This is a genomic window from Paraburkholderia ultramafica (assembly GCF_902859915.1).
Lineage (GTDB): Bacteria > Pseudomonadota > Gammaproteobacteria > Burkholderiales > Burkholderiaceae > Paraburkholderia > Paraburkholderia ultramafica.
The window spans coordinates 1-48,593 of record NZ_CADIKK010000044.1; the positions used below are offsets into that span (position 1 = coordinate 1).

Consider the following 48,593-nt stretch of genomic DNA (forward strand, 5'->3'; position numbering starts at 1 on the left):
GGCGCGGTCGAAGCCGGGACACGCAGGACGACGAGTCCGCCAATCGCAACGGCTGCCGCAACGCCGATCGATACGTAAAGCCGCCGCCGGGTCAGCATGATGGCGCCCCTTTCGCGATCCAGCGCGACTGAGTGGCCCGGCTAATCCCAGCCACGCTACTCGCCTCGCCAACCGCGGATGGACGAGCCAAAAGGTGCATCACAAAGGTATGGATAATCTCCATTTTCTGTCGCCTGATCGAGTATTGACACCGAAAGTCAGAGAGCCGGTTTGGCAGCTCCCAGAGTGGTGCGATTCTCGGCCTGCGTCCCTGAAGAGGGCGTGGCGACAAAATGACGATTCAGTCATGAGCAAGGCCGATGGCTGATCGGATATCTATCAATACACTCACAGCCGATCGGCCAGCACCGTGTAGATGACAATGCTGTAACGTGCCTGACTGCCTGGTGCAACCATACGGGCACTATGCTTCAGGTCCGGCCTCGAGTGGCTGTGCGCGCCGGTGCATCCGGCGCAATTTCTGCAAGCCGCGAGGAGCCCGACATTCCGGCCGAAGGAGTACCCGTTCCATGTTTTTTTGTCCTGCCACGCCACTGCATCACATCGCGAGCGAACCGTCTGGCGTTCATCGGGAGGCGCGGTGAACCAGTTGGCGTCGATACGTCACTTCGCCAAAGTCGCGGAGTGCCTGAGTTTTGCCGAAGCGGCCAAGCAATTGGGAATTTCCAGTTCGGCCATCACGCGCAGTATCGCGGGGCTCGAGGAGCATCTGGGCGCGCGGCTCTTCAATCGAACCACGCGACGCGTATCGCTAACGGATACCGGTCAATCGTATTGGGAGCGGTGCACCGACTTACTCAAACAGCTGGACTTGATGGACGAATGCATTACGTCCGCTGCCGGAAAATCGACGTGGTCGCTGCGGCTCGCGGCGTGTTCGCTCTACGTCAGCACGGACTTGCCGGACGTGCTGTCCGCCTACCTGGTGCGGAAGCCGCGCGTGAGCTTCGATGTGACGGTGTTCGACAATATGGGCGACATCGCGGCGAACGACTTCGATGTCTGCTTCAACGCAGAGGGGCATCTGCGCGACTCGTCGCTCGTCTGCCGGCCACTCGCGCAAACGCGCGATGTGATTGTCGCGAGCCCAACCTATCTGAAACGATGCGGTACACCGCGCACGCCGGCCGAACTTTCTTCGCATGACGTTCTCCTCGCATCGGATGCGCCAAGCCGTCATTGGGAATTCCGCACCAACCACGGTACGCAACGCGTCGTCGTGCGGCCGATTCTCAACGTACAAAGTCCGCTGGTCGTCAAGCGGGCTGTACAGGCAGGGCTCGGCATTGCGCGACTCTCGCATTCGGTCGTGCATAACGAACTCGCCGACGGTAGTCTGCATGCGCTGCTCAATGATGCAGACTTATGCGGCGCCGAGCGCACCGTGTGGCTGTTGCATTCCGGACAATCCCATATGCCGCTTGCGCTGCGCAGTTTTGTCGACTTCGTCGTCGCTCGCTATCATCAGAAGCCGCAGGAACGCAATGAGGTGCACGCCGCGCACGTCGGAACAACACATCCGGGCGACATGTTGATTGCCGACAGCTGGCCGCATTAGAACTTTTTCATCTTGGGGCGAAAAGGCCGACAGGACCTCATGCCACTCTCGACCGACATGCACAGACACTGGACTGCGGATGATATTGCGCCGCAGAGCGGCAAGCGGGTGCTCATTACGGGAGCGAACAGCGGTATCGGCTATCACGCCGCACTGACGTTGGCGCGCAAAGGCGCGCACGTCGTGCTGGTGTGCCGCGATAAGCAACGCGGAGAAGAGGCACTGGCCCGTCTGCAAACCGGAGCACCCGGAGCATGCGCCGAACTCGCGATTCTCGATCTTGCCTCCCTCGCGTCTGTGCGCCTGTTCGCGCAGAGGGAGCTCGCGGAGCAACGTCGTATTCACATTCTCATCAACAATGCCGGCGTCATGGCGCCGCCGAAACGTCTTGAGACTGCCGATGGTTTCGAGTTGCAGTTCGGCACCAATGTGCTCGGTCACTACGCGCTCACGGCACTCCTCATGCCCGCTCTCGAACTTGCTGCGGCGGGATCGCCAGACCGACCACGCATTGTCACGATCGCTTCCATCGCGCACAAGGGGGGGCGAATCGAGTTTGACGACCTGCAGTCCGAGAAGAAGTATTCGTCGATGCAGTCGTATCGTCAGTCGAAACTCGCGGATCTGATGTTTGCCATCGAGCTCGACCGTCGTCTGCGCGCTGCCGATTCCCGTGTCATATCGGTTGCCGCTCACCCCGGGATCGCGAATACCAATCTGTTTCGGTCCGGCGATCGTTCTGCGCTGTCCAGTGCTGTTCGCGACCTCGTTAGCCACATGATCGGCATCGTGCTAAACAGCGAATACGCTGGCGCCCTGCCGACCCTTTACGCGGCAACCTCGATCCGCGTCAATGGCGGCGGCTATTATGGTCCGCAAGGTTTCCTGGAGACACGCGGGAGCAGGATTGGCGAGGCGTGCGTCGCCAGGCAGGCAATGGATGAGTTGGACGCCCAGCGTTTGTGGCAGGTGTGTGAAGCACTCACCCAGATGCGCTTCCGACTGTAGTGCCCGTAGTGCCCGTCGTCCGCGTGGGCCGGCACGGCGATTCGTCGGTGAGACCTCCAGGTGAAAGTCACGGAGTGACTCGAAGTTCGTATCTACGTGCCCCCGTATAAAGCCTGTCGGTTGAACCGGCTGTTCACGGTTGGCGGGAAAGCAGGGTGAGGTGGGCGAGACCGGCAAGAAGTTCCGCGGCGAGACGTTTGCCGTCATTTAATCGGACGTATGGCTGAGTGGATTCAGCCATACGTCATTGCTGCTCGTGTAGTCGGAGGCCGGTTAGAAAGTGTGACGCATGCCCACAGTGACCGCGACTTGCGTGTTGGTCGAAGACGGCGACAGCGTGTTGATCATCGCATGCGAGAGCACGGAATCCGCAGGCGCGCCATGCACGTTCTGATAGACGCCTTCAAGATAGAAGTCCGTGCGCTTGCTGAGCGCATAATCGGTCTGGAGCATCGCCGTATTCCATCCCGGCGACGAGCCGTTATACGCGCCATGCGTGTACGTGTACGCGCCCGATACGCTCAACGCCGGTGTGAACGCATACTTTGCGTTCACTTCGTAGTTGTCGAGGCGCAGCGAACCGGCGAGGGTGCCGGCAGACGGATCGTTCGCACCGAGGTAGCTGCCCGTGCCGAAGGAGTACACGCCCGCCGCATTGTCGATCTGCGTGTGGCTCCAGACCAGTCCGACGGTGGCCGGCCCGAAGGTGTAGTTGCCGCCGAGCGACCAGATACGCTGGCGTTCCGCGATGAAGTTCGCGCTCGTATCGCTCGTGGTGACCGCGCCGGTGCCGTTGCCGGCGTTGTTCATTTGCAGGTAGCCGGCGGCGAGATTCAGGGGGCCCTGCGTATACGAGAGACCGAAGCCGTATGCGCGGTTATTCGCGAAGTCGCCGGCCTTATTGCTGAACGAGTACATCGTTTCGAACGTGACGCCGTGATAGACCGGGCTCGTGTACTTGACCGAGTTGTTGATGACGACCGAATTCGCGGCAAGGTTGTCGTTGTCGAACGGATGCGCGGCGATGCTGCCGCCCCACGTGTTGAACTCTGCGGAGAGCGGACCGACAAGGTCGTTCATCACGTCGAACTGACGACCGAACGTCAATGTGCCGTACGGATCGCTTTGCAGCCCCACCCATGCCTGCGAACCGAACGCGTCACCCGAGAAAGCCTGGGCGCCGTTGTTCAGCAGGAAACCTTGCTCCAGCTTGAAGATCGCGTGCAGGCCCGCGCCCAGATCTTCCGAACCCTTCAGGCCGAACACCGTGTTCTGCGTCGAACTGCTGTTCAGCTGCCAGTTGCTGTGGCCGAACTGATTGTTCGTGTACACCAGCCCCGTATCGATAAGACCGTAAAGGGTCACGCTGCTTTGCGCATGCGCGGACATCGCAAAGGCGCCGCACAGCGCGGCCGCGAGTAAAGACTTTTTCATACTTGTTGGCTCCGTGAATAAGCGGTGATTGAGGGATTGAGTTGCTTTATCCACCAGTGCCATGAACGTGCACGCAATACGTTCGTCAGCCATTGTTGCGAGAAGTGCGAAAGCATAGGTTATTGATTGATGATCATCGCCAGCAACGCCAATCCAATGGATTCGTTCAAATCGGCCCGGTGGACGTGTCCCGGTCAGTGAGACGGAAAACGAAGACGCCAATCATAGGGCGTCGAAAATAAAATCAGTATCAAAAAATGAAGCTGCATGGCGTCAAAAGAGCGCAGTGTACGAGCGATGTTTAATGCGCGTAGGCGTGCACGAGATCTTTCGATACTGTTAGACGACGCCGTCCGCAAGTCACCTGCGGCTTAGCACTGACGCAATGGCCTCAGGTTTTCCGTAAAGCCAGCCTTGCGCCAGTTCGATACCGCAGTTCTGCAATGCCTCGTGTTGGGCTGCCGTTTCCACGCCTTCGGCAAGCACCTTGCTGCCAAGCTCGCCGAGCTTTTCGGCTGACGCGCGAATCGCAGCCGTGAAGGACATGCCCTTATCGGCGTTGCGAATCACCGTGATGCAGAGTTTGACGATTTCAGGCTTCAACAAGCGGACGGTATCGAGGTCTGCGAACCCGCAGCCCGTGTCATCCAGAGCCAACCGAATGCCGATGGCACGCAGGCGGCCAACTGCATCCTGCAAACCCTCGGCCTCGTTGAGTGGCAAGTGCTCGGTGAGTTCGAACATGACTTCCTGTCGGCCTGCCAACGCCAGTTTGTCCGCCGCGAGGGCCAAGGCATCCGGACCCAGATTGATGGTCAGGAACTTCCCATGCGGCATTTTGCCCAGAGTGCGTTCGAGAGCCAATTCGGCACACAATAGTTCCATCTCGACGGCGCATCCGGCCGCATGGGCCGCGTCGAATAATAAGTCCGGGCGTTCAAAGGGTGTTCGTTGCGGCCCCCTGGAAAGGGCTTCAAAACCCATTACTGCGCCGTCTCTAATGCGCACGATCGGCTGCAGCACGGTCTGTATGGAGCGGTCAGCCAGAATTGCTCTCACCTTGGTAGATGAGTTGGGGTGTTCCTCGACCTGACGTTTTGATTGGAACTTCAACGGATCTCTTGTCCATTGAAGCCAACATGCTTTGGCATCTCGTGCGCCTGCTTCCGGCGGTAAAAGGAATACCGACAAGTCGGCGGTAATCCTGGCGCCTGTCCCGCCACCAAAAACAGCAAGTAGCCGCTCGCGAATCAGCTTGCGCCCAGCTTGTTCGATGGTCTGCGCCACTTCCTCCGCGTCACGCGGCAAGCCATCCGAAAGGACACGGAAATACGCTGACCAACGTCCGTTCGCATCAGCACGATATCGATCAATCACCTCATGCTGAGCCAACAGTCTGCTTAGCAAACCAGTTGCTTCCTCGCCGAAATGAGTCAGCGCAAGGCGAGCTGACTCCTCACCGAAGACGTCGGACAGACGTCTGCTGTCGGCAATGCTGATGCAGACTGCTGCAAAGAACCCCGTCATTTACGCGACCCCATCTCTACACGGTATCCCTTTGCCTTGTTATGCGAATCCGACAACAACCTTGGCGACTCCGGTATATGGCGACCCCAAATTCATGTGCCAAACGGAGCAGGGAGTTGGGCGGATGCCCCAGTGCGGTGCATCAACATACTGGCTCCAGCATGTCGAAAATCGGACGGCCAGATTACTTTTTTGTCATTTAGACTGCGTTGCGATCAACGGCAATTGCCGACGCGGGAGATTCATTCGTTGCTCTGCGCGAAATCGGGCGATGTGCTAACGTCTGCGTCTTTGACAAGGGAGCAGAGCATGGACGCTACACAAGTCGCCGCTAGCGTGGCAATGCAGGTGATGCAACAACAATCCTCGGGGAGCGCCGCGGCGAACTCGCCGCAGCGCGGCGCCTTGGCTCTCGTCGAAGCGGTAGTTGCCAGCGCGCCTGCACTTGCTAGTGCAAACGGAATGATCGGAAGCGTCATCAATACCTTCGCGTGATTACGAGCAGTTCTTGAAGATTCTGCATTGAAAGGAGCTGGCAATGTTCAGATTGTCCAGATTCCAGCAGAGTTGTTTTGTGCCAGGTTCGTTTGCCTGCTGTATCAGTTCGCGGTCCTCATCGGTACCTGGTCTGCCAATGTGAAAATCGACGCTTGCCGCAGGACTCCTGTCACCCGCGGCTGCGGCATCAATGACAATGCCAGGAATGTTCTGGCCCCGCCGTCGATGAAAGGGAAGCGGGTCTTTTTTGCAATTGAGGTGGCCGCACGATGCCGCCGCGCACGACTCTAGTGGTGATAAACGCTCAATTAGTGGTTCGCGTATGATTTGCTGCGAATTGCACCATTTGACGGAAGGGCTGCAGCGATATGCGAATTTTGATTATCGAAGATGAGCCGAAAATGGCTTCCTATCTCCGCAAAGGACTCATCGAAGCGAGCTTCCAGGCAGATACGGCGCTTGATGGCAAGGAGGGGCTCTTCCTTGCGCTTCATGAAGACTACGATCTGATTCTGCTTGACGTGATGCTGCCCGAACTTGACGGGCTCGATGTCCTCAAGCGCATACGCGCGCAAAAGCATACGCCGGTCCTGTTGCTGACGGCTCGCGACACGGTCCAGGATAAAGTCGTCGGGCTCGAATCCGGTGCGGACGACTATCTGTCCAAGCCGTTTGCCTACGCCGAGTTGCTGGCCCGGATCCGCGCGCTGCTGCGAAGGCCGGCGCAGTCGTTGCCGACTGTTCTGTCCGTCTCCGACATGGAGGTCGATCTGGTAAGACGGCGCGTGCGGCGCGGCAATGTGCGCATCGAATTGACCGCTCAGGAGTTCGCCCTGTTGAAGTTGCTCACCGAGCGCCAGGGGGAGGTGCTGACCCGTCCCTTCGTGACCTCGCATGTATGGGACATGAACTTCGATAGCGACACGAATATCGTGGATGTCGCGATCAGGCGCCTGCGCGCGAAAATCGACGGCCCGTTCGAAAAGAAGCTTCTGCATACGGTCCGTGGCATGGGCTACGTGCTGGAGGACAGGGCATGATGGAGGGCGGCGTGCCGTATTCGCTCCTGAAGCGACTGACGCTCGCATTTTCGCTTCTTGCCATACTGGTCCTTTCACTTGCCGGTGGGCTTCTCTACCATGCGCTCTCGACAGAACTGCGAAGTCGTGACGACACCGAAATTGCCCTGCAGCTCCGTCAGTTCATGCAGCAGGCTCGAACTTTCGGCACCGTTGCATCGGTCGCGCAGAACGGCGCGTCGTTTCGCGAAGCAATGCTTCCACATCCCGCGGAGTCTTTCGCGATATCCGCTGGGAGTGGCCAGCTATTGGCGTACACGGCGGAGCGCGGGCAGCGCTTGACGTCTGTCGGGCCGGGCAACGCCCCCGAAGCCGAGCCGTTCACCTGCGAACCTCCGGGAGTCGGGCCTGCCCGATGCGTTGTCGGACGCGAAAAGCTGTCGTCCGGGGAAACGGTCCAGGTCATACTCGCGCACGCGGCTGACGCCCGGCGCTCGGTGCTAGGTGATTATCAGGAAGACGTATTGCTCGTGCTCGTCGGCGGCTCGCTGCTGATGGGCGCACTCGGTTATGTGATAGCGAAACGGGGCTTGGAACCTGTGAAAACGATCGGCATGCGCATTTCGAGCATCGAGGCACATAATCTGGATAATCGTCTGAACATCGGCGGCGGCCCCGTCGAGCTTCATGAAATCGCGGTGCCGGTCAACCGCATGCTCGATCGGCTTGAGCGTGCTTTCACGCGCCTCTCGCAGTTCTCTTCGGATTTGGCTCATGACATGCGCACGCCGCTCGCGAACATCATCAGCTCCTCGCAAATCACACTGTCCCGCCCGCGCACGACTGATGAGTACGAGCTGCTCATCGATTCGAACATCGAGGAGTGCGAGCGGCTGCAGCGCATGATCGAAACCATGCTGTTTCTCGCCAGAGCCGATCATGCGAGACCGGAGCTCAAGCTCGGGTCGCTAGACTGTCAAAACGAATTCGCCAAGCTCGCCGAATTCTTCGATGCCCTGGCGGAGAACAAGCGAGTTCGGTTTGCCATCGATGGGCCGCAGCAAGTCCGTGCGGATCCGACGCTGTTCAGGCGCGCTGTCAGCAATCTGCTGTCAAATGCACTGGAGCATGCCGAGACCGCGTCCGAAGTGTCGATGCGAGCGTCCCGCTCGGGTGAGTATGTAGCCCTACAGGTTACGAATCGCGGCGAGGATATCCCGCCCGAGCATATCGAGAAAATTTTCGACCGTTTTTATCGCGTCAACGCTGCCAGAGAGGGATCGGCGAAGAATACCGGGCTCGGTCTTGCGATCGTGAAATCGATCATGGAGTCGCACCGAGGCAAGGTCGAGGTGGTAAGCCGCGCAGGCAGCACGACGTTTACGCTGTATTTTCCCGTTCGCGCCTGAGGCGCAGCAGGTGCTCGCCGTTGGTCAACGCCCAGTGAACGGTCGGCCGGCTCATGCGATCCCCGTGGCGTCCCGATTCTCCGTGACATAGGCAGACACGGACCGAATAACCGGATCCAGGGTGCTTTGCGAAAGCAAATGGGACTGGCTGTGCAACGGGCCGAGATAGTGCTCAGTCATGCGGCAATGACGAGACTGTTGTCTGCGCCCGAAACGTATACTTTATCAAGGTAGATGTCGTCAGGTGGCGATGTAATCTGGAGTCAAAGCGTATAGAAAGGTTACGAAGAAACCTGTGCTAACGCTTGCCGTGTAGCTCGGTTCCAGAGCATAAGTCGTCAATTGAAGATATAATTTTCGGAAATTGAGCTGCTTCGGCGGACAGACAGTCCGCCGGCCGTTCTCTTGCCGCAACTCTGGCATGGTTCAATTGTTCCTGCGTTGCCTCGCAATCAACGAGAAACGAGGTTGCCGGAGTGGCGCTTCATCACGAATCAAAGGATCAGTAATGACTCACCTGGCATTTGCCCGTGGATCTGTCGCGGTTGTCACTGGCGGTGCTGCCGGTATCGGTCTCGCCGCTGCCAAACGGTTTGCCCAACTCGGCCTTCGTGTCTGCATCGCCGATCTGGGTGCGGAACGACTGGTTTGCGCCGCGCAAGAGATCGCCCGCGTGGCAGGCAACGGAATGGCCGACGTGATGGCGTTCGAGGCGGACGTCAGTCGCGCCGAAGACCTGCAACGGCTGGAAGCAGCGGTGAACGATCGCTTCGGTGGTACGGATGTCCTTATGAACAACGCGGGAATCCAGCCGGGGAGCGCGATGTTTGGGGCTGCCGCCAATTGGGAGCGTGTTTTCGACGTCAATCTTTGGGGCTCGATTCGCGGTACGCAGACCTTTGTGCCGGGAATGATCGCGCGTGGCCGCCCGGGGCTTGTCATCAATACCGGCTCGAAGCAAGGCATCACGACTCCGCCCGGCGATCCGGCATATAACGTCTCCAAGGCTGCGCTTAAGGCCTTCACCGAAGCACTGCAGCATGAGCTTCGCAATACACCCGACTGCCGTATCAGCGCGCATCTGCTGATTCCGGGGTTTGTGTTCACCGAGCTCGCGGCCCGAGGTCGTACGGAGAAGCCAGCCGGTGCGTGGACGCCGGAGCAAACGGTCGATTTCATGATGGAGAGGCTGGACAGCCGCGATTTCTATATCCTGTGCCCCGACAATGACGTGCCTCGCTCGCTCGACGAGCGGCGCATCCAGTGGGCTGCGGAAGACGTTATCAAGAATCGGCCGCCTCTTTCGCGATGGCATCCGGACTATAAGGATGCATTCGACGCCTATGTCCGCCAGGCCGATTGACCAGGTGATCACGCCGACTACACGTCGAGGAAAGGTAAAGCCGAGGATCGCATGTGGCAACAAAGCGAAACGTATCCTGATCCCGCTGTGGAAGTGCTGGATCAACGCTTTCTGAAATATCGCATTACGAATGCCGCGGTGGAGCGGCTTGCGACAGGCATGCGCTTCGGTGAAGGGCCCGTCTGGTTCGGCGATGGCCGCTTTCTTCTGTGGAGCGATATCCCCAACAACCGGATCATGCGATGGGACGAGGAGACCGGCGCGGTGTCCGAGTTTCGCAAGCCGTCCGGCTTTGCCAACGGCAACACGCGCGATCGTCAGGGGCGGCTGATCACTTGCGAACACGGCAACCGCCGGGTTACACGCACCGAATACGACGGCAGCCTGACGGTCCTGATCGACCGCTTCGACGGCAAGCGCCTTAACTCGCCGAATGACGTGGCGGTTAAAAGCGACGACAGCATCTGGTTTACCGATCCGCCTTTCGGAATTCTTGGCAATTACGAAGGCGTGAAAGGCGTGGCTGAGCTGCCGACCAATGTTTACCGGCTGGACGCGAAGTCCGGCGAGGTGGAGGTCGTTGCGGGCGACATCAACAATCCGAATGGTCTGTGTTTCTCGCCCGATGAGACCCGTCTGTATATCGTGGAGTCCGGCTCGAAGCCCCGCTGTATCAGGGTGTATGAAGTCGAGGAGGGCCGGCGTCTGGTGCACGGTCGTATCTTTGTCGACAGCGGGGATCAGGGCGCGCCGGACGGGTTCCGCTGCGACGCTGACGGGAACCTGTGGGCCGGGTGGGGTACGGGCCCCAAGCTGAATGGCGTCATGGTGTTCGCGCCGGACGGCGTGGCCATCGGCCGCATCGCGCTGCCTGAACGCTGCGCGAACCTGTGCTTTGGAGGCGCTGCGCATAACCGCCTGTTTATGGCGGCCGGTCAGTCGCTTTACGCGCTCTACGTGGATGCGAGTGCCGCCGTCCGCACATAAGGCTCCGTCAGGCTTGCGCCGTGCACGTCGCGGCTGATCTTTTCAGCAAGAGGCGCGCTGGCAGTGACGAGTGTTTCGGCAACGGCAACGCGCCGGCTGATGATGGATTCATCGGTAAGTCGGTTGGCTCATAAACGGTCGCAATCGTCTCCATGAGGCAAACCAATTTCACCAACCGCGTGTGCCTCGACACAATGCTATATCTCGTCACGAGAAACGTTGGGGTGCGCGCTTCGCTGGCGCATCGCGTACGGCGCTACGCGGCGACCAGAGGGCCGCGATGGTCTGCTGCTGGCCGCCTGCGTCGTTGGAACAAATAGAGAACCTCGCACAAAAAGGTGAACCACATGAGGACTACCGCTGATTTGCGCGTCCAGACACAGTTAATTGCCGGATTCGGCGTCGTCCTGTTCGCCCTCGTTGCACTGGCCGTCATCGCGATCACACGCGTTGAGTCCGTGCGGCAACGACTCGATCAGATCATCGATGTGAACGGCGTCAAGGAACGCTATGCCATCAACTTCCGCGGCAGCGTTCATGACCGGGCGATCGCGGTGCGCGATGTCACCCTCGTATCGCATGATGAGTTACCGGCTGTCGTCGCGCACATCCGGAAACTCGCGGCGGATTACGACGACGCGGCGAAGCCGCTGGCAGCCATCTATGCGCAGCGTGCCGACATCGCGCCCGCCGAACGCGCCATCTATTCGCGCGTCAACGATGCGAGCAACAAAGCCGCGCCGCTGATCGACGAGGTCATCGCACGGCAAGCCGCCGGTGACACCGAAGGGGCACGTGCGTTGTTGCTTCAACAGGCGCGGCCTGCTCTGGTCGAGTGGCTCGCGTCAATCAACGAGTTGATTGACTTTCAGGAGGCGCTGGACCGGCAGGGCGGCGCACAGGCGCGCCAGATCAGTACCGATTTCCGGTTAATGATGATCGCGCTCACTGCGCTTGCCTGCGTGGTCGGATCTGGCGTCGCGATGCTTGTCGTTCGCAACATCGGCCGGTCGCTCGGTGCCGACCCGCGCGAACTGATCACGTTCGCCGATACGATCCGGCGGGGCGATCTTTCGCAGCGCGCCGAGCTGCGTGCCGGCGATACGGATAGCGTCATGGCGACTGTCGTGCGCATGAGGGAAGCGCTCGCGGACATTGTGGGTCAGGTACGCGACGGGGCCAACGCAGTGGCGGGCATGAGTCACGAAATTGCCGCTGGCAATGCCGATCTTGGCGCGCGCACCGAGCTTCAGGCGAGCGCGCTTCAGCAGGCCACGGGAGCACTCCAGGAGTTCGATGCGAGTGTGGCTGCGAATGCTACGAATGCGGGGCACGCGGATGAGCTTGCCAAGCGGGCGTCGGCAACCGCCGGCGAGGGCGGGATGGTGGTCGGCCGGGTCGTGGAGACCATGCGTGGGATAAGCGCATCGTCGGCACGCATCGCTGAAATCATATCGGTGATCGACGCAATTGCCTTCCAGACCAACATCCTCGCACTGAATGCGGCTGTCGAGGCTGCCCGTGCGGGTAGCCAGGGGCGCGGTTTCGCGGTGGTGGCCGGCGAGGTCAGGGTACTCGCGCAACGTAGCGCCGAAGCGGCGAAGGAGGTCAGGCAACTGATCGTGGCGAGCGACGCCCGTGTAAAAGACGGCTCCGCCCAGGTCGATGCCGCGGGCTCGACGATCTCCGCAGTGGTGGATTCGTCGGCACGGGTCACCGGCATCATGAGCGAAATCCACGACGCGTGTCAGCAGCAAACGCTTCAGATCGGCGAAGTCCGCGAGATGATCGCGGGACTGGAGCATGGCACTCAACAGAACGTCGCGCTTGTGCTGCAATCGGGCGCCGCCGTGGACGCCTTGAACCGGCAGGCACAAAACCTGTTGCGTTCGGTCAATCTTTTTTCTGTCGGTGCCGAACGCGATGCGCAGCAGCCATCGCTGAGCGCACCGGCATCCGACGCAATTGCGCGTAAGCCGGCGACTTCGTTGACCAGCAGCTACGCCTGAGCGCATTGCGGGGTTGCGCGAATCTGAATTTCAATCCACGTCGACCGCGCCACGGGCGTGACGCGGCCAGCACAGTCAACGAGAAGCAGGTGCAATCGCAGGCGACCAACATGGTGTTTGCGCAGTTTCCGCAGGAACATTGCGCGCCGCTCGAGGCGTGGCTCAGCGAGCGGGGCAAGCATCACCCAGATGCTGTACGCGTCGCGTTTTGTGACGCATATGGACGTATCGCGCGCGGACATCGACACATTTCTGCTGGCTGTGAAGGCGTACTTCGCGCGTAGCTGACGCTGGCCAGATACCGGGTTTTTTCGTTCCCTGTTGACATGGCGTGTTCGGGTCGGACAATAATCTCAGCCCCAGAACTCTCCAAGCTCAGGTTCCACGCGTGAACGATATAACCGGCATTTCACCCTCGCGGGCTGATCACGTCTATTTCAGCGTACGCGACGATATCTTCGAGATGCGACTGCTGCCCGGCGACCGCGTGACGGAAGGCAGTATCGCCGAGCGCTTCGGCGTGTCCCGCACACCCGCGCGCGAAGCCTTGCAGCGCCTGCAAAGCGATGGTCTGATGCGCGGTTATGTGCGCGGCGGCTGGGAAGTGGTGCCGGTCGATTTCAAGCGCTTCGAAGACCTGTACGAGATGCGCAAGCTGATTGAAACCTTTGCGGTCTCGAAGCTCGCGAGTGCTGCAGAAGACGTCTCCGGGAGCGTCGTGCGAATGCTCGATCAGCTCGAACAAATCTGGAAGATCCCGCGTGCCTGTCGCCGGCGCGACGGCCGCGAAATGGTCGCGCTCGACGAAGCATTTCATCACGCCCTCGTGCGGGCCGTCGATAACGCCGAACTGACCGACGCGATGCAGCGCGTGACCGATCGCATCCGGGTCGTGCGGCGCCTCGATCTCGTGTACGGCAACTGCATCGACGAGACGTACGACGAACATGTGGCGATTCTCGATGCGATCCGCCATCGCGAAACGGATCGTAGCGTTGCATTGATCGCGCGCCATATCGAGGGCAGCCGCGCGGAAGTGCGTACCTTGACGGAGGAGCGCCTGCAACGCGCACGCACCGCAATGGGGCCGAACAGCGTCCCGTATGCACCACCCCGGTTGCGTGGCACCAAGTAGTGACACCGCCGCATGGGCCGCCTCGCACAAAATCCAGATACAGCGCGCATGAGCCGGTGACTCGCGTCCTGGCACACTTCTCGCGTAACAGATGGGTATGTATACAAGCAAAAAACTCCCATCAAATATGTCATCTGGTTTTCTGAATCCGCTGCGCGCCACGCGCGGTATGGCCGTCGCGCCCCACGCACTTGCAGCGCAAAGCGCGTTGGCGATCATGCGCGACGGCGGCAATGCTGTCGAAGCCATGATTGCCGCTGCCGCGACCATCGCCGTCGTCTATCCGCACATGAACAGCATTGGCGGCGACGGCTTCTGGCTGATCTCGCGTCCTGGTGCCGAGCCGGTCGGAATCGAGGCATGCGGCGCGGCCGCACTTGCCGCCACGATCGACGCGTACCGCTCGCGCGGACATGCGGCGATTCCGACGCGCGGCCCGCTTGCTGCGAACACCGTCGCGGGCACCGTGTCCGGTTGGCAACTCGCGCACCGCTGGTCGCATGACGTGCTTGGCGGCAGGCTGCCCGTCAAGCGGCTGCTCGAAGACGCCATTCACTACGCGAAGTCCGGCGTGCCCGTCACGCGCAGCCAGGCGCGATGTGTCGACAGCCGACGTGCCGAACTGAGTCCGATCGACGGTTTCGCGGATACCTTTCTGCATGACGGCCGCGCGCCTGCAACGGGCGAGCGCTTCGTCGCACCGCGTCTCGCCGCGGCGCTGGAGCACCTCGCCGAAGCGGGTCTCGACGACTTTTATCGCGGCGATCTCGCGCGCAGCATCGCGAGCGATCTTCAATCCGCCGGTTCGCTGCTTGCGCTCGGCGATCTCGAACGGCACGAGGCACGCTTGCGCAAGCCGCTCACGCTGCAACACTCGCTCGGCACGCTTTACAACATGCCGCCGCCGACACAGGGCCTCGTGTCGCTGCTGATTCTCGGCATTCTCGACCGCGTGCTGACGAAGGACATGGATCCGCTCGGACCCGAGTTCGTTCATGCATGCGTCGAGGCAACCAAGCTGGCTTTCGCCATTCGCGACGCGTACGTGACCGATCCCGATCACATGACGGTCGACCCCGCCACGCTGCTCGAACCGGCTGCGCTCGACGCGATGGCCGCGCGCGTATCGCCGACGCGAGCCGCGCCCTGGGGCGCCGGTCGTGGACCCGGCGACACCGTCTGGCTGGGCGTCACGGATAGCGACGGCGTGGCGGTGAGTTTCATCCAGAGCATTTATCACGAGTTCGGCAGCGGCATCGTCCTGCCGGGCTCGGGCATCAACTGGCAGAACCGTGGCTGCAGTTTCTCACTCGACGAGCACGCGCTCAATCCGCTGATGCCGCGGCGCAGGCCGTTTCACACGCTCAATCCGGCGCTGGCGCGCTTTGCCGATGGCCGCACGATGGTGTACGGCAACATGGGCGGAGACGGTCAACCGCAATCGCAAAGCGCGGTGTTTTCACGCATCGCGAACTTCGGCTGGAATCCACAGGCGGCAATCGACGCGCCTCGCTGGCTGCTCGGCCGCACATGGGGACAGTCGACCGACACGCTCAAGCTCGAACCACGCTTCGCCGCGGACACGGCAGCGGCACTCACCGCACTCGGCCACGAGGTCGAGATGATGGCGCCTTACGATGAAGCGATGGGGCATGCGGGTGCAATCGTTCGGCATCCCGATGGATCGATTGAAGCGGGCTACGACCCGCGTAGTGACGGGGCCGCTGCGGGCTGGTAGACACCGCGCGCTTTTTCCCAAACGAATCGCAGTTCCGGCCTTTGAGGCCCGGAGGGCGCTGCACGTCTTGCGCATGCCGGCTGGCATGCGCGCTGGAAACGGAGAAACACCATGAACACACGCTCGCAACCAATGACGCCGGCTATCGGGAATGTCTCGACGTCCACCACGCATAACCGCTGGATTCAACTTGGGCTGGGTCTCGTCTGCATGATGGCGATCTCGAGTCCGCAGTACGTCTGGACGTTGATGACCAAACCGCTCGCCGCGAAACTGGGCATCGCGATGCCTGAACTGCAGGTGACGTTCTCGCTGCTGATCATTCTGCAGACATTTTTTTCGCCGTTTCAAGGCAAGCTGATCGACCGCTTCGGTCCGCGTATGCTGATTTCGATCGGCACGGTGATGTCCGGCCTGAGCTGGGTGTTCGCATCGCAAGTACAGAGTGTGCCGATGCTCTATCTGACCTATGGCGTGATCGGCGGCCTCGGCACGGGCATCGTGTATGTCGGCGTCGTCGGGCTGATGGTGCGCTGGTTTCCCGCGCAGCGCGGCTTCGCGGCGGGCGCTGTCGCCGCGGGCTATGGCATGGGCGCGATCGTCACGACGTTTCCGATCGCGTCGTCGCTGCAAGCGCGCGGTGTCGAAGCAACGCTGTGGATGTTCGGCATCGCGTTCGCGGTTGTCGGGCTGCTGGCATCGCAGGGCTTGCGTGTGCCGCCCGCGCACGATGACGCCGGCGCGAATGTGAATGACGCGGGTTCGGCAGTGGCGAATCTGCGCCCGTCGCAGACGCTCAGGACGCCGATCTTCTGGCTGATGTTCGCGATGATGGCGATGATGTCGACCTCCGGCCTGATGGTCACGTCGCAAATGGCTACCTTCGCCGCCGATTTCGGCGTGACCAAAGTGCTCGTGTTCGGCATGGCGGCGCTTCCGCTTGCGCTGACGATCGACCGTTTCACGAACGGGCTCACGCGGCCGCTTTTCGGCCTGGTGTCCGACCGGTTCGGCCGGGAAAACACGATGTTCTTCGCGTTCGCGCTGGAAGGCGTTGCGATGACACTGTGGCTGTTCACACGCGATAACGCGGTGCTGTTCGTGTTGCTCTCCGGCGTGGTGTTCTTCGGTTGGGGCGAAATCTTCTCGCTGTTCCCGTCGACGCTGACGGACACGTTCGGCACGCGGCACGCTACGGAAAACTATGGCTGGCTCTACATTTCGCAGGGGATCGGTTCGATCCTGGGCGGCCCGCTCGCGGCGCTGATGCACCAGCACGCGGGTAGCTGGTTGCCGGTGTTCGGCGCTGCGATCACGCTCGACATCGTGACCGCATTGCTCGCGATCGCAGTGCTCAAGCCGATGCGCCGCCGTTTTCTCGCCGCACCGCGCCGCGTTTGACGAGGAGCGGCCCCTTGTCTCTTGCGTGATCTTATTGTCATTGAGCGCACGCCCTTCATGGGCGTGCCGCAAATTACGTCGGGCAGGCGAGCAGCTGGATTATGTCGTTTTCGCACGTCATACCCGGAACGTAACTTCACTTCACCGGGCATCGCGACCAGAAGACCGGTTCGGTCGTCGACAGTCCTCGGTCTGCCTGTGTTCGCGTGCAGACAAAGCGCATGCGACACGTATCGGCTTTGAACGGACTAGCCGTTCGTAAATGGACGCGCTCGGGCTCTTGTATCGTCGCGTCGCGAGGTCTCCCTCCTTCATCGTGGGCTTATTTTTCGCAATTCCTCAATCAGGATTGGCAAGGGCCGGGCAGTGGGCGTCGAATTCCTCAGTATGCGGTCATGCTTTATGATTCGAATTTCCGGCAATTTAAGAAATAATTAAATATCCTCCGGATCTCAATCGGGCAGTGGAGTTCTATAAAAACACTCGCGAAATGCGATAAATGAAGTTTGCATTCCTCGATGTGTCGAGGCGAGTGACGCGTCCGGGCTGCCGGAGTTCCGTGCACGGCACCGGTACGACACTGCTCCAGGCATGGAGCCTGGCTATTATTGAGGAAAGAGGCATGCAGGAAGACCTTGGATGAGCAATTTCATTGAAATTGCGAACAGCCTTTTGATTTGATTATTTTTTAATATATTTGCAATTATTTTATGATTGTTGATTTTTTCAAAATAATGCAATTATTTAAAATGTTGATGCAAATAGAATTGCTATTGATGTGATAGAAAAAAGAGATTGGATGGGTGGGTATCTGAGTCATACGATTGCACCGGTTTCCCCCTGACCAGGAATAAAACGTGAAGAAAGTAAAGACACAGATTGCAGCCAGTATTTTTTCGATCGTCTCGGTAATTGCGACCGCTCAGTCGGCGTATGCCGTGGATATGACCCAGGATAGCGGATCGCCGGTCGGCGACAACCAGAACTCGCAGACGGCGGGCCCGGAAGGTCCAGTCCTGTTGCAGGACTCTCATCTTATCGAGAAGCTGCAGCGCTTCGACCGTGAGCGGATCCCGGAGCGCGTCGTGCATGCGCGTGGCACTGGTATTTTTGGCGAGTTCGTGCCGAGCACGGACCTCAGTTCGCTGACCACGGCACAGGTGTTCACACCGGGAACGAAGACCCCGGTCTTCGTTCGATTCTCTACGGTGATGGGCTATCGCGGTTCGCCCGAGCAGGCGCGCGACCCACGCGGTTTCGCTATCAAGTTCTACACGCAGCAGGGCAATTGGGACATGGTCGGCATCAACTGGCCGATCTTCTTCATTCGGGACGCCATCAAATTTCCTGACTTCGTGCACGCGAACAAGCCATCGGCGGTGACCGGCGTGCAGGACCCGAATCTGGCGTTCGATTTTTTTGCCCACTCGCCTGAGGCGACGAACATGCTCACGCACCTTTACACGGACGCGGGCATGCCGGATTCGTATCGTCATATGGATGGCTACGGCGTGCATGCCTTCAAGTTCGTCAATGCGAAAGGCGAAGTTCACTACGTGAAGTTTCACTGGAAGAGCCGCCAGGGTGTCGAAGGCATTCGTCCCCAGGATATCCCGCATTCGATCGGCGCCGACTGGAACTTGATGACCAACGATCTGTACAACTCGGTTAAGGCGCGTTCATATCCGCAGTGGGACCTTTACATCCAGGTGCTCTCGCCGAAAGACCTGGATAAGTTCGATTTCGATGCGCTCGACGACACCAAGGTGTGGCCGTCTTCCATTCCGGAGCAAAAGGTCGGCACGATGACGCTCAACCGCGTTCCGGACAACTATTTCGACTCCACGGAAGAATCGGCATTTGCGCCGTCGCGGCTGGTGCCGGGAATCGAGCCTTCCGAGGACCGGATGTTGCAGGGCCGTTTGTTCTCCTATGCGGACACGCAGATGTATCGCCTCGGTCCGAACTATAACCAGTTGCCGATCAACCGCCCGGTCATCCCGGTCTACAACAACAACCAGGATGGCTTGATGAACGGGGGAGACCGGAAGGGCGAAGTGAACTACGAGCCATCCGGAATCGCCGAAATCGCGCAGCAGGACAAGTACAAGTCCGTGCAGACGCCGCTCAAGGGGACAACCCAGCAAAGAGCGATTCACAAGACGCTCGACTTCCGTCAGGCTGGCGAGTACTACCGGACGCTGTCCGAGACGGACAAGGCGGACCTGATCACGGCGTTGTCGGGCGACCTTGGCCATGTCACTAACGACGCCAACAAGTACGCGATGCTCTCCTACTTCTATAAGGCTGATGCCGATTACGGTACCCGCCTCGCGCGTGCGACCAATGCGGATGTCGCGCGCGTGAAGGATGCGGCGGCACACCTGAGCGACAACTGAAGCACGGCGGGGGGCCTGCGCAAGCAGGCTTCCCCGCTGATTGGAGATGCTTTTTCCACGGAGGACGTAATGCGATGGTCTTTTACTGCCCGGCACCTTGTTCGTACCGGGACGGTCGCCATCCTGAGCGCACTGTTGACCGCGAGTTGCGCGCAGCATGTGTATCAGACAGGAACCTACTCGGCCGCGACGCCAACGCAGCATTACACCGATGACTGGTTTGCCGCGGCGCGTACGGGGCGCACGGATATCGTGCAGGCGTTGATCGATGCTCATTTCCCGCTCGAGGCAACGACTTCCGAAGGGTATACCGCGCTGATTCTTAGCGCGTATGACAATCACCCGGAGACATTGAAGGCACTTCTCTCTGCCGGTGCCAACGCTTGCGCAGCCGACCGTCACGGCAACACGGCGCTGATGGGCGCGCTCTACAAAGGCGAGACGGACATTGCAAAGGTGTTGCTCGACACCCGTTGCGACATCGATCAGACGAACAACGCGGGCGAAACAGCGCTGTCGTTTGCCGCGCTATTCGGCCGCCTCGACATGATTCCGGTGCTTGTCGCGCATGGCGCGAACGCCAATCATGTCGATGCGCGCGGCGGAACTGCGTTGCAAATGGCGATTGCACAACACAATCCGTCTGCGGAAGAAGCGCTGCGCCAGGTCGGCGCGACACAATGAGACGTGATCCAGGAGCCGTCTTTCACGCCGCGTCGACCCTCTGCAAAGCAAGTGATTGCAATGCCTCGACAACCAGGCCTTCAGCACGGCGTCGATGCGGGCGACCCGGTAGTCAGTGAAGTTCGACTGCTCTGCTGCCCCCTGACCGAACGTCAGATCGCATCCTGGTCGAATGCGATCTGAAAGACGGCGACGTGCCCATCGGACGGGCAGGCGAGCCGATTATTTCAGTGGCATCCGGCGATCACAAGAAGGCACCGGGCGGTTTCATACTTTCCCCACGAAAACTAATTGCTACGACGGCGCTTGCGAGTACGAAAACCCACAAAAGAAAACCGACGACCTCGCGCGGAACATCATCGAGCAGATCGCGGACAAGTGGACGATCCTCGTGATCGATATGCTCGGCACGCATGGCGAGATGCGTTTTTCGCGGTTGCGCGAGGTGCCCATCGCCTGGCGCATCCCTAAAGACGAGATCTACGTCGATCGCTCATCGTTGAGCCGCCAGCAGAGCCGTGAGATATTGCCCATAATTGCGCGCAGTCTTCGAGCAACCATTGGGACGTTTGATGCAAGCAGCTTCTGTGGTGCCGCGGTCCCCGATCGCATTTCTCGCCGTAGCGTTGGCGTTCGCCATTAACATGATGGGCACGACACTGCCGACGGCAATCTATCGGTACTATCAACTGAAGTTCGGTTTTACACCGACCGTCATTACGGTGATCTACGCCTCATATGCAGTCGGGGTGCTGGGTGCGCTGCTGCTGATCGGCAACTGGTCCGATCAGCTAGGCCGTCGGCGCATGCTACTCGCAGGGCTGTGTGCGTCCGCGGCGTCAGCGCTGGCTTTCCTGCTGAGCAGCGGATTGGCGCTGCTGATCCTGGGCCGTCTGTTGTCTGGCGTGTCGGCTGGCATCTTCACAGGAACCGCCACTGTAGCCGTGATCGAACTCGCGCCGCCTGCGTGGCGCGGCAAGGCGATGCTCGCGGCGACCGCCTCCAATATGCTGGGGCTGGGTTGCGGTCCGTTGCTAAGTGGCTTTCTCGTCGAACGCTTTCCCTGGCCCATGCAGTTGCCCTACGCGGTACATCTGGCGCTGGTTGGCGCCGCCGCACTCGCCGTGTCCGGCGTGCCGGAGACCGTCGCTATTCCAGCGCGGGTGAAGTTCGGCATCCAGAAGATTGCGCTTCCCGCCGAGGTGCGGCCCGTATTCATTCCCGCCGCGCTAGCCGGGTTTGCGGGGTTCGTCGTGGTCGGCTTCTTTGCGGCGGTGGCCCCTCAACTGATTCGGGTGGTGCTCGGCTTTCACAACGGTATCGTGACCGGCTCGATTGTGTTTCTGCTGTTCGCGTGCTCCGCTCTTGGGCAGATCGTTCAGACGTTCATAGCTGCCCGATGGCGGCAAGCAGCCGGGTGCATTGGGCTCGTGGTGGGACTGGTGTGTGTCGGCCTGTGCGTGCCGGCGCATTCACTCGGCGCGCTTTTACTCGGCACTGCCCTGGCGGGAATCGGGCAGGGCATCAGCTTGCGCGCCGGGTTGGGCGAGATCGCGTCCGTCGCGCCTGCGCACCGGCGCGCGGAAGTCACGTCGAGCTTTTTCGTCGTGCTCTATGTGGCGATCTCGCTACCCGTGATTGGACTCGGCATTGCCGTGCAGCACGCCGACATTCAACGTGCGACGCTGCTCTTCGTCGGCTTGACGATTGTTCTTGTGCTGATCGCGTTGTTCCTGCTGATGCGCGGGCAAACGAACCAGCGGTACAACGGCGAAGTGATTGGTGACTGAGCACAAGAACTCTCGCAGTTCGATCACGTTTTCGAGGGACATTCAGGCAAGATAACAGGACGGTAATCCAGGTGACGGAATCCGGTAACCGCGCACGCGCTACGATCGCTCGCTCATCTCCAGCGCTTTCATGACGTGTGAACACGCGTCGGGATGGGCCGACCAATCCACGCGCGAACAGCGACTCTGGAGTGTTTTACATGCAAATCCGTCATCCTGTTGCCAGTCTGGCTGCGACGATCGTCATCACGCTCATCCTGCTTGCAATTGGCGCGGTACTGTTCGGTTATTCGGGCGTGTACGACGTATCCGCCAGTTCGAAAGACAATCCGATGATTGCGTGGATGTTGCACTCGACCTACGAAGCGTCGTTACATCATCATGCGGGCAATGACGTGCCGCCTGGCGACCTGATGTCGCTGAAGAATATCGAGGCCGGCGCGCACTTCTACGATTCCACGTGCGCCGCTTGCCATGGTGTGCCAGGCAAACCGCTGAGCTTTATCGGACAGGGGATTCAACCGGCCGCACCCGCGCTGCTGGCCGCCACGCGCCGCAACAATCCCAAACTGATGTTTTGGGTCATCAAACATGGCATAAACATGACGGCCATGCCGAGTTTCGGAAAGACGCAAACCGATAAGACGATATGGCAGACGGCTGCGTTCCTCTACGACGCACGGGGCATAACCCAGCAAGGATACGAGACGCTCGTACACGGTTCAAAGTAGAGGTTTGGCGACCCGATTGACCCACCGACCGAGCCGATGGGCAGCAACGCGAAGCGTGCGCAGCGGCCTTGATGCGCGATGACGCGAATACCTGCAATCACACCGGCGCCGACCTCTTATGGGCTGCTAAGTCCGTTGCGTCTCATGCGCCTGCTGCGACGCGGTTTCGATCGTTACTTCGCCGCGCACCAGGAACGTCGCCAATTCCGGTGCTCCCGGTTGAGCATCCGTCACCAGGGTCCAGTCGCGTTCGAGTGGTGTCCAGTGCTGCTGGCTTGCGCGATCCAGTTTGTGCGATGTCACCAGCACGAAGACATTGGCCGCCTGCCGGATGATGCATTCCTTCAGATAGGCCTGCTCGGCGGTCGCCTCGCAGAGTCCACGGCCGGCGACTACGCCGTCCGCGCCCAGGAAGGCCTTGTCGACGGATAGGCGGTTCAATGCGATCTGCGCGAGTGGGCCCAGTGTGCTCATGCTCGAGGGTCGCAGGTCGCCGCCGATCAGCGTGACCGGGACTTCGCTGGATGCAAGCAGGCCAACGGCCAGCAGGTTGTTGGTCACCACCCGAATGTCGCGGCGGCCGGTCAGCAGCCGGGCCATTGCTGCGGTGGTGGTGCCGCCGTCGAGAAAGATGGTGTCGCCGTCCTGAACGTGGCTGACCGCCGCCTGCGCGATCGCATCCTTCTGCTCGCGGAAGCTTTCGCGGCGCAGATCGAGCGACTCCTCGGGTTCGTGAACTCCGACCGAGGCCGCCGCGCCGCCATACGTGCGCACGATGAGCCGTTCGTCGGCGAGCGCGCGCAAGTCGCGACGCACGGTTGCTTCGGACATGCCGAAATGCTCGCACAGGGCGCCGACGTCGTTCATGCCGGATAGGACGGCCTTTAGCATCGCCTCGCGGCGGTTCGTAACTTTCATTTTGATAAGCAGGTAGCGGGTCGTCCGGATCGGGCGGGCAAAAAGACGGGAAAAGCGCCGACGGGCGTAAGTGTAATCAAACCGGCTGGCGGGGCAATCGCTGTGGGCGTGGCGCGCGATGCCACAGCGTCGTCGCGGCATGCATGTGTTTTATCCCTATTTTGATCGATTCGATCATTTCTCCGTTCACGTCTCGACTGATACGGGCTGATGACGAGAAATGTACCAGTCCCACGCGTTACGTGTGATCGGATTGCGCACGGGCGTTTCGTCACGTACACTGTGAATGATCGATGTGATCAATAAGATGATCGAATCGGTCATTTGCTAAAAAAGGAGACACTGATGGCCCAACTTCCTATCAAACGCGCGATCGAACGCGTTCCGGGCGGGATGATGATCGTCCCGCTGCTATTCGGCGCACTGTTCGCCACCTTCTTGCCGGGCATGCCGAAGTTCTTCGGCTCGTTCACGAATGCGCTGTTTACCGGCGCGTTGCCGATTCTCGCCGTGTTCTATGTGTGCATGGGCTCGTCGATCGATGTGAAGGCGACCCCCTATCTGCTCAAGAAGGGTGGGGCGCTGTTCGTGGCGAAGGTTGGATCGGCGATTCTGGTGGGTGTCGTATTGGGCCACTTTTTGGGCGAGCAGCCGGTATCGTCCGGGCTGTTCGCGGGAATGTCGACGCTGGCGGTGGTCGCTGCGATGAACGACACGAACGGCGGCCTGTACATGGCGTTGATGGGCCAATATGGCAAGTCTGAAGACGTCGGTGCGTACACGATCATGTCGCTCGAATCCGGCCCGTTCCTGACGATGGTCACGCTCGGTGTGGCCGGGCTATCGGCGTTTCCGTGGCAGACGCTGGTTGGCAGCATCCTGCCGCTCGCGGCCGGCATGCTGCTCGGGAATCTGGACCGGGAAATGCGCAGTTTTCTCGGGCGCGCGGTGCCGGTGATGATTCCGTTCTTCGCCCTGGCGCTGGGCGCGAGCCTCGACCTGCACAAAGTGTGGCAGGCCGGCTTGCTCGGCATGGGCCTCGGCGTCGCGGTGGTGATCGTGACGGGCATCCCGCTCTATGTGACCGATCGCCTGACCGGCGGCACGGGTGTCGCAGGTGTGGCGGCAGCCAACACGGCAGGAAACGGAGCGGCTGTGCCCGCGCTGATCGCGGCAGCCAACCCGGTCTATGCGGAGGCCGCGAAAAGCGCGACCTTGCTGGTCGCCTCGTGCGTCGTCGTGACTGCGATCGTGTCGCCGATCCTCACTGCGGCCGTCGCAAAGCGGGCCGGCAAGCGTGCCGATGCCAACCGCGCTGCATTGGGGGCCACGCGGTGAGCAACACGAGCATTCTGATCATCGCCGACGACCTGTCCGGCGCCGCCGACTGCGCGATTGGGTTTGCCGGCGCGGGGCGCAACACGGTGGTCACGCTGAACGCGTCGCGCGCGATGGCCGCAGCGGAGGTAGTCGCGGTGGACACCGACACGCGCCGCATGCGCCCCGCCGAAGCAGCGCACTGCGCCAGCATCGCGTGGCTGGCGCAGCGCGCGCGCGGGCGACGCCTGTACAAGAAAATCGATTCGACCTTGCGCGGCAATTGGGCCGCGGAAGTGGCTGCGTTGCAGCCGCTCGCGGGCCTCGCCATCGTTGCCACGGCCTTTCCCGCCACCGGGCGCACCGTGCGCGAGGGCCGCGTATTCGTGCGCGGCGTGCCGCTCGAAAACACGGAAACGTGGAAGCTCGAACACGCCGCGCATTGCGCAGACCTCAACGCGATGGTCGAGGCCGCCGGATTGCGCACCGCAGCTCTGGGTATCGACGCGTTGCGTGGCGATCCCGCGGCGTTGCGCGATGCCATTGCCGCGCTGGCGAAGAGCGGCGCGCAGGCGCTTATCGTCGATGCGGAAACGGATGCGGATTTGAGGGCCCTCGCACAGGCGACGGCGGCAATGGACGAAGCCCTGTTTTGGGTCGGCTCTGGTGGTCTGGCTCGTGAACTGGCGTCGTTGAGCGATCTGTTCGAGGCTGCCACGGAAGCCGGACAGGACATACCGCCGAGGCCGGAGCAGCAGCAGGGAAGCGCGATCCTGATTCTGGTGGGCAGCCTGTCGGCCGTCTCGGAACAGCAATGCGCGATGTTGCGCGAGCGCGCGGGCGTTGCCGAACTGATCGTGCCGCCGGCCGTGCTGCGCGCGGGCGAGCGTCATCCGGAGTGGGCGGGCTGGCAAGCGCGCATCGGCGCGCATTTGGGCGGGTCCGCCGATTTGCTGGTGCGAATTGGCCGCGACGACCTGTTCGATCCCGCCGAGGGCGCGCAATTATCGGCGGCGCTCGCTTTGCTCGTCGCACCGTTCTTCGGACATCTGAGCGGCCTGGTCGCGACTGGCGGCGAAACCGCGCGCGCGATGTTCGTTGCAGCCGGTATTGATAGCCTGCAATTGCTTTCGGAAATCGAGCCGGGCGTGGCGGTGGGCCGCCCGCACGGTCACCCGGGCCTCAGCGTCGTGACCAAAGCCGGTGCTTTCGGCAGCAAGCACGCGCTCTATGGCGCCTACCTTCATCTGCGGGGCACACCGGAGTCCGCTTACAGCGAGTCCGGATCGACTCACCCGAGCGGCACAACGACATCTTCGCCCGCGCGCGAAGCGAACCAACGTCATTCAGGCAAAACATCATGAGCAACTATCTTCCAGTCATCGGCATCACGATGGGCGACGCAGCGGGTGTAGGTCCGGAAATCGTCGTCAAGAGCTTGACGCACGAGTCCGTTTACCGGCAATGCCGTCCGCTTGTCATCGGCGATGCGGCGCGCCTCGAGCAGGCCATCCGGATTGTCGGCGGCAGCACGCAAGTGCGCCGCATCGCGAAGCCGTCAGATGCGCAATACGCACGGGGCACCATCGACTGCATCGACCTCGCGCTAATTCCCGCCGACTTGCCCTTCGGCACGCTGTCGGCGCTCGCAGGCGACGCCGCGTATCGGTACATCGCGCGCGCCGTCGAACTCGCGAAGGCGGACGAGATCGATGCGATCTGCACCGCCCCGTTGAACAAGGAAGCGTTGCACGCCGGCGGTCACAAGTATCCCGGCCACACCGAAATGCTCGCGCATCTCACGGGCATCGAGGAGGTGTCGATGATGCTGGTCGCACCGAAACTGCGCGTGATCCACGTGACCACGCACATCGGCATTATCGATGCGATCCGCAAGATCGAGCCGGGTCTCGTGCAACGTACGATCGAGCGAGGTCACGCGACGCTGGTGAAGGCGGGCATTGCCAATCCGCGCATCGCCGTGTGCGGCATCAACCCGCATGCCGGCGAAAACGGGCTGTTCGGTTATGGCGAGGAAGAGGAAAAGATCGTTCCGGCCGTGCAGGTCCTGCGTGAACGCGGCTGGGATATCGAAGGCCCGCTGCCCGCCGATACGCTGTTCTTCCGTGCGGGACGCGGCGACTTCGATCTGGTGGTGGCGATGTATCACGATCAGGGGCACGGCCCGGTCAAGGTGCTCGGCCTCGAAGCCGGCGTCAACGTGACGGTCGGTTTGGACGTGATCCGTACTTCGGTCGATCACGGCACGGCGTTCGATATCGCGGGTAAAGGCATCGCTGACGAACGCAGCCTGCTCGAAGCACTGCGCCAGGGCGCCGAACTCGCTACGCGCCGCGCCTGACGCGACTTGAAAACGATGCAGGTGCAAGGTGCCGCCCGCTCGCACGGAGCGTGCACCGTGTCTTTGAGGCTGTAGTTGTAATGGTTATGCACACACGAAGCACTGAAGACTTTCGCGAAAGGCTCCTGGAAGCGGGTGTCGCGCTGTTCGCCGAAACGGGTTATCACGGCACCGGCATAAAAGACATTGTCGAGCGTGCCCGCGTGCCGAAGGGCTCGTTCTACAACTACTTCGAAAGCAAAGAAGCGTTCGGCGCGGCGATCCTGCACCACTACGCGCAGGAGCAGGCCGCGGAATGGAAGCGGTATTCGCTCGAAGCGGCGTCATCCGATCCGCTACTGGCGCTTCGCGGTATCTACGAGCGCATCGTTGCCGACTACGAAGACTGTGAAGACCGTTGCGGTTGCCTGATTGGCAACTTTGCGGGCGAGATCGCGCAGTCGAGCGATCTGTGCCGGGTCGCTGCGCGCAGCACGGTCGCTGAATGGCGTATTGGCTGCACCCACTATCTGCGGCGCGGCCAGGAATACGGCTCCGTGCGGCGTGATCTTTCGGCCGATGCGATGGCTGACCTGTTCTGGAACGCATGGGAAGGCAGCCTGCTGCGCATGAAGCTGGATGACTCGGTGGAGCCGCTGAAGGCTTGTGTGCATTCGATGTTCAATCTGTTTTTCAAATCCCCTCAGCAACGGTCGTCGCCGGTCTGAACCACGTCGGGTTTCGATCCGGGCAAGCGTTCATTCCGTTTAAGACGACCGGTCATTTCTATGTAAGAAGCGAGATTCCATGCAGAACTTTACGTTTCATAACCCTACACGAATCATTTTTGGCGAAGGCCAGATTGCCGCACTCGACGCGCACGTCCCGCCCGACGCCCGGGTGCTGATTACCTTCGGCGGCGGCAGCATCAAGAGCAACGGTGTGCTCGTGCAAGTGCAGGCGGCGCTCGGTGACCGCGCGTGGCATGTGTTTGGCGGCATCGAGCCGAATCCCACTTACGAAACACTGATGGAAGCGGTTGCGCTTGCCCGCGAAAAAAACATCGATTTTCTGCTGGCGGTGGGCGGTGGCTCGGTGATTGATGGCACCAAGTTTATTGCGGCGGCACTGAGGTTCGACGGCGAGCCGTGGGACATTCTCGCGAAGCAGGTCGAGGTTTGCGACGCAATGCCGTTCGGCACCGTGTTGACGCTGCCCGCCACCGGTTCGGAGATGAACAATGGCGGCGTGATTAGCCACCGCGCGAAAGGCGACAAGCTGCCGTTCCGTAGCGATGCGACCTATCCGGTGTTCTCGGTGCTCGATCCGGTCACGACCTATTCGTTGCCGCCGCGGCAGATCGCCAACGGTGTCGTCGATGCGTTCGTTCATATCGTCGAGCAGTACCTGACCTACCCGGTGGATGCCAGGGTGCAGGACCGCTTTGCCGAAGGCCTGCTGATCACGCTGACCGAGGTAGGCCCGCAAGCGCTCGCCGAGCCGCACAACTATGCGGTGCGAGCCAACCTGATGTGGACGGCGACGCTGGCGCTGAACGGCTTGATCGGCGCCGGCGTGCCGCAGGACTGGGCGACCCACATGCTCGGCCACGAGATTACGGCGCTGCACGGACTCGATCACGCACAAACGCTCGCCATCGTTCTGCCGGCCATGCTGAGCGCACGCCGCGAATCGAAGCGAGCGAAGTTGCTGCAATACGCCGAACGAGTCTGGAACATCACCGAGGGCAGCGAGGACGAGCGTGTCAGCGCGGCAATTACGGCGACCCGCGTGTTCTTCGAACGCATGTCGGTGGGGACCCGTTTGCGCGACTACCAGATCGGGGGGCAGTCGATCAGCACACTGATCGCGAAGCTCGGAGAGCATGGGATGACGGCATTGGGCGAACACGGCGACGTGACGCTCGACGTGAGCCGGCAGGTCTATCAACTTGCAGTCTGAACAGGCCCGCATCCGCGAGGCCAATTATCTGGAATGTCATCATGAAAATTGGATTTGTAGGGCTTGGCTCGATGGGCGCCGCGATCGCGAAGAACCTGATCGAGTCCGGGCATGAAGTTCAGGTTTTCAACCGTAGTCCTGCGCGTGCCGAACCGCTGCGCGAAGCAGGCGCGAGCGTCGCATCGAGTCCCGCGCAGGCGGCCCTTTCGGCTGACGCGGTGTTCACGATGGTGGCCGACGATGCCGCGCACGAAGCGGTCACGTTCGGTGAGGCGGGCATCGCCACTACGCTGAAGCCGGGCGCGTTGCACATCTCGATGAGCACGATCAGTGTCGCCACTGCCCAGGACCATGCGGCGAAGTACCGTGAAGCGGGTCTCGCCCTGGTGTCCGCGCCGGTGTTCGGCCGGCCCGATGCCGCGGCGGCGCGCAAGCTGTTCATCATGGCGGCAGGCGCGGACGAGCACCTCAAGGTTGCCGTGCCGCTTCTCGAAACGCTTGGACAGTCGGTCGGCATTGTCGGCAACGATCCTTCGCAGGCCAACCTGGTGAAGCTGATCGGCAATTTCATGTTGTCAGTGATCATCGAAACGCTGGGCGAAGCGTGTGCTGTAGCGGGCAAGGCCGGGATCGACCCGATGCATCTGGTTGAGCTGTTGACGAGCGCAAACTTCAATGCGCCGCCATATAAGATCTACGGCTCGCTAATTGCCTCGCAGCAATTCCAGCCGCCTGGCTTCTCGTTGCCGCTCGGCCAGAAGGACAATCGCCTGATGCTGGCGGCCGCCGAGGCACTTGGTGTTCCGCTGCCGCTGGCAAGTCTCGTGCATGACCGTTTCCTGACGTTGCGTTCGCAGGGGCTGGGCGCGGAACATGACTGGTCGGCGGTGGCGCTTTGTGCGTTGTCCGACGCGGGCTTGAGTAACCTGCTTCACGGAGGCTGAGCGCAATGGTCGAATGCCGCTCGCTGCGAGCGGCATTCGACGTGTTTCGAGAGACGCACCTCGAACACGCCTGATGCAGGCTTGGAGCTGCACCTCATCTGGCTGCCCCGGTCGCTGTGCACGATTCCGCCAGCTTCAGGGCGGCGCCGGAACCACGCCATGCGCAATGCGTCCGTGACCAGTTCGGCCTTCATGTGCGGCTGCATCGACCAGCCCACCACCTGCCGACTGAACAGGTCGATGATGACCGCGAGGTACACCCAGCCCTCGGCTGTCGCCAGATACGTGATGTCGGTCGTCCAGACCTGGTTAGGTGCTGTGGCAGTGAAATTGCGCTCCAGCAGATTGGGAGCCACCGGCAAATCGTGGTTCGAGTTTGTCGTCGCGATGTATTTGCGCTTGTGGCGGGCTCGAATGCCATGCTGCGCCATCAGCTTGCGAACCCGCTCCTTGCCTGCGCGCACGCCATGCGCGAGCAGTTCCTTCCACATGCGAGGCCAGCCGTATTCGCCCTTGACCTACGCGTGAATCGCCTTGATGTGCGCAAGCAGTGCATCGTCGCTCACTCGGCTTCGGTGCGGCTTGTCGCTCGCTTTGCCTTGCTTGTCATCGTTCTTCTCCTTGCTTGAGTTTACCTGCTCAGCAAGGGATTCGTTTTTCGGGGCCAAGCTCAGAGCTTTTAACTGCTGCGCGAGTAAACGCGAGACAAACGAGGCAGTTGTGCCAGCAGGCTGTAACCAAAATCGTTCAAGCCGAACCGATGCGACAACAGCAGTCAAGTAACGTATGCACGGTACTGCCTTCCGCCGCCGTGATCGAAGAGGTCGAAGCCGGGCGCCTGAAGCGCTTTCGCCTTGAGAACCCCGCGATCAGTCGCGAGGTCGCCATTGTGTGGCCACAGAACCGCGTGCTGCCCAACGGCCTGTGGGAAGTCACAAAGATCATCCGGCGGTGCGCATCCGCTCTCGTTAGCGAGGGCGCATGGCCGGGCACCAGGATGACGCCAGCCGCCATGCCCGAGCCCCCGCGCTCAAGGCTTGACGAACTGCCCGTCGCGCAGGCGCCAGATGCCTAGCGGGTTGCGCTGCTGCAATGGCTCCGGCAGCAGCGCATCAGGCACGTTCTGGGCCTCCGCAAGATCGCAAGCCTCGCCGACATCGGCTTGGTCTGTCCCACCGAAAGCGGGTGCCAGCGTTTCGCCAATTGCCGTGGTCAGCACATGTAGCACGCCATTGAGACCATTGCGCGACCGTCGGCCGATCGTCATTTCACCGGGAAAATTCGGATTGCTTGTCAATTCAGGCGATTGTTCGGGGTAGTCTGCTTGGGATCGACGCGCAATTCGATGAGCGCAGGCACGCCGGCATCTCGTGCCCGCTCGAACGCCGCAGGGAAATCCGCCGTGCGCTCGACGCGCTCAGCATGCGCGCCGAAGGCTTTCGCCAGCGCGATGAAGTCTGGATTAGCCAGTTCGGTAGCGGAAATACGACCCGGATACTCGCGCTCCTGATGCATGCGAATCGTTCCGAGCATACTGTTGTTGACCACAATCACCACGAGCGGAGCATGGAACTGCATCGCCGTAGCCAGTTCCTGCGGATACATCATGAAACAGCCGTCGCCGGCGAAACATACGACAGTGCGTTCCGGCTGCCGCAGCTTCGCCGCGACAGCAGCAGGAAAGCCGTAGCCCATCGCGCCGTTGGTCGGCGCGAGCTCAGTCGCCCGTTGCCGATAGCGGAAGAAGCGATGCACCCATACAGTGTAGTTGCCCGCGCCATTCGCGATCACGGCGTCATCTGGCAGCACTTCGCTGAGATATCCAACCACGCTTGCCATGTCGACGCCGGCGAGTTCGGGGCTTGCCTGCGGCGGCGTCGAGTGGGCAACGTAGTCCGCGTGGGCGGCTTCGGTCCACGCTTGCCACGGGCGCACGGTGACGGGCGGCAGCATGTCTAGTGCGCCGGCGAACGCGCGCATGCCGGCGTTGATCGGCAAACGCGCCTGATAGACCCGACCCAGTTCCTGCGGATCGGCGTGCACATGGACGAGTGCCTGGCGCGGCGCCGGGCTTTGCACGACGCTGTAACCCGACGAGGTCACCTCGGCCAGCCGCGAGCCGAACACGAGCAGCAGGTCGGCATCGCGCGCGCGTTCAGCGAGTTTTGGTGACACGCCGAGACCAAGCTGGCCGACATAGTGCGGGTCGCGGTTGTCGAACAGGTCCTGACGGCGAAAAGATGCGGCCACCGGCAGATCGTTATCGACCACGAAGCGCTTCAACGACTCGCAAGCAGCGTCATCCCAGCCCGTGCCACCCAGCACCACCAGCGGCCGGCTGGCACCGGCCAGCAAGGTCCGCAGTTCGGCCATCGCGGCGGCATCCGGCGCAGCCTGGGCAACGCGCACCGGCGGCGCATCTTCGACGACGCCCGAGCCGAACAGCACGTCTTCCGGCAAGCCGACCACCACCGGACCAGGACGCCCTGCAAGCGCCACGCTGAATGCGGTTGCGACAATCTCCGGAATGCGCTCGAGGCTGTCGATCTCGGTGACCCATTTCGCGAGGCCGCCGAACATCTGCCGGTAGTTGACTTCCTGGAAGCCTTCGCGCCCGACGAAGCCGCGCTCGACCTGACCGACGAACAGGATCATCGGCGTCGAGTCTTCACGGGCGGTGTGCACGCCGTTACTGGCATGGGTGGCACCCGGGCCGCGCGTGACGAAGCAGATGCCGGGCCGGCCGGTCAGCTTGCCGTACGCGTCTGCCATATTCGACGCAGCGCCTTCGTGACGGTTGACGATGGTCCGGATTCCGCTGGCGTCGTGCAGCGCGTCGAGCACCGGGAGATAGCTCTCGCCGGGAACGCAGTAGACCGTGTCCACGGCGTTGCGTACCAGCGCGTCGACCAGAATTTGTCCGCCGCTACGCGGCTTTGCGTTTTCAGACATGGACTTCAAGCTCCTTGTTGCGGGTTTCTGGCAGGAAGATGGCGACGACGAACACCAGCACGTAGGACAGCGCGGCCCACACGCCGATCGACGGAGCCAGCCCCATCGACGTGCTGGTCATGCCGACCGCAGCCGGCACCATTGCGCCGATTCCCCTGCCGGAGTTGTATGAGAAGCCACCGGCGCTGCCGCGGATCTGGGCAGGAAAAAGTTCGGTGAAGCAGGCGCCCATGCCGGACACAATGCCCGACTGGAACAACCCGAGTGGAAAGCCGAGGAGCAGCAGAATCGTCATCGGCAACTTCAGTTGCGTGTACAACAGCACGGTGAGCGTTGCGCCGGCGGCCGACAGCGCGAACGTCTTGCGACGACCTAGCCCGTCGCTGAGATGGGCCATGCCGACGTAGCCGCAAAACGATCCGAAGATATTCACGGCCAGATACGCGGTGGTCATGCTCACGGTCAGACCCTGGGTCTGGCGCAGATAGGTGACGAGCCACGTGAGAATCGTGTAGTTTCCGCCCAGCGCGCCGGCTGCCATCAGCGACGCGAAGGCCGTGAGCCGGAAGACACCGGGGGAGAAGATCAATGCGAACGTCCCGAACAGGCCGATTTTCTCGCGATAAACGGCAGCGGCCTCAAAGGCTTCGGACTCTTTGATGTTGCGGCGCATCCACAGAACCAGCAGACCGGGCAGCAGCCCGAGCAGAAATAGTACGCGCCAGGCCATGCTTTCCGGCAGCGCGCTATAGAGTGCCCAATAGGCCAGTGACGCCAGTGCATAGCCTACAGGCCAGCCGGCCTGGACCGAGCCGACCGCCCGGCCGCGAATGCGCCTGTCGACCACTTCGCCGATCAGGATCGCGCCGGCCGCCCATTCGCCGCCGAAGCCGAGACCCTGCAGGCTGCGGGTGAACAGCAGTTGGTGAAACCCGTGTGTGAAGGCCGAGAGACCGGTAAACAGCGAAAACCAGAGGATGGCCAGCTTCAGGACGCGCACGCGGCCGATACGGTCGGCCAATAGACCTGCGATCACGCCGCCGATAGCCGACGAAATGAGCGCCGAGGTGCCGATGACGCCGGCCTGGGTCTTCGTCATTCCCCAGACCGTCAGCAACGTCGGAATGACGAAGGCGAAGAACTGAACATCCATCGCATCGAGGACCCAGCCGAGAAAACATGCCCAGAAGGTCCGGCGCTGAGCCGGTGCCATGCTGCTGTACCACGACTGCATCTGCGATCTCCATTCTGCGACGACGTCAGCCTTGTTCCCGTCATGTGCCGGTCGCGTTTTGTAAGGATGGACAGCACCGCGGAGTATGACGACAACGCCCGTTTGACTCATGGCGCCAGCTGCATACCAGCTATGAGGCGGATGCGGGGGGCACGACCACCTGAACTGAAAACACCGAGCTAATATTTGGCGAGCCGACAGTCGCCGCGAACGAGTACACGCCGCCCGTTAGCGCTGGCCACGCAATTGGGCTCGCTCTGTGCTGATGGCCTGAGTGGTTTCAGAAGCATGAAAGAAGAAGATGAACAGACTGTCTCGCCTGCGCGCGCAGGATGGGTCCAGCGAGGGGCGCAGCGCTGCACCCTTAATAATTCGCCTGATCTGGCCGTAATTCATTCGAGACAAATTAACTCGGCTTTTTGTCTCCCTACGTTATCCCTAAGCGCCCTCCGGTATCCCAACCCGAAGCCTCTGCCTTGCGGACTAGCGGAGCCAGCCATTCCATCAATCTCACTTCTTCTGTCACCATGTTCAAGAACGTAAGTATCCGGGTCCGCCTGGCGCTGGCGATGAGTTTTCTCGGAGCGCTGCTGATCGTCGGCGGCGTCATGGGCGTCGCCGGTGTGTCGATGAGTAACGCGGATCTGCAGGAGCTTTATTCCAACGATCTCGCATCTTCAGCCGCGCTCGGTCGGGCAAGCGTTTCACTGGCGAGAGCGCGTCTCTTTCTGTTTCGCATTGCGCTCGATCCGACCAGTTCAGGCGTGCCCGAGCAAACGGAGAACGCCCGTGATCAGCTCGCCGCGTCGAAGAAGGCGTGGGACGCGTATCGCGCGCTGTCGTTCTCTGGTCCCGATGAAGCGCGTCGCGCGGCCGACGTGAATGCGAAGTTTGATGCACTCGTCGCAAAGGGCACAGAGCCGATGTTCAGCGCGATTGCCACGCATGATGCGGCGAAGATTACCGACGTTACCTTGCACATGCGGGCATCGCTGTTCAGCGATGTGACCAATGGGATGGATGCACTTGACCGGATCCAGGTCACTACAGCGCGGGCGACGTTTGATGCCGCGCAGGCCCGCTTCCACTGGTTCGTCGGTGTAGCCATCGCCGGCGTTCTGACAGCGCTCGGTGCGGCGGCGTTCGCATGGTGGTCACTGCAGCGGGCAATCGGCGCGCCACTTGCCCAGGCGTTGGACCATTTCAGGGCAATTGCCGACGGCGACCTGACCACGCAGGTCGAGGTCCGCACGGGCGACGAGATGGGACAGCTGATGAGCGGCCTGCAGGCGATGCAACGCAAACTGGTGCAAACGATCCGGGTCGTGCGCGAGGGCTCGCGGTCGATCGACACCGCCGCACAGGAAATTTCGGCCGGCAACCTGGACCTGTCGCAACGGACCGAAGAGCAGGCCGCCTCGCTGGAGGAAACCGCCTCGTCCATGGAGGAACTGACTTCGACGGTTCGCCAGAACGCCGACAACGCCAGGCAGGCCAACCAGGTGGTGAGCAGCACGGCGCTGCTGACCGAGCAGGGCAATCTCGCGGCGCAGGAAGTAGTCCAGACGATGCGGGGGCTATCCGACGCGTCCGGCAAGATTGCGGAAATCACCGGCGTGATCGAAGGGATCGCGTTTCAGACCAATATCCTGTCCTTGAATGCGGCCGTTGAGGCCGCGCGCGCGGGCGAGCAGGGGCGTGGATTCGCGGTGGTCGCCAGCGAAGTGCGCTCGCTGGCACAACGCAGCGCCACCGCGTCAAGAGAGATCAAGGAACTGATCGCGGATTCGCTGACTCGCGTCGAAACTGGCGCGCGGCAAGTGGACCGCGCAACGCAGACGATGGCGGACATTCTGGCTTCGGTGCGAAAAGTCAGTGATCTGATGGGTGAGATTGCCGCCGCGTCCGAAGAACAGTCGAAGGGTATCGAACAGGTCAATCAGGCGGTTGCGCAAATGGATCAGGTGACCCAGCAGAATGCGGCGCTGGTCGAGCAGGCGTCTGCGTCGGCGCTGTCGCTTAAGGAGCAGGCCGGTCAGCTCGAGACCACTGTTTCGGTATTCCGGCTCCAGGCCGCATCCGCCGAGAACCCTTTGGCTTCTCCCAGACGGGCCGCCATGCCGGTAGCCAGAAAAGCGGTGGTCTCCGGCACGCAACGCACGAGGCATGCTGCCCCAGCGAGCACCGCACCGACTGCCGACCACAGCTAAGAATGGGATGCCTTTTGAGTTCGGGTGAACGTGATCGTGCATACCATCCTCGCCACGCTCGGACACAAATTCCATGACACCTGTGCGCAGGATGATGCCAGCGTTATTGACGAGGACATTCACGTTCCCCGCCCAACAGTTTATGACCTCGACCGTGTTGCGCCAACCTGCTGCACGCATCAGGACTCGCCGCGGGCGCCGGGCTTCGGAGTGCCTGGCGCTCGCTGCCTCACTCAACTGCGGCATCACCTCGGTTGTGCCACGTATCGCAGATAAGGCTTCACGGTTTTGAAACCTTGCGGATATTTCCGCATCGCGTCATCGTTCGAAACGGACGTCGGAATAATAACGTCCTCGCCCGGCCTCCAGTTCACAGGCGTCGCCACCGTGTGTTTGGCGTTTAGCTGCAGCGAATCGAGCAGACGCAACACCTCGTCGAAATTGCGGCCTGCGCTCATCGGATATACGAGCATGGCTTTGACCTTCTTGTCGGGTCCGATGAGAAACACCGAGCGTACCGTCGCGTTGTCCACCGCGGTGCGCGGCCCGCCGCTCGCGTTCGGGTGAATCATGTCGTAGAGCTTTGCGACGGTCAGGTCCGCGTCGCCGATCAAGGGGTAGTTGATCGCGTGTCCCTGCGTCTCTTCGATATCCTTCAGCCACTTCTGGTGGTCGCTGACGGGATCCACGCTGAGACCGATGACCTTCGTGTTGCGCCTGTCGAACTCCGGCTTCAGCCCGGCCATGTATCCGAGCTCAGTGGTGCAGACAGGCGTGAAGTCCTTCGGATGCGAGAACAGGATTGCCCAATTGTCGCCAATCCATTCGTGAAAGTGGATCGTTCCTTCGGTGGTTTCAGCGGTGAAATCCGGTGCTTCTTCTCCTAGTCGAATTGACATCTTCATCCTCCATGGGGTGAGTGCGCCAAGGTCGGAGCATCGCCGTCGGGGCGACGCCCCCTGGTTGCATGGGTCGTGGTCATGCGATAGGTTTGATTGCCGCTCGATCTTCGGCCCGTCGGACTTGTATTACATGGAAAACCATCTGTGGGTGTAGCGAATTCACAAGCTCCACCCATCGCCGCAACGCAGGTCAAACACGGGGAAGCACTGTGGGTCGTGCTTATAGCGTAGAACAAAATAAACCTTTTGCCCTGGCTGTCACTAAGCGGGAACCAATGTGCCGTTGCGGAAAGGTTTGTTTTTGGTCAGAGGAAACAGACCGTCACTTCGCCTCGGCCGCACTCAAATGAGCCCCCGCTTTGGCGCGGTCTCCCGCTCGGCGCGCCCGTCATGGAGCCGCCACGCGGCGAAGTCGTAGCCGTAGGCAAAACGCTCATACTCGCGCAAGCCAAACGCCGCCAGCGACAGGGTGTCTGGACCGTCAAAAAACTGCAACGCGCCCTCGCGATGTCCGCCGTAACGCCAGCCGCGGACGATTAACTGATGCAGGTGTTCGTTGTTCCAGCCCATGGCGAGCTGCACCACATGATGCAGTTGCGCGACCGTGATCCGCTCCGGAATTCATCGCCGCGCCAATAGTGACCATCGAGCGGCCTTCGGTCTTGTCCGCGCCGTCCAGACTGACGATCGCGCCTCGCAGGTCCATGCCGACGGCGCGCGCCATTTCACTGAGCTGGGGCAAGGCGTCACGCAGCAAGGGCGATTCGTTGCGGTTGCCGGTTGCGGCAATGAATGGCGAGATGATGTTGCAGTCACGATCGCAGAAGGCCACGACCTTGTCGCCTTTCAGGTGCTCCTGACCGTCTTTGAGTCGCGCTTTGTACGGCATCCGCTTTGATCCACGCACCCGTTGGTCTTACGATTCAATTACACTCGCACCCCCCTTCCGAACATAGCCGGCCCGATGTACGGGACCGCGTCAGCCTGTCAAGCGGATGCGGCGTGCAGATGCAGACAACGTCGACCTGAGCGCCGTCCACCATCGTGTCAACACTGTCGAATGCGCTCACCCCATATTGCTGGCCGAAGGCCTTCGCGCTGGCGATGGAGGTGCTGCATACCGCGACGAATTCCGAGTTCGCGAGATTCGTGAGCGCCCGGGCGTGGAAATGACCAACCTTTCCACAGCCGACGATGGCCGTTCTGAGTTTTTTCATGTTGGTTCCGCATTGCATTGAAAGTTTCAATGCGAGCCGGGCGCTGCCGTCCGCGGTCCGGCGCTAGCGCAACGCGTCGAGCGGGCGGGGCGGGGAGTGCCAGGCGGCGGTGTGTCGCGCGGGCTTGATTGCGCGGCGGGCTCGTGACGGGCGATGCCGTCAGGCGAGGCTCCAGTGAGGCCATGCAAGCGCTCGTGCCATCGTGACTGTTGGGTAGCGCTATCCCATGCGGTCGAAGATTCGCAACTGGAGCAGGGAATCTGTTTCGGGAGAGTTGCAGAACATCGATCAATTCAATACCGGGATAGCTGGCGTGGGATCCCGCGCAAAGTGCCTGTTATCCAGTCAGTTCGCGCGAGTCGCCGGCGATCGGACACTGCCCGGTTATTGCGCCGGCGCGCTGGCTTCGTCGAGCAGCTTCATGTCTTCGGAAGAAAGCTGCAAGCGAGTGGCTGCTGCCAACCCTTTCAATTGCTCGACCGACGTCGCACTGGCAATCGGTGCCGTCACGCTCGGTCGCGCGATGATCCAGGCGAGCGCCACAGTTGCAGGTGTCGTGTTGTTGTGCTTCGCCACTTCAACGAGAGCATCGACGATCCGCAACCCGCGGTCGTTGAAATACTTGTCCACGAGCGCGCTGCGCGCACCCTTCGCCGCGTCTGCCTTCGAACTGTATTTTCCGCTCAGGAAACCGCTCGCCAGGCTAAAGTAAGTAACCACCGCCAACTTGTGCGCTTGCACGACCGGCTCGAGATCGGCTTCGTAGCCCTCCCGATCGTAAAGGTTGTACTCCGGCTGAAGAACCTGATACGCCGGCAACCCCGATTCCTTTGATACCTTCAGTGCTGCCTCGAGCCGATCGCCTCTGAAGTTCGACGCTCCGATCACGCGCACTTTGCCTGCCTCGATCAGCTTCTGATATGCGCCGAGCGTCTCTTCGAACGGCGTCTTGTCGTCGTCGATGTGGGAGAAATAGACGTCGATGTAATCGGTCTGCAACCGGCGCAGCGACTCGTTGACGGCTGCCTCGATGTTCGCCGCCGACAGCCCCGGCCGCTTCTTCCACATGCCGACCTTGGTGGCGAGCACGATCTTGTCGCGCTTGCCGCTTTGCCTGAACCACTTGCCGATGATGGTTTCGGACTCGCCGCCCTGATTGCCCTCGGCCCAATGCGAGTAGCTGTCGGCGGTATCAACGAAGTTCAAGCCAAGGTCGACGAAGGCGTCGAGGATGGAAAACGACGTGCGCTCATCGGCCGTCCAGCCGAAGACGTTGCCGCCAAAGACGAGGGGTGCGACTCGAAGGTTAGACGTTCCAATGGTGTGTTGTTGCATTTTTTCTCTACTCTGAGACGTGAGTTGGAAACACAATAGTAAAGAAGCCGCATCAATGGCCGAGATGCTTGTCGAAGAATTCGGTGATTTCACCGAACGCCTCCTTTGTCTCCGGCACACGGTCATCGAACTGGTACTGAGCGTGCGACATGCCGTCGAAAACCTCGAGTTGCGCATCGACACCGGCCTCCCGAAGCTTCCGGTGCACACGGACCGTGTTGCTCAGCAGCAGGTCCCGTGTCCCCGTGGTCAGGATCGCCGGCGGAAAGCCGTGCATATCTCCGTAGACCGGCGAGAGCAGCGGGTCCTTCAGATCATGACCGTGCGCGTAGACAGCCGCCGCAGCATCGCAGAATCCATCGCGCGAAACCAGGACGTTGTCCACCTTCTCATTTGTGTAGAACGAATCCCCAGTCTTCGTGAGGTCCGACATGGGCGTACCGGGCGCAATCGCGCCAGGCATTCGCAGCCCTTCCTGCTTCGCGCGCAGCATCAGCTCGAGTACCAGAGCACCACCTGCCGAGGTTCCGAAAACGCCCACGTTGATCGGATCGTTCGTCCGTAGTACCGCCTTGTACACCGTCTCGACGTCGTCGAGCGCCGCTGGAAAGTAACCTTCGGGCGGCATACGGTAGTCGACCGAGATCACTTTGTAGTGCCCAAGGCCCGCCATGATGACGGCCTCGGCCGTACCGGATTCGCCGGGGTACAGTTCGTAGCAGCCGCCATGAATGTGAATGAGCACCTTGTCGCGGTGTTCGGGCGGAATGACGTTGGGCGTCACGACGTACACCCTTACTCCGTTGATCGTCGAGGGCTGCACCGTCACGCCGAGGCGTTCCCGCATGGCCGGAAGCGTTTGCATGGCCTTGGCAGCCTGCGCGTTGGCAGCGGCTCTCCATTGCTCGCCCGTCGTCCATAGGACATTCCAGGAGGGGTTCAATGGCGCCGCGATGAGCTTTTGCAATTCAGGGCTGACATCGGTCGGCACTGGCAGGGTCTTCGCGGGCACCTGCCGGGGTGCACGCGAGCCGTCGTCGGCGAGCGCAATGCCGGAAACAGCGGCGAACGCAGCGCAAGCGAGCACAAGCAAGCTGGTGAACTTCATAGATATTCCGTTTGCTCGCCTAAACCGCAAGTTGATAAACCTGGCGGCTGACTTCGGGTGTGACGTCGCCGTGTTCACCCAATGCGGTCATACCGTGCTCCTTCAACTTCGCGATCAGCGTCTCAATCGAGTCGCCGCCGATTTCGTAATCGCGCAGATGCGTCGGGACTGTCATCCGCTCGAAGAACTCTCGCGTGGCGGTGATCGCCGCGGTTATGCGCTCGTCCTCGCTGCCCTCCATGAGGTTCCAGACGCGTTCGGCGTACTGCAGTAACTTCGCGCGCTTCTGCTCCCGACGCACCGTCAGCATCGCCGGCAGCACGACCGCAAGCGTTTGTGCGTGATCCAGCCCGTGCAACGCGGTGATCTCGTGACCGAGCATGTGCGTCGCCCAGTCCTGCGGCACGCCGGCGCCAATCAGGCCATTGAGTGCCAGGGTCGCGGTCCACATCAGGTTCGCTCGCACGCCGTAGTTGTGCGGCTCGGCGAGCGCCTGCGGGCCCACTTCGGTTAACGTGATCAACAAGCCTTCGGCGAGACGGTCCTGCACCTTCGCGTCGACGGGATACGTGAGGTACTGCTCGACGATATGAACAAATGCATCGACCACGCCGTTGGCGATTTGCCGCGGCGGCAACGAGTAGGTCGTCGTCGGGTCGAGGATCGAAAAGCGCGGGTAGGTCGCGTCACTGCGAAACGGGAGCTTGTCGCCTTTCGCCCGGTAACTGATCACGCTGCCGTTGTTCATTTCCGAACCGGTCGCCGGCAGCGTCAGCACGCTGCCAAACGGCATCGCGTCATTCACCTCGGCTTGCTTCGCCAGGATGTCCCACGGCTCACCGTCGAACTTCAACGCCGCCGCGATGAACTTCGTGCCGTCGATCACGGAGCCGCCGCCCACCGCGAGCAAGAAGTCGATGTTCTTTTCGCGTGCCAGTTCTACGGCTTGCATCAGCGTTTCATAGGTCGGGTTCGGTTCGATGCCGCTGAAGACGAACGATGCGCGCTCGCCAAGCGCCGTCTGAACCTGCTCAAGCACACCATTGCGCTTGATGCTGCTGCCGCCGGACGTGATCAGCACGCGCGCGTCGTGCGGCAATTCCGAGTCAAGCGCGGCGATCTGGCCTTCGCCGAAAATAATCCTGGTCGGATTGTGGAAGGTAAAGTTTTGCATGGGACCTGTTTTCGTTGAGATGAAATGACCGGTGATCTCTATTGAGAGCGGAAGAATGGGACCGGTCACGGCATGGATGATGTCTTACGGACCGCAAAGCAAGCGCCGGAGGGCCGGCATGCCGCAACGATCACATGAAAGTGAAGACCTGCTCGCGCGGCAGGCGCGACTTCGGCAGCCTGGCGTTGAAATCTTGCTCGCTGCGATGGCCGAAGGCCGCCAGCACGACGCTCATAAGCCCGCGTTCGCGCAGGCCAAGCTCGAGGTCGAGCGCGCGCGAATCGAAGCCTTCCATCGGCGTCGCGTCGATGCCGAGCACGGCTGCGCTGACGAGCAGCCCGCCGAGCGCGAGATACACCTGCTTCTCCATCCACTGCGGCACGTCGCGCAACTCGTAGCGGTGCATGTCCACATACGAGCGGCGCGCCTGGTCCTGCATGCCCTTCGCGCCGTCGATCTGGAAGCGCCCGTCGTGGCGTTCCTGCTCGAGAACGGCGTCGAGGTGGGCCGCGTCCATATCGGTGCGCGTGCACAGTGCGATCACGTGGGACGCGTTCACCACTTTCGGTTCGTTGTACGCATAGGCGCCTTGCGTTGCCTTGGCAATGCGCGCGCGGCCTTCTGGCGTCGAAGCAACAACATAGTGCCAGGGCTGCGAGTTGACCGACGAAGGACTGTTGTGAAGGACGGCGAGCAACGCATCGACCGATGCTTGCGGCAACGAACGACCGGGCTCGAATGCCTTGACGGTGTGACGGGTATGGACGGCGTCAATCAGATTCATGGCGGCATCTTCTTGTGGAAACGACAAGCAATAAACAGGCAATCGAAGCAGAAAGCTGACTGGCGACTCAAAACCCTTCGAGAACGATCTTGCCGCGCGCGCGATTGCTTTCGATGAGCGCGTGCGCGCGCCGCAGGTTTTCGGCGTTGATCGCCCCGAAATGCTCGCCGAGCGTCGTGCGCAGCGTGCCCGCATCGATCAGCGCGGCGATGCGCTCGAGAATCTCGTGCTGGCGGATCATATCCGGCGTCTCGAATAACGACCGCGTGAACATGAGCTCCCAGTGCAGCGAGATCGCCTTCAACTTGAGCGGCATCGCGTCGAGCGTTTTCGGATCGTCGATGACGCCAAGCTTGCCTTGCGGCGCGAGCACCTCGACGATCTGGGGATAGCGCGCCTCGGTATGCGTGAGGCTCGCGACATAGCGCACCTGCGCAACGCCGATCCGGTGCAGTTCATCTTCCAGCGGGCGCGCGTGATCGATGACGTCGTGCGCTCCCAGATCGCGAACCCATTCTTGCGTTTGCGGTCGTGATGCAGTGCCGATTACACGTAGCTTCGTCAGTTGCCGCGCGAGCTGAGTGAGAATCGAGCCGACGCCGCCAGCCGCGCCGATGATCAGGAGTGCATCGCCGTCGCCCCCGCCCTCGGCGACGCAGAGGCGATCAAAGAGCAGCTCCCAGGCCGTGAGTGAAGTGAGCGGCAACGCGGCGGCGCGCGCGTCATCGAGCGTGGCGGGCTGATGACCGGCGATGCGCTCGTCGACGACGCCGTACTCGGCATAGGCGCCGGCGCGGGCGATGGAGCCGGCGTAAAACACGTCGTCGCCGACCTTGAATAGCGTGACGGCAGCGCCGATGGCCTCGACCGTCCCGACGGCATCCCACCCAAGCAAGCGTGGCGTGTCACCGAGCATCCCCGCACGGACCTTGGTGTCGACGGGGTTCACGGCGATGGCGCGAATCTTCACGAGCAGATCGTGCGGGCCCGGCTCGGGCTTCGGCAATTCCGTTTCGAAGAGCGCACGTGGATCTTCGATCGGCAACCCGTGCTGGTCATAAACGATGGCTTTCATCTGCGTTACTGGCGTGGTGTTCAAGGGCCAGCCGCGTTGGCGGCGTGGATAGCATTCAATGATGCGCTGCGCAGGCATCTCGAAAAACGGGGAGAATCGGGTAAAACTTTCACTGCGGGAATGAAAATGATCCGGTTTGACGACCTGGCGCTGTTCGTGCGCACCGCCGCGCTCGGCAGCTTCTCGAACGCCGCCCGCGAAGGGGACCTGCTGCCGGGTCAGGTCAGCGCGGCAATTCAGCGACTCGAGCGTGAGCTCGACATTCGTTTGTTCGCGCGCTCGACGCGCAGCCTGCGGCTGACTGCCCAAGGCGAGGAATATCTGCCGTACGCGAAGGAAGTGCTCGCGACATTGCAGGAAGGGCGGGAGCGCCTGCGTGGCACGGCGGACGCGCTGCAGGGGCTTTTGCAGATCACCGCGCCGTCGGATCTGGGACGCAATGTTCTGCTGCCTTGCATCACGGCGTTTCGCGAGTCGCATCCGAAGCTGTCGGTGCGGCTCTTTTTGTCCGATCAACTGACCGACATGTTTCGCGATCCGGTCGAGATCGCGATTCGCTACGGCCGCGCCGATAACGCGAGCTACGTCGCGCTGCCGCTAGCCAGCGACAATCGGCGCGTGCTCGTCGCGTCACCCGCCTATCTGCAACGGCATGGGCGGCCGCGCGCGCTGGACGAACTGGCAGCACACCACTGTCTGCTCTATGTCCTGGGCGGCCGTGTCTACGATAAATGGGTGTTCCCGGTGGGGGGCGAGTTCCGCCAGGTCGCCGTCGCCGGATCGCTCTTTTGCGACGACGCGGACGTGGCACGGCGCTGGGCGATCGAGGGCCAGGGTATTGCATACAAATCGTGGCTCGACGTGTGCGCCGACGTGCAGGAGGGTCGACTCGAAGTGCTGATGCCCGAGCAGCCCGGCGAGGCTGCGCCGCTGAACCTGATCTGCGCGCATCGCAAGGCGTTCTTTCCCGCGGTCCGGCAGCTGCATGAAGTGCTGAAGGAGCGCATATCGGTGCTTACGGCGCTGTCGCCGACCTACGGGCCGTTCGACGTTGTTCACGCCCATCCTCCCATCCGACCTCCTGAAGGCCGAAGTGCACCAACGCCCCGGCTACGGGCTTTTTCTGTACCACGGATCGGTCCTATCGACGATCGCTAGGAGTTGCTCACGGCGGAACTCGCTAGCCTGTTTTTTGACCAACGCTATCTTGGCTACTACCACCCAGCGGCTCTTATGCGCGTGTTTGCGCGAGCCTTCAAAAGGACTACATCATGGATCGCAACGAAGTCACGCAGAAAATTATGGCCGCCAAGGTCGCAGGCAAGCTGGCGTGGGGTGAGATCGCCTCGAAGATCGGCATGAGCAAGGAGTGGACGACCGCGGCGATGCTCGGCCAGATGACGCTCGACGCAAAGCAGGCTGCGGTCGCCCGCGAACTGTTCGATCTGACCGACGAGGAAGCTGCGTGGCTGCAGATTGTCCCCTACAAGGGTTCGCTGCCGACGGCGGTGCCCACCGATCCGCTGATCTATCGCTGGTACGAGATCGTGAGCGTGTATGGGACCACCATCAAGGAGTTGATTCACGAGGAGTTCGGCGACGGCATCATGAGCGCGATCGACTTTTCGATGGATATCCAGCGCGAACCGAACGCCAATGGCGACCGGGTCAAGGTCGTGTTGAGCGGTAAGTTCCTTCCTTACAAATCGTACTGATCGCGTCATCTGGTCGACGAAGAGGCCTTCAGCAGAACCTGCCGCACTGGCGCTATGCTAGAGGCTTCATTCACCCAGAAGAACGACCGATGAAACAGCCAGCAGGATCGATGATCACTTTTAACCGCCCCGACGGCCAGCAGGTTCAGGGCTATCTGGCCACGCCCCAGAAAGAGGTTGGCGCGCCCGCCATCGTTGTGATTCAGGAATGGTGGGGCTTGAACGAACAGATTCGCGGCGTGGCGGACCGGCTCGCGCACGCCGGTTATGTAGCGCTGGTGCCCGATCTCTACCGCGGCAAGTCGACCGTTGAAGAGGAAGAGGCGCACCATCTGATGAGCGCGCTCGATTTCGGCGACGCCGCAACTCAGGATGTGCGTGGCGCTGTCCAGTATCTGAAGCAGCATGCGGCTAAGGTCGCCGTGACCGGCTATTGCATGGGCGGCGCGCTCACCTTGCTAGCGCTGAGCAACATCCCCGAGTTGTCGGCCGGGGTGGTGTGGTACGGCTGCCCGCCGCTGGAGTACATCGACGCGTCGAAAATCAAGGTGCCGGTCCTTGGTCACTGGGGCACGCAAGACGAGTTCTTCCCGCCTGAACTGGTCGACGGATTGGAGAAGAAGCTGACCGAAGCCACCGTCGATTTTGAGTTCGATCGCTATCTCGCACATCATGCGTTTGCGAATGAAACGGCGGTCGGTTCGGGACGTATCGCCAAGACCCAGTTCGATCCGGTCTGGTCGCGGCAGGCCTGGGACCGCACGCTGACGTTTTTGGGCCGCACGATGTGGAAGTAAGCGGCAAGCTGCCCAATTAAGAAGCGCTTCGGTGTGTGCCCGCCCTTTCGAGCGGCATACCGGGTACATGCGGGTTTGATCAAGCCATGCCCCTGGGTTTCGCTTGTCCTTCACCTTAGGGCAACGCCAGACGAAAGGGGCTGCCACAGATAAACCACCCAAGCTCTCGCGCGTGCTCGGCGCGCCCAAAAAACCGGCATCGCGGGATGCCGGCTGAATGGTTCTGGCCACTTCCGAGGGCTTGGCAGAACCCGAGAGGCGGTTTGCCGTGCCGAAAAAGAAGCCCGCCTGAACGAGGGGGCGGGCTAAGTCCACAGTCCCAGGAGAAGGACATGGAGGAGACACGGGTAAGAGGTTTGGCTTCTGCTGCTGTCGCTAACGAGGCGCCTCGCCATGAACCAAATGTACATGCGGTCTGTACGTCGTGCCATCGTACAAAGGTATGGCGGTCCTCCTACAAAAGCCGGGAAATCCCATAAGAAGGTTTACCGGGGTCGCGGAAGCGCTGCACCGGGAGATTGAATCTCACCGCCGCTGCTATCTCAGCGCCTCCTCCAGGAAGGCGTCGACTTCCCGGTACTGGCTGGCGATTTCCGCAGTCTGATAAATGCTTGTCGTCGCTATCGAGTCGTGTGCGAGAAACTGCCGCACAGTCTCCAAGGTCATCCCATTAGCCACTCCGTGCGAGCCGAAAGTATGTCTGAGCCCGTGCGTTGAGGCTGCCGCCCACCAGGTGCCGAGCGCTGGCAGCTCGAGCGCCGCTGCTGTGGTCGCGTTTGTCGAAGAAACGTGTGACGGCAGCGCACAGCTTGGCCGGCGCAATTGTCAATCGAACTAAACATGGAACACTTCCGTTCGAGCGCGCGATACCGTCGACGCTTATCTGGCGCTCGTCGCTTTCGCCGAATCATTACCTGTCTGGGCTGCCCCGATCGGCGGCTCGGTATCGTTTATCGACGGGAGCGCCTCCTTCGGCGCTGCAGCGGCGGCAACAGCGCCCGGCTGGGCGGAGTCGGCCTTCAGGTAGTGGTCGACTAGCGCAAAGAATCGCTGATAGAAAACGCCGGCAGGAATCGTCTCGCTCGCAACCTTCACCATCGAGTCATCGCTTGAGCCGATCGGCAGCGACAGCGATCCGAACACGCTCAGTCCGACGCTTGCCGACGTGTTGCTCTTCTTCAACGCATAGCGATCCTGCACCGCGTTCACGTACGCGGTACTGCTGTTGCTTTTGGGGTCGTCGGTTGTACAGACCACATGGATTTCGATCACCGCGTGGGTATCGCCGGTGGGCTGGAAATTTTTCGAGCCATCGACCGAATCGGACCTCGTCGAACTGGCGATATATCCCTGGCTGAGCAACGCACGGCGGGCGGCTTCGCAAGCGGGCTCTGTTCTCGCGGCGAACCTGTGCATATAGGGGCTATCGCCTGCGTCGAACTGTTCTTGCTGGTAAAGCGGCTTCGGAGTCGAGCATGCGGACAGTGCGCTCGCAAGCGCAAGCACGAAAGCCGCGGAGGAAAGGCGGAATTGGGTATGCATGGCTGAATAGGGTGGATCGGTTCGAGCGGAGAAGGGGTCCGACGCCAGAAGGTCAGGACACCCAATGTTCCTGCACGGCATGAGAGGGACACATCATGCTGCCGATCCGAAAGTGGACGGGCCGGGCCATTATAGTTTTTTTTCCCTACAACTACCTTCGACGCTGTCAGGAGCGCAGGTCTGTCACGGGAGCGGGCTTGTTATCTGGCTCTGATGTGATGGACGACTCCCGCTACGCAGCGAGAGGTTTATGCCATGTATGGACGACTCCCTGTTGTCAAGCAGTCCGCGTTCTCTGGCACTGGGTCGAGGTTGC

The 48,593-nt window shown here is 61.2% G+C and carries 41 protein-coding genes and 4 pseudogenes; 28 read left to right on the forward strand and 17 right to left on the reverse strand.

The annotated features are described in order from the left end of the window. The first annotated feature begins 640 nt into the window (after window positions 1-640). Window positions 641-1,618, forward strand: a complete 978-nt coding sequence (locus HV744_RS31525; protein WP_175153239.1) for a LysR family transcriptional regulator — start codon at window positions 641-643, stop codon at window positions 1,616-1,618. Between the two features lie 39 nt (window positions 1,619-1,657). Then, window positions 1,658-2,626 carry an oxidoreductase gene (locus tag HV744_RS31530; protein ID WP_246279286.1) on the forward strand — a complete coding sequence of 323 codons (969 nt, stop codon included), beginning with the start codon at window positions 1,658-1,660 and terminating at the stop codon, window positions 2,624-2,626. 273 nt (window positions 2,627-2,899) lie between these two features. Here HV744_RS31530 and HV744_RS31535 read toward each other — a convergent pair whose 3' ends face one another. Both HV744_RS31535 and HV744_RS31540 read right to left on the reverse strand, forming a co-directional pair. Continuing rightward, the gene (locus HV744_RS31535) at window positions 2,900-4,060 is read right to left on the reverse strand and encodes a porin (protein WP_175153240.1); all 1,161 of its coding nucleotides are present in this window, start codon (window positions 4,058-4,060) and stop codon (window positions 2,900-2,902) included. Window positions 4,061-4,420: 360 nt separating this feature from the next. Next, the gene (locus HV744_RS31540; protein ID WP_175153241.1) at window positions 4,421-5,587 is read right to left on the reverse strand and encodes an EAL domain-containing protein; all 1,167 of its coding nucleotides are present in this window, start codon (window positions 5,585-5,587) and stop codon (window positions 4,421-4,423) included. Window positions 5,588-5,896: 309 nt separating this feature from the next. Between HV744_RS31540 and HV744_RS31545 the strand changes: the two genes are divergently transcribed. The 15 genes and pseudogenes from HV744_RS31545 to HV744_RS31615 all read left to right on the forward strand — a co-directional run bounded on the left by HV744_RS31545 (window position 5,897) and on the right by HV744_RS31615 (window position 22,750). Continuing rightward, window positions 5,897-6,082, forward strand: a complete 186-nt coding sequence (locus HV744_RS31545) for a hypothetical protein (RefSeq protein WP_175153242.1) — start codon at window positions 5,897-5,899, stop codon at window positions 6,080-6,082. 371 nt (window positions 6,083-6,453) lie between these two features. Next, window positions 6,454-7,125, forward strand: a complete 672-nt coding sequence (locus HV744_RS31550) for a heavy metal response regulator transcription factor (protein ID WP_175153243.1) — start codon at window positions 6,454-6,456, stop codon at window positions 7,123-7,125. After that, window positions 7,122-8,513 carry a heavy metal sensor histidine kinase gene (locus HV744_RS31555; RefSeq protein WP_175153244.1) on the forward strand — a complete coding sequence of 464 codons (1,392 nt, stop codon included), beginning with the start codon at window positions 7,122-7,124 and terminating at the stop codon, window positions 8,511-8,513. Before HV744_RS31550 ends, HV744_RS31555 begins: the two co-directional genes overlap by 4 nt. 508 nt (window positions 8,514-9,021) lie before the next feature. Then, window positions 9,022-9,876, forward strand: coding sequence for an SDR family NAD(P)-dependent oxidoreductase (locus HV744_RS31560; protein WP_175153245.1), 855 nt, complete (start codon window positions 9,022-9,024; stop codon window positions 9,874-9,876). A 51-nt stretch (window positions 9,877-9,927) separates the two neighbouring features. After that, window positions 9,928-10,863, forward strand: coding sequence for an SMP-30/gluconolactonase/LRE family protein (locus tag HV744_RS31565; RefSeq protein WP_175153246.1), 936 nt, complete (start codon window positions 9,928-9,930; stop codon window positions 10,861-10,863). A 347-nt stretch (window positions 10,864-11,210) separates the two neighbouring features. Continuing rightward, window positions 11,211-12,872: a methyl-accepting chemotaxis protein gene (locus HV744_RS31570; protein ID WP_175153247.1), complete on the forward strand. Its 1,662-nt coding sequence runs from the start codon at window positions 11,211-11,213 to the stop codon at window positions 12,870-12,872. 86 nt (window positions 12,873-12,958) lie between these two features. Then, a pseudogene (locus tag HV744_RS31575) lies at window positions 12,959-13,160 on the forward strand (low-specificity L-threonine aldolase); the annotation flags it as partial. 100 nt (window positions 13,161-13,260) lie between these two features. Continuing rightward, a complete protein-coding gene (locus HV744_RS31580; protein ID WP_175153248.1) occupies window positions 13,261-14,007 on the forward strand; it encodes a GntR family transcriptional regulator in 747 nt (248 codons plus the stop codon). A 127-nt stretch (window positions 14,008-14,134) separates the two neighbouring features. Further along, the gene (locus tag HV744_RS31585; RefSeq protein WP_175153249.1) at window positions 14,135-15,745 is read left to right on the forward strand and encodes a gamma-glutamyltransferase family protein; all 1,611 of its coding nucleotides are present in this window, start codon (window positions 14,135-14,137) and stop codon (window positions 15,743-15,745) included. Window positions 15,746-15,856: 111 nt separating this feature from the next. Next, window positions 15,857-17,146: an oxalate/formate MFS antiporter gene (gene oxlT, locus HV744_RS31590; RefSeq protein ID WP_175153250.1), complete on the forward strand. Its 1,290-nt coding sequence runs from the start codon at window positions 15,857-15,859 to the stop codon at window positions 17,144-17,146. A 944-nt stretch (window positions 17,147-18,090) separates the two neighbouring features. Next, window positions 18,091-19,545, forward strand: a complete 1,455-nt coding sequence (locus tag HV744_RS31595; RefSeq protein WP_175153277.1) for a catalase — start codon at window positions 18,091-18,093, stop codon at window positions 19,543-19,545. Between the two features lie 69 nt (window positions 19,546-19,614). Then, window positions 19,615-20,229 carry an ankyrin repeat domain-containing protein gene (locus HV744_RS31600; RefSeq protein ID WP_175153251.1) on the forward strand — a complete coding sequence of 205 codons (615 nt, stop codon included), beginning with the start codon at window positions 19,615-19,617 and terminating at the stop codon, window positions 20,227-20,229. Between the two features lie 172 nt (window positions 20,230-20,401). Next, a complete protein-coding gene (locus HV744_RS37785) occupies window positions 20,402-20,872 on the forward strand; it encodes a hypothetical protein (RefSeq protein ID WP_246279287.1) in 471 nt (156 codons plus the stop codon). A gap of 1 nt (window position 20,873) precedes the next feature. After that, a complete protein-coding gene (locus HV744_RS31610) occupies window positions 20,874-22,019 on the forward strand; it encodes an MFS transporter (RefSeq protein WP_246279288.1) in 1,146 nt (381 codons plus the stop codon). A 200-nt stretch (window positions 22,020-22,219) separates the two neighbouring features. Continuing rightward, window positions 22,220-22,750 carry a c-type cytochrome gene (locus tag HV744_RS31615; RefSeq protein WP_175153253.1) on the forward strand — a complete coding sequence of 177 codons (531 nt, stop codon included), beginning with the start codon at window positions 22,220-22,222 and terminating at the stop codon, window positions 22,748-22,750. Between the two features lie 126 nt (window positions 22,751-22,876). Here HV744_RS31615 and HV744_RS31620 read toward each other — a convergent pair whose 3' ends face one another. After that, window positions 22,877-23,668, reverse strand: a complete 792-nt coding sequence (locus HV744_RS31620) for a DeoR/GlpR family DNA-binding transcription regulator (protein ID WP_175153278.1) — start codon at window positions 23,666-23,668, stop codon at window positions 22,877-22,879. 345 nt (window positions 23,669-24,013) lie between these two features. On the opposite strand from HV744_RS31620, the gene HV744_RS31625 reads away from it, so the two are divergent. The 6 genes from HV744_RS31625 to HV744_RS31650 all read left to right on the forward strand — a co-directional run bounded on the left by HV744_RS31625 (window position 24,014) and on the right by HV744_RS31650 (window position 30,232). Further along, window positions 24,014-25,006: a 2-keto-3-deoxygluconate permease gene (locus HV744_RS31625; RefSeq protein ID WP_175153254.1), complete on the forward strand. Its 993-nt coding sequence runs from the start codon at window positions 24,014-24,016 to the stop codon at window positions 25,004-25,006. Further along, window positions 25,003-26,349 carry a four-carbon acid sugar kinase family protein gene (locus HV744_RS31630; RefSeq protein ID WP_175153255.1) on the forward strand — a complete coding sequence of 449 codons (1,347 nt, stop codon included), beginning with the start codon at window positions 25,003-25,005 and terminating at the stop codon, window positions 26,347-26,349. The genes HV744_RS31625 and HV744_RS31630 overlap by 4 nt, the downstream gene beginning before the upstream one ends. Then, window positions 26,346-27,347, forward strand: a complete 1,002-nt coding sequence (pdxA, locus tag HV744_RS31635; protein WP_175153256.1) for a 4-hydroxythreonine-4-phosphate dehydrogenase PdxA — start codon at window positions 26,346-26,348, stop codon at window positions 27,345-27,347. Before HV744_RS31630 ends, pdxA begins: the two co-directional genes overlap by 4 nt. A gap of 86 nt (window positions 27,348-27,433) precedes the next feature. Continuing rightward, window positions 27,434-28,054 (forward strand): TetR/AcrR family transcriptional regulator, encoded by a 621-nt coding sequence (locus HV744_RS31640; RefSeq protein ID WP_175153257.1) that lies wholly within the window; start codon window positions 27,434-27,436, stop codon window positions 28,052-28,054. Between the two features lie 79 nt (window positions 28,055-28,133). Beyond that, window positions 28,134-29,288 (forward strand): alcohol dehydrogenase, encoded by a 1,155-nt coding sequence (gene yqhD, locus HV744_RS31645; protein ID WP_175153258.1) that lies wholly within the window; start codon window positions 28,134-28,136, stop codon window positions 29,286-29,288. A 41-nt stretch (window positions 29,289-29,329) separates the two neighbouring features. Further along, window positions 29,330-30,232 carry an NAD(P)-dependent oxidoreductase gene (locus HV744_RS31650; RefSeq protein WP_175153259.1) on the forward strand — a complete coding sequence of 301 codons (903 nt, stop codon included), beginning with the start codon at window positions 29,330-29,332 and terminating at the stop codon, window positions 30,230-30,232. Between the two features lie 80 nt (window positions 30,233-30,312). On the opposite strand, the pseudogene HV744_RS31655 reads toward HV744_RS31650, so the two are convergent. From HV744_RS31655 to HV744_RS31670, 4 genes and pseudogenes are all read right to left on the reverse strand, one after another. Beyond that, window positions 30,313-30,825: pseudogene (locus HV744_RS31655) on the reverse strand (IS3 family transposase); the annotation flags it as partial. A 437-nt stretch (window positions 30,826-31,262) separates the two neighbouring features. Next, window positions 31,263-31,499 (reverse strand): hypothetical protein, encoded by a 237-nt coding sequence (locus HV744_RS31660; RefSeq protein WP_175153260.1) that lies wholly within the window; start codon window positions 31,497-31,499, stop codon window positions 31,263-31,265. A gap of 26 nt (window positions 31,500-31,525) precedes the next feature. Continuing rightward, a complete protein-coding gene (locus HV744_RS31665) occupies window positions 31,526-33,184 on the reverse strand; it encodes a thiamine pyrophosphate-binding protein (protein WP_175153261.1) in 1,659 nt (552 codons plus the stop codon). Then, entirely contained in the window at window positions 33,177-34,418 is a 1,242-nt protein-coding gene (locus HV744_RS31670; RefSeq protein WP_175153262.1) for an MFS transporter, read from the reverse strand. The genes HV744_RS31665 and HV744_RS31670 overlap by 8 nt, the downstream gene beginning before the upstream one ends. Before the next feature lie 527 nt (window positions 34,419-34,945). Between HV744_RS31670 and HV744_RS38105 the strand changes: the two genes are divergently transcribed. Continuing rightward, window positions 34,946-36,628, forward strand: a complete 1,683-nt coding sequence (locus tag HV744_RS38105) for a methyl-accepting chemotaxis protein (RefSeq protein WP_175153263.1) — start codon at window positions 34,946-34,948, stop codon at window positions 36,626-36,628. A 245-nt stretch (window positions 36,629-36,873) separates the two neighbouring features. Here the strand turns inward: HV744_RS38105 and HV744_RS31680 are convergent, their stop codons facing one another. Together HV744_RS31680 and HV744_RS31685 are read right to left on the reverse strand one after the other, a co-directional pair. Beyond that, on the reverse strand, window positions 36,874-37,527 hold the full coding sequence (locus HV744_RS31680) for a peroxiredoxin (protein ID WP_175153264.1): 654 nt from the start codon (window positions 37,525-37,527) through the stop codon (window positions 36,874-36,876). Window positions 37,528-37,872: 345 nt separating this feature from the next. Continuing rightward, the gene (locus HV744_RS31685) at window positions 37,873-38,100 is read right to left on the reverse strand and encodes a plasmid pRiA4b ORF-3 family protein (RefSeq protein WP_246279289.1); all 228 of its coding nucleotides are present in this window, start codon (window positions 38,098-38,100) and stop codon (window positions 37,873-37,875) included. Window positions 38,101-38,134: 34 nt separating this feature from the next. Between HV744_RS31685 and HV744_RS31690 the strand changes: the two genes are divergently transcribed. Beyond that, window positions 38,135-38,428 carry a hypothetical protein gene (locus HV744_RS31690; RefSeq protein ID WP_175153266.1) on the forward strand — a complete coding sequence of 98 codons (294 nt, stop codon included), beginning with the start codon at window positions 38,135-38,137 and terminating at the stop codon, window positions 38,426-38,428. Between the two features lie 25 nt (window positions 38,429-38,453). Here the strand turns inward: HV744_RS31690 and HV744_RS31695 are convergent, their stop codons facing one another. The 6 genes from HV744_RS31695 to HV744_RS31720 form a co-directional block, all read right to left on the reverse strand. Beyond that, a complete protein-coding gene (locus HV744_RS31695; RefSeq protein ID WP_175153267.1) occupies window positions 38,454-38,747 on the reverse strand; it encodes a Gfo/Idh/MocA family protein in 294 nt (97 codons plus the stop codon). A gap of 384 nt (window positions 38,748-39,131) precedes the next feature. Beyond that, complete coding sequence (locus HV744_RS31700) at window positions 39,132-40,082, reverse strand: aldo/keto reductase (protein ID WP_175153279.1); 951 nt, start codon at window positions 40,080-40,082, stop codon at window positions 39,132-39,134. A 52-nt stretch (window positions 40,083-40,134) separates the two neighbouring features. Continuing rightward, a complete protein-coding gene (locus HV744_RS31705) occupies window positions 40,135-41,190 on the reverse strand; it encodes an alpha/beta hydrolase (protein WP_175153268.1) in 1,056 nt (351 codons plus the stop codon). A 19-nt stretch (window positions 41,191-41,209) separates the two neighbouring features. Beyond that, window positions 41,210-42,364 (reverse strand): alcohol dehydrogenase, encoded by a 1,155-nt coding sequence (gene yqhD / locus HV744_RS31710; protein ID WP_175153269.1) that lies wholly within the window; start codon window positions 42,362-42,364, stop codon window positions 41,210-41,212. A 130-nt stretch (window positions 42,365-42,494) separates the two neighbouring features. After that, window positions 42,495-43,148, reverse strand: a complete 654-nt coding sequence (gene nfsB, locus HV744_RS31715; protein WP_175153270.1) for an oxygen-insensitive NAD(P)H nitroreductase — start codon at window positions 43,146-43,148, stop codon at window positions 42,495-42,497. A gap of 67 nt (window positions 43,149-43,215) precedes the next feature. After that, entirely contained in the window at window positions 43,216-44,223 is a 1,008-nt protein-coding gene (locus HV744_RS31720; RefSeq protein ID WP_175153271.1) for a zinc-binding alcohol dehydrogenase family protein, read from the reverse strand. 126 nt (window positions 44,224-44,349) lie between these two features. Between HV744_RS31720 and HV744_RS31725 the strand changes: the two are divergent. The 3 genes and pseudogenes from HV744_RS31725 to HV744_RS31735 form a co-directional block, all read left to right on the forward strand. Continuing rightward, a pseudogene (locus HV744_RS31725) lies at window positions 44,350-45,261 on the forward strand (LysR family transcriptional regulator); the annotation flags it as partial. A gap of 233 nt (window positions 45,262-45,494) precedes the next feature. Then, a complete protein-coding gene (gene cynS, locus HV744_RS31730) occupies window positions 45,495-45,938 on the forward strand; it encodes a cyanase (RefSeq protein ID WP_175153273.1) in 444 nt (147 codons plus the stop codon). 89 nt (window positions 45,939-46,027) lie between these two features. Next, window positions 46,028-46,735, forward strand: coding sequence for a dienelactone hydrolase family protein (locus tag HV744_RS31735; protein WP_175153274.1), 708 nt, complete (start codon window positions 46,028-46,030; stop codon window positions 46,733-46,735). Window positions 46,736-47,272: 537 nt separating this feature from the next. Here HV744_RS31735 and HV744_RS38605 read toward each other — a convergent pair. Next, window positions 47,273-47,557, reverse strand: a complete 285-nt coding sequence (locus HV744_RS38605) for a site-specific integrase (protein WP_425497893.1) — start codon at window positions 47,555-47,557, stop codon at window positions 47,273-47,275. 114 nt (window positions 47,558-47,671) lie between these two features. Further along, window positions 47,672-48,277, reverse strand: a pseudogene (locus tag HV744_RS31745) (DUF2242 domain-containing protein); the annotation flags it as partial. Between the last annotated feature and the right edge of the window lie 316 nt (window positions 48,278-48,593).

What these genes read in the sequence shown, in the direction of transcription:
- HV744_RS31595 (WP_175153277.1), top strand. Translation starts at nt 18,091, where the DNA reads ATGACCCAGGATAGCGGATCGCCGGTCGGCGACAACCAGAACTCGCAG.
- HV744_RS31620 (WP_175153278.1), bottom strand. Translation starts at nt 23,668, where the DNA reads ATGAAAGTTACGAACCGCCGCGAGGCGATGCTAAAGGCCGTCCTATCC.
- HV744_RS31660 (WP_175153260.1), bottom strand. Translation starts at nt 31,499, where the DNA reads ATGACGATCGGCCGACGGTCGCGCAATGGTCTCAATGGCGTGCTACAT.
- HV744_RS31530 (WP_246279286.1), top strand. Translation starts at nt 1,658, where the DNA reads ATGCCACTCTCGACCGACATGCACAGACACTGGACTGCGGATGATATT.
- pdxA (WP_175153256.1), top strand. Translation starts at nt 26,346, where the DNA reads ATGAGCAACTATCTTCCAGTCATCGGCATCACGATGGGCGACGCAGCG.
- HV744_RS31695 (WP_175153267.1), bottom strand. Translation starts at nt 38,747, where the DNA reads ATGAAAAAACTCAGAACGGCCATCGTCGGCTGTGGAAAGGTTGGTCAT.
- HV744_RS31735 (WP_175153274.1), top strand. Translation starts at nt 46,028, where the DNA reads ATGAAACAGCCAGCAGGATCGATGATCACTTTTAACCGCCCCGACGGC.
- cynS (WP_175153273.1), top strand. Translation starts at nt 45,495, where the DNA reads ATGGATCGCAACGAAGTCACGCAGAAAATTATGGCCGCCAAGGTCGCA.
- nfsB (WP_175153270.1), bottom strand. Translation starts at nt 43,148, where the DNA reads ATGAATCTGATTGACGCCGTCCATACCCGTCACACCGTCAAGGCATTC.
- HV744_RS31555 (WP_175153244.1), top strand. Translation starts at nt 7,122, where the DNA reads ATGATGGAGGGCGGCGTGCCGTATTCGCTCCTGAAGCGACTGACGCTC.
- HV744_RS31560 (WP_175153245.1), top strand. Translation starts at nt 9,022, where the DNA reads ATGACTCACCTGGCATTTGCCCGTGGATCTGTCGCGGTTGTCACTGGC.
- HV744_RS31535 (WP_175153240.1), bottom strand. Translation starts at nt 4,060, where the DNA reads ATGAAAAAGTCTTTACTCGCGGCCGCGCTGTGCGGCGCCTTTGCGATG.
- HV744_RS31550 (WP_175153243.1), top strand. Translation starts at nt 6,454, where the DNA reads ATGCGAATTTTGATTATCGAAGATGAGCCGAAAATGGCTTCCTATCTC.
- HV744_RS31545 (WP_175153242.1), top strand. Translation starts at nt 5,897, where the DNA reads ATGGACGCTACACAAGTCGCCGCTAGCGTGGCAATGCAGGTGATGCAA.
- HV744_RS31615 (WP_175153253.1), top strand. Translation starts at nt 22,220, where the DNA reads ATGCAAATCCGTCATCCTGTTGCCAGTCTGGCTGCGACGATCGTCATC.
- yqhD (WP_175153269.1), bottom strand. Translation starts at nt 42,364, where the DNA reads ATGCAAAACTTTACCTTCCACAATCCGACCAGGATTATTTTCGGCGAA.
- HV744_RS31600 (WP_175153251.1), top strand. Translation starts at nt 19,615, where the DNA reads ATGCGATGGTCTTTTACTGCCCGGCACCTTGTTCGTACCGGGACGGTC.
- HV744_RS31650 (WP_175153259.1), top strand. Translation starts at nt 29,330, where the DNA reads ATGAAAATTGGATTTGTAGGGCTTGGCTCGATGGGCGCCGCGATCGCG.
- HV744_RS31685 (WP_246279289.1), bottom strand. Translation starts at nt 38,100, where the DNA reads ATGGGCTGGAACAACGAACACCTGCATCAGTTAATCGTCCGCGGCTGG.
- HV744_RS38105 (WP_175153263.1), top strand. Translation starts at nt 34,946, where the DNA reads ATGTTCAAGAACGTAAGTATCCGGGTCCGCCTGGCGCTGGCGATGAGT.
- HV744_RS31720 (WP_175153271.1), bottom strand. Translation starts at nt 44,223, where the DNA reads ATGAAAGCCATCGTTTATGACCAGCACGGGTTGCCGATCGAAGATCCA.
- HV744_RS31610 (WP_246279288.1), top strand. Translation starts at nt 20,874, where the DNA reads ATGATGGGCACGACACTGCCGACGGCAATCTATCGGTACTATCAACTG.
- HV744_RS31670 (WP_175153262.1), bottom strand. Translation starts at nt 34,418, where the DNA reads ATGCAGTCGTGGTACAGCAGCATGGCACCGGCTCAGCGCCGGACCTTC.
- HV744_RS31625 (WP_175153254.1), top strand. Translation starts at nt 24,014, where the DNA reads ATGGCCCAACTTCCTATCAAACGCGCGATCGAACGCGTTCCGGGCGGG.
- oxlT (WP_175153250.1), top strand. Translation starts at nt 15,857, where the DNA reads ATGAACACACGCTCGCAACCAATGACGCCGGCTATCGGGAATGTCTCG.
- HV744_RS31540 (WP_175153241.1), bottom strand. Translation starts at nt 5,587, where the DNA reads ATGACGGGGTTCTTTGCAGCAGTCTGCATCAGCATTGCCGACAGCAGA.
- yqhD (WP_175153258.1), top strand. Translation starts at nt 28,134, where the DNA reads ATGCAGAACTTTACGTTTCATAACCCTACACGAATCATTTTTGGCGAA.
- HV744_RS31705 (WP_175153268.1), bottom strand. Translation starts at nt 41,190, where the DNA reads ATGAAGTTCACCAGCTTGCTTGTGCTCGCTTGCGCTGCGTTCGCCGCT.
- HV744_RS31570 (WP_175153247.1), top strand. Translation starts at nt 11,211, where the DNA reads ATGAGGACTACCGCTGATTTGCGCGTCCAGACACAGTTAATTGCCGGA.
- HV744_RS31700 (WP_175153279.1), bottom strand. Translation starts at nt 40,082, where the DNA reads ATGCAACAACACACCATTGGAACGTCTAACCTTCGAGTCGCACCCCTC.
- HV744_RS31565 (WP_175153246.1), top strand. Translation starts at nt 9,928, where the DNA reads ATGTGGCAACAAAGCGAAACGTATCCTGATCCCGCTGTGGAAGTGCTG.
- HV744_RS37785 (WP_246279287.1), top strand. Translation starts at nt 20,402, where the DNA reads ATGCGATCTGAAAGACGGCGACGTGCCCATCGGACGGGCAGGCGAGCC.
- HV744_RS31665 (WP_175153261.1), bottom strand. Translation starts at nt 33,184, where the DNA reads ATGTCTGAAAACGCAAAGCCGCGTAGCGGCGGACAAATTCTGGTCGAC.
- HV744_RS31640 (WP_175153257.1), top strand. Translation starts at nt 27,434, where the DNA reads ATGCACACACGAAGCACTGAAGACTTTCGCGAAAGGCTCCTGGAAGCG.
- HV744_RS31680 (WP_175153264.1), bottom strand. Translation starts at nt 37,527, where the DNA reads ATGTCAATTCGACTAGGAGAAGAAGCACCGGATTTCACCGCTGAAACC.
- HV744_RS31585 (WP_175153249.1), top strand. Translation starts at nt 14,135, where the DNA reads ATGTCATCTGGTTTTCTGAATCCGCTGCGCGCCACGCGCGGTATGGCC.